Source organism: Streptomyces sp. HD (genome assembly GCF_028369295.1).
Classification (GTDB): domain Bacteria; phylum Actinomycetota; class Actinomycetes; order Streptomycetales; family Streptomycetaceae; genus Streptomyces.
Map to the genome: position 1 here is coordinate 1 of NZ_JAQMYP010000067.1, position 46,816 is coordinate 46,816.

The 46,816-nt window shown below is 70.6% G+C and carries 34 protein-coding genes, 2 tRNA genes, 2 pseudogenes and 1 riboswitch; of the genes and pseudogenes, 15 read left to right on the top strand and 23 right to left on the bottom strand.

Features of this window, described 5'->3' with window-relative positions; all coding sequences use genetic code 11:
- Positions 1–269 precede the first annotated feature (269 nt).
- Positions 270–818 carry a MarR family winged helix-turn-helix transcriptional regulator gene (locus POF73_RS40540; RefSeq protein WP_272124416.1) on the bottom strand — a complete coding sequence of 183 codons (549 nt, stop codon included), beginning with the start codon at positions 816–818 and terminating at the stop codon, positions 270–272.
- 134 nt (positions 819–952) lie between these two features.
- Here POF73_RS40540 and POF73_RS40545 point away from each other — a divergent pair, with 134 nt between their 5' ends.
- A complete protein-coding gene (locus POF73_RS40545) occupies positions 953–2,221 on the top strand; it encodes an MFS transporter (protein ID WP_272124448.1) in 1,269 nt (422 codons plus the stop codon).
- A gap of 305 nt (positions 2,222–2,526) precedes the next feature.
- Here POF73_RS40545 and POF73_RS40550 read toward each other — a convergent pair whose 3' ends face one another.
- Both POF73_RS40550 and POF73_RS40555 read right to left on the bottom strand, forming a co-directional pair.
- Complete coding sequence (locus POF73_RS40550) at positions 2,527–4,179, bottom strand: ATP-binding SpoIIE family protein phosphatase (protein ID WP_272124417.1); 1,653 nt, start codon at positions 4,177–4,179, stop codon at positions 2,527–2,529.
- A gap of 195 nt (positions 4,180–4,374) precedes the next feature.
- Positions 4,375–5,754 carry an NAD(P)/FAD-dependent oxidoreductase gene (locus POF73_RS40555; protein WP_272124418.1) on the bottom strand — a complete coding sequence of 460 codons (1,380 nt, stop codon included), beginning with the start codon at positions 5,752–5,754 and terminating at the stop codon, positions 4,375–4,377.
- Positions 5,755–6,139: 385 nt separating this feature from the next.
- Here POF73_RS40555 and POF73_RS40560 point away from each other — a divergent pair, with 385 nt between their 5' ends.
- Both POF73_RS40560 and POF73_RS40565 read left to right on the top strand, forming a co-directional pair.
- A complete protein-coding gene (locus POF73_RS40560) occupies positions 6,140–6,922 on the top strand; it encodes a TetR/AcrR family transcriptional regulator (RefSeq protein WP_272124419.1) in 783 nt (260 codons plus the stop codon).
- 370 nt (positions 6,923–7,292) lie between these two features.
- Entirely contained in the window at positions 7,293–9,302 is a 2,010-nt protein-coding gene (locus POF73_RS40565; protein ID WP_272124420.1) for a sigma-70 family RNA polymerase sigma factor, read from the top strand.
- Between the two features lie 110 nt (positions 9,303–9,412).
- On the opposite strand, the gene POF73_RS40570 is transcribed toward POF73_RS40565, so the two are convergent.
- Positions 9,413–12,871, bottom strand: a complete 3,459-nt coding sequence (locus POF73_RS40570; RefSeq protein WP_272124421.1) for an AfsR/SARP family transcriptional regulator — start codon at positions 12,869–12,871, stop codon at positions 9,413–9,415.
- A gap of 302 nt (positions 12,872–13,173) precedes the next feature.
- Complete coding sequence (locus POF73_RS40575; protein WP_272124422.1) at positions 13,174–15,273, bottom strand: asparagine synthase-related protein; 2,100 nt, start codon at positions 15,271–15,273, stop codon at positions 13,174–13,176.
- Positions 15,274–16,066: 793 nt separating this feature from the next.
- On the opposite strand from POF73_RS40575, the gene POF73_RS40580 reads away from it, so the two are divergent.
- The gene (locus POF73_RS40580) at positions 16,067–17,491 is read left to right on the top strand and encodes an MFS transporter (protein WP_272124423.1); all 1,425 of its coding nucleotides are present in this window, start codon (positions 16,067–16,069) and stop codon (positions 17,489–17,491) included.
- Between the two features lie 149 nt (positions 17,492–17,640).
- Here POF73_RS40580 and POF73_RS40585 read toward each other — a convergent pair.
- Positions 17,641–18,510: pseudogene (locus tag POF73_RS40585) on the bottom strand (histidine-type phosphatase).
- A gap of 253 nt (positions 18,511–18,763) precedes the next feature.
- Here POF73_RS40585 and lhgO point away from each other — a divergent pair.
- The 3 genes from lhgO (at position 18,764) to POF73_RS40600 (ending at position 22,532) form a co-directional block, all read left to right on the top strand.
- Positions 18,764–19,972, top strand: coding sequence for an L-2-hydroxyglutarate oxidase (gene lhgO / locus POF73_RS40590; protein WP_272124424.1), 1,209 nt, complete (start codon positions 18,764–18,766; stop codon positions 19,970–19,972).
- A gap of 242 nt (positions 19,973–20,214) precedes the next feature.
- Positions 20,215–21,084, top strand: coding sequence for a tRNA (guanosine(46)-N7)-methyltransferase TrmB (gene trmB / locus POF73_RS40595; RefSeq protein WP_272124425.1), 870 nt, complete (start codon positions 20,215–20,217; stop codon positions 21,082–21,084).
- A gap of 113 nt (positions 21,085–21,197) precedes the next feature.
- Positions 21,198–22,532, top strand: coding sequence for a PrsW family intramembrane metalloprotease (locus POF73_RS40600; RefSeq protein WP_272124426.1), 1,335 nt, complete (start codon positions 21,198–21,200; stop codon positions 22,530–22,532).
- Between the two features lie 377 nt (positions 22,533–22,909).
- Here POF73_RS40600 and POF73_RS40605 read toward each other — a convergent pair whose 3' ends face one another.
- The 5 genes from POF73_RS40605 to POF73_RS40625 all read right to left on the bottom strand — a co-directional run bounded on the left by POF73_RS40605 (position 22,910) and on the right by POF73_RS40625 (position 28,091).
- The gene (locus POF73_RS40605) at positions 22,910–23,854 is read right to left on the bottom strand and encodes an aldo/keto reductase (protein WP_272124427.1); all 945 of its coding nucleotides are present in this window, start codon (positions 23,852–23,854) and stop codon (positions 22,910–22,912) included.
- 218 nt (positions 23,855–24,072) lie between these two features.
- The gene (locus tag POF73_RS40610) at positions 24,073–25,095 is read right to left on the bottom strand and encodes a M23 family metallopeptidase (RefSeq protein WP_272124428.1); all 1,023 of its coding nucleotides are present in this window, start codon (positions 25,093–25,095) and stop codon (positions 24,073–24,075) included.
- 11 nt (positions 25,096–25,106) lie between these two features.
- A riboswitch (cyclic di-AMP (ydaO/yuaA leader) is annotated at positions 25,107–25,264 on the bottom strand.
- A gap of 253 nt (positions 25,265–25,517) precedes the next feature.
- Positions 25,518–26,696: a PP2C family protein-serine/threonine phosphatase gene (locus POF73_RS40615; RefSeq protein WP_443049728.1), complete on the bottom strand. Its 1,179-nt coding sequence runs from the start codon at positions 26,694–26,696 to the stop codon at positions 25,518–25,520.
- Positions 26,697–26,781: 85 nt separating this feature from the next.
- Positions 26,782–26,855, bottom strand: a tRNA-Met gene (locus POF73_RS40620).
- Positions 26,856–26,957: 102 nt separating this feature from the next.
- Positions 26,958–28,091 (bottom strand): dihydrofolate reductase family protein, encoded by a 1,134-nt coding sequence (locus POF73_RS40625; RefSeq protein WP_272124430.1) that lies wholly within the window; start codon positions 28,089–28,091, stop codon positions 26,958–26,960.
- Positions 28,092–28,193: 102 nt separating this feature from the next.
- Between POF73_RS40625 and POF73_RS40630 the strand changes: the two genes are divergently transcribed.
- The gene (locus POF73_RS40630) at positions 28,194–28,709 is read left to right on the top strand and encodes a MarR family winged helix-turn-helix transcriptional regulator (RefSeq protein ID WP_272124431.1); all 516 of its coding nucleotides are present in this window, start codon (positions 28,194–28,196) and stop codon (positions 28,707–28,709) included.
- Positions 28,710–28,840: 131 nt separating this feature from the next.
- Positions 28,841–29,485 (top strand): GTP cyclohydrolase II, encoded by a 645-nt coding sequence (locus tag POF73_RS40635; protein WP_272124432.1) that lies wholly within the window; start codon positions 28,841–28,843, stop codon positions 29,483–29,485.
- 75 nt (positions 29,486–29,560) lie between these two features.
- On the opposite strand, the gene POF73_RS40640 is transcribed toward POF73_RS40635, so the two are convergent.
- The gene (locus tag POF73_RS40640) at positions 29,561–32,842 is read right to left on the bottom strand and encodes a S8 family serine peptidase (protein ID WP_272124433.1); all 3,282 of its coding nucleotides are present in this window, start codon (positions 32,840–32,842) and stop codon (positions 29,561–29,563) included.
- 337 nt (positions 32,843–33,179) lie between these two features.
- On the bottom strand, positions 33,180–33,974 hold the full coding sequence (locus tag POF73_RS40645; RefSeq protein ID WP_272124434.1) for an MBL fold metallo-hydrolase: 795 nt from the start codon (positions 33,972–33,974) through the stop codon (positions 33,180–33,182).
- 387 nt (positions 33,975–34,361) lie between these two features.
- Here POF73_RS40645 and POF73_RS40650 point away from each other — a divergent pair, with 387 nt between their 5' ends.
- Positions 34,362–35,579, top strand: coding sequence for a serine/threonine-protein kinase (locus tag POF73_RS40650; protein ID WP_272124435.1), 1,218 nt, complete (start codon positions 34,362–34,364; stop codon positions 35,577–35,579).
- Positions 35,580–35,858: 279 nt separating this feature from the next.
- On the opposite strand, the gene POF73_RS40655 is transcribed toward POF73_RS40650, so the two are convergent.
- On the bottom strand, positions 35,859–36,341 hold the full coding sequence (locus tag POF73_RS40655; RefSeq protein ID WP_272124436.1) for a hypothetical protein: 483 nt from the start codon (positions 36,339–36,341) through the stop codon (positions 35,859–35,861).
- Between the two features lie 230 nt (positions 36,342–36,571).
- Entirely contained in the window at positions 36,572–37,633 is a 1,062-nt protein-coding gene (locus POF73_RS40660) for an oxygenase MpaB family protein (protein WP_272124437.1), read from the bottom strand.
- Positions 37,634–37,744: 111 nt separating this feature from the next.
- Here POF73_RS40660 and POF73_RS40665 point away from each other — a divergent pair, with 111 nt between their 5' ends.
- The 3 genes from POF73_RS40665 to POF73_RS40675 all read left to right on the top strand — a co-directional run bounded on the left by POF73_RS40665 (position 37,745) and on the right by POF73_RS40675 (position 39,867).
- The gene (locus POF73_RS40665; protein WP_272124438.1) at positions 37,745–38,395 is read left to right on the top strand and encodes a TetR/AcrR family transcriptional regulator; all 651 of its coding nucleotides are present in this window, start codon (positions 37,745–37,747) and stop codon (positions 38,393–38,395) included.
- A gap of 253 nt (positions 38,396–38,648) precedes the next feature.
- A complete protein-coding gene (locus POF73_RS40670) occupies positions 38,649–39,239 on the top strand; it encodes a hypothetical protein (protein ID WP_272124439.1) in 591 nt (196 codons plus the stop codon).
- Between the two features lie 31 nt (positions 39,240–39,270).
- The gene (locus tag POF73_RS40675) at positions 39,271–39,867 is read left to right on the top strand and encodes a hypothetical protein (protein ID WP_272124440.1); all 597 of its coding nucleotides are present in this window, start codon (positions 39,271–39,273) and stop codon (positions 39,865–39,867) included.
- A 377-nt stretch (positions 39,868–40,244) separates the two neighbouring features.
- Here the strand turns inward: POF73_RS40675 and POF73_RS40680 are convergent, their stop codons facing one another.
- A complete protein-coding gene (locus tag POF73_RS40680; protein WP_272124441.1) occupies positions 40,245–40,592 on the bottom strand; it encodes a hypothetical protein in 348 nt (115 codons plus the stop codon).
- Positions 40,593–40,876: 284 nt separating this feature from the next.
- Here POF73_RS40680 and POF73_RS40685 point away from each other — a divergent pair, with 284 nt between their 5' ends.
- Positions 40,877–41,308 carry a DUF5994 family protein gene (locus POF73_RS40685; RefSeq protein ID WP_272124442.1) on the top strand — a complete coding sequence of 144 codons (432 nt, stop codon included), beginning with the start codon at positions 40,877–40,879 and terminating at the stop codon, positions 41,306–41,308.
- Positions 41,309–41,531: 223 nt separating this feature from the next.
- On the opposite strand, the gene POF73_RS40690 is transcribed toward POF73_RS40685, so the two are convergent.
- Entirely contained in the window at positions 41,532–41,783 is a 252-nt protein-coding gene (locus tag POF73_RS40690; RefSeq protein WP_272124443.1) for a hypothetical protein, read from the bottom strand.
- A 59-nt stretch (positions 41,784–41,842) separates the two neighbouring features.
- Here POF73_RS40690 and POF73_RS40695 point away from each other — a divergent pair, with 59 nt between their 5' ends.
- Positions 41,843–41,971 (top strand): hypothetical protein, encoded by a 129-nt coding sequence (locus POF73_RS40695; RefSeq protein WP_272124449.1) that lies wholly within the window; start codon positions 41,843–41,845, stop codon positions 41,969–41,971.
- Between the two features lie 6 nt (positions 41,972–41,977).
- On the opposite strand, the gene POF73_RS40700 is transcribed toward POF73_RS40695, so the two are convergent.
- The 6 genes and pseudogenes from POF73_RS40700 to POF73_RS40725 form a co-directional block, all read right to left on the bottom strand.
- Positions 41,978–42,745: a GAF and ANTAR domain-containing protein gene (locus POF73_RS40700; protein WP_272124444.1), complete on the bottom strand. Its 768-nt coding sequence runs from the start codon at positions 42,743–42,745 to the stop codon at positions 41,978–41,980.
- The gene (locus POF73_RS40705; protein WP_272124445.1) at positions 42,742–43,383 is read right to left on the bottom strand and encodes an ANTAR domain-containing protein; all 642 of its coding nucleotides are present in this window, start codon (positions 43,381–43,383) and stop codon (positions 42,742–42,744) included. The genes POF73_RS40700 and POF73_RS40705 overlap by 4 nt, the downstream gene beginning before the upstream one ends.
- Before the next feature lie 161 nt (positions 43,384–43,544).
- Positions 43,545–43,913, bottom strand: coding sequence for an STAS domain-containing protein (locus tag POF73_RS40710; protein WP_272124446.1), 369 nt, complete (start codon positions 43,911–43,913; stop codon positions 43,545–43,547).
- 657 nt (positions 43,914–44,570) lie between these two features.
- A tRNA-Lys gene (locus POF73_RS40715) sits at positions 44,571–44,643 on the bottom strand.
- Between the two features lie 129 nt (positions 44,644–44,772).
- Positions 44,773–46,359 carry an amino acid permease gene (locus POF73_RS40720; protein WP_272124447.1) on the bottom strand — a complete coding sequence of 529 codons (1,587 nt, stop codon included), beginning with the start codon at positions 46,357–46,359 and terminating at the stop codon, positions 44,773–44,775.
- Positions 46,360–46,519: 160 nt separating this feature from the next.
- Positions 46,520–46,816 (bottom strand): annotated as a pseudogene (locus POF73_RS40725) (DEAD/DEAH box helicase); the annotation flags it as partial.

The window sequence follows — 46,816 nt, forward strand, 5'->3', positions numbered from 1 at the left end:
CGTTGGGCCGTTCCGACGTCTCAAACCTTAGCGGATCCGCTCGGCGATTCCTAATCGGGCCGCCGAGTCCCAATTCGAATTGAATTCGGGCATGCCGAAATCGACCCGGTCGGGAGATCGTGCTGGTGGTTTGGTTGCCGCTCTCGCGGCGGGAGGTGCTGTCGCAGAACCGTTACGGCTCCGCGGCAACCCGGAGAACTTTACGGATCGAGCAGGGGGGTGTCAAGCGTCCCCTGTCAACATCTTTTGGGGCGAGGGCCGGGCTCGTGTCAGTCCAGGTCGGTGAGTCGTCCACCGGCGTCCGGCTGGGCGTGCTCCACCCTGCGGAGCAGGCGGGTGAGCACCTCGCCGAGGGTCGTGCGCTCCGCTGCCGAGAGGTCCTGGAGCAGGTCCTCCTCGAAGACCGACGCGAGGCGCATCGCCTCCAGCCACTTCCCTCGGCCATCCGCGGTCAGCTCGACGATGACACGGACGCGGTTGGACTCATCGCGCTCTCGGGTGACCAGACCCTCGGCGACCATGCGGTCGATCCGGTGGGTCATCGCGGCCGGGGTGAGGCCGAGGCGCTTGGCGAGGTCGCTGGGGCCCATGCGGTACGGGGCGCCGGAGAGGACCAGGGCCTTGAGGACCTCCCACTCGGCGTTGCTGATGCCGAGGGCGGCGGTTTGGCGGCCGTAGGCGACGTTCATCCGGCGGTTCAGGCGGGAGAGCGCCGAGACGATCTTCTCGACCTGAGGGTCGAGGCCCTGGAACTCGCGCTGGTAAGCGGCGATCTGTTCTTCGAGTGTCGGCTCGCTGATGTCCGGGGTGTCGCCCATGGGCCGAGTATGGCACGGGCTCGCTTGGCGTTGAAGTCCTTGAGTGTGTACTGTTTAGCTTCGAAGTTTAGCTTTGAAGTCTTCAGGTCTGCATAAGAGGAGAGGTGAACGTGACCAGGGCGATGGGCGCAGCGATGCGCCGGATCCACGTGGGCAATGCACTCAGCGCGTTCGGGCTCGGTTTCACGGTCCCCTACCTGTACGTCTATGTGGCGCAGGTGCGAGGGCTGGGTTCGATGACGGCAGGGCTCGTCCTTGCCGTCTTCGCCGTGGCCGCGTTGGTCGTGCTGCCGTTCGCCGGGCGAGCGATCGTCCGGCGGGGCCCGCTGCCGGTGCTGCTCGCCGCTCTGGTCACTGCCGCGGTCGGGGCGCTGAGCCTGGGGCTCTCGGGGAGTGCGGCGGCCGTACTGCTGTCCTCGGCCGCGCTCGGGGCCGGGCAGGCCGTGATGCAGCCGGCGCTCGCGACGATGATCGTCGACTGTTCCGCCACGGAGACCCGGTCTCGGGCGTTCGCGATGCAGTTCTTCCTGCAGAACCTGGGGCTGGGTGTCGGTGGGCTGATCGGTGGGCATCTCGTCGACACGTCGAGCGTCTCGTCGTTCACTCTGCTGTTCGCGATCGAGGCGGCGATGTTCCTGCTGCTCGTCGTGGTGATGGCGACGGTGCGGATGCCGCGTGCGCCTCGGATCGAGGGGGCGCCGGGGGCCGGGGGTGCCAAGGGGAGCTGGAAGCAGTTGCTCGGGAACCGGGCGATGGTGCAGCTGTGTGTGCTGGGCTTTGTGCTGTTCTTCGCCTGTTACGGGCAGTTCGAATCCGGGCTGAGTGCGTACGGGGTCGAGGCGGCCGGGGTTTCCACGTCCGCGCTCGGGACGGCGTTGGCTGCGAACACCGCGATGATCGTGGTGGCGCAGTTCGTCGTGTTGAGGTTCGTCGAGCGGCGGAGGCGGTCGCGGGTGATCGCGGCTGTGGGGTTGATCTGGGCCGTGGCGTGGGTTGCGGCGGGGTATGCGGGGCTGGGGCACGGGAGTCAGGAGATGGCTACGGCTGCCTTCATCTCCACGTATGCGCTGTTCGGGCTGGGGGAGGCGATGTTGTCGCCGACTGTTGCTCCGTTGGTGGCGGATTTGGCGCCTGAGGGGATGGCGGGGCAGTACAACTCTGCGTTTGCCCTGGTGAAGCAGCTTGCGTTGGCGGTTGGGCCGGCTGTGGGCGGGCCTATGGGGGCGTCGCTGCATGGGCCGTATGTCGTGACGTTCTTGGTGTTCTCGTTGGGGATCACGTATCTGGCGTTGCGGTTGGGGCGTCGGCTCACTGCGGTGCAGGATCAGCCGTGGTTGGGGAGGAGTCGGGTGGTGGCCCAGGGGGTTGCTTCGGCTTCGGGGCAGTCTCGGGCTCACGCCTGAGTTTTCTCGCCCCCGCCGCCCCTACCCGTCCCATCCTCCAGGGGCGCCGCCCCTTCGACCCCGGCCCTCCTGGGGGCTGCCGCCCCCAGACCCCCGCTCCGGCCCCTGAAGGGCCTTGTCCTCAAACGCCGGACGGGCTGAAAGAGAGACCGGACGGGCTGAAAGACCCGACCGGACGGGCTGAGAGACAAGACCGGACGGGCTGAGAGGGGGCCTGCAGCGGGTTGGGGGGGCAGTTCGGTCCACGTACGCCGCTCTCCGAGTCCCGACCATCCCCGACCCGGTTCTTCTGGCTGAGCAGGGGGCTAGCGGGGGGTTGGTAGGGCGAATTCGCACCAGACTGCTTTGCCGCCGCCCGGCGTTCGGCGGGAGCCCCACGATGAGGCGATCGTGGCGACGATGGCGATGCCTCGGCCTGATTCGTCGGCCGGTTCGGCTCGGCGGCGGCGGGGGAGGTGGTCGTCGCCGTCGGTGACCTCGATGATCAGGCGGCGGTCGGTGCGGCGCAGGCGTAGGCGCATGGGTGGGGTGCCGTGTTGGAGGGAGTTGGCGACCAGTTCGCTGGTCGCCAGGACGCCCAGGTCGTGGAGGTCCGTCGGGAAGCGCCAGCTTGTCAGGACTCCGGAGGCGAAGGCTCGGGCCCGGGGTGCTGCTTCCACGCCGCCCAGGAGTTCCAGGGCGGCGTTGCGGAAGAGGTCGCTGTCGGGGCCCGTGCGGGCCGGGTGCTGGAGGACCAGGACCGCTACGTCGTCGTCGTGGTCGGCGGTGACGCCTGCCGTGCGGACCAGGCGGTCGCAGATGACCTGGGGGGTGCCGGTCGCGCCGGCGAGGGCGCGTTCCAGGGAGGCGATTCCCTCGTCGAGGTCCTCGTCGCGGCGTTCGACCAGGCCGTCGGTGTAGAGGACCGCGGTGGAGCCGGGGCTGAGGCCGATCGAGCCGGAGGCGTGCATCCAGCCGCCCGTGCCCAGGGGCGGGCCGGTGGGTTCGTCGGCGCGCTGGACCGTGCCGTTCTCGTCGCGGACGAGGATCGGGAGGTGGCCGGCGGAGGCGTAGACCAGGCGGCCCTCGTTCGGGTCGTGGATGGCGTAGACGCAGGTGGCGATCTGGTTGGCGTCGATTTCCATCGCCAGGCCGTCCAGCAGCTGCAGCACCTCGTGCGGGGGGAGGTCCAGGCGGGCGTAGGCCCTCACCGCCGTACGAAGTTGGCCCATTACCGCTGCCGCACGCACTCCTCGGCCCATCACGTCGCCGATCACCAGGGCCGTGCGGCCGCCGCCCAGGGTGATCACGTCGTACCAGTCGCCGCCGACCGCGGCCTCGGTGCCGCCGGGGTGGTAGGTGGCGGCGATGCGCAGGTCGTCGGGTTCTTCGAGCTCCTGGGGGAGGAGGGAGCGTTGGAGGGTGACGGCCGTTTCGCGTTGGCGGCGTTCGCTGGCTCGGAGGCGTTCGGCGGCCTCCGCGTGGTCGGTGACGTCCGTGGCGAAGACGAGGACGCCGCCGTCGCCCTCGGTCACGGGGGTGCAGGTGAAGGTGTAGGAGCGGCCGTCCGGGGCCTTGCGGGACTTGAGGGTGCGGGGCTTGCCGCTGCGCAGGACCTGGTCGAGGAGCGGGAGCAGACCCAGTTCGGCCAGTTCGGGGAGGGCCTCGCGCGCGGGTTCACCCGGGGGGCGTACGCCGAAGGCCGTCACATAGGCGTCGTTGACGTAGGCGAGGCGGTGGTCGGAGCCGTGGACCAGGGCGACCAGGGACGGGACGCGGTCCAGGACCTCGCGGGCCGGCAGTTCGTCCAGGGCCGGGATCGGCTTGGCCTCGTCGGTGAGTTGTTCGGCGCGGGCCGCGGGGACGGCGCCAGGGCTCTCTCCCCGGTGGTCCTGGGAGACCGCCGCCGCGGTTTCGGTCCGCGCTGCCGCGCGGCGCTGCGTTCCGGGGAGCCGGGCGCTCCAGCGCGTGAAGTTCACGAATCCTTGCCTCGTGTCGTCGTCTTCGGCCAGCTCCGGACCCGGCCGGGGGGCTGAGGGGTGGCACCCCGGGGTTGCAGCACTGTGGGGAGAGCCTCGTGGGGTCGGGATCGGTTCGGGATCAGTCTGGCAGTGCGGCCGACCTGGCCGACACCCGTCAGACGCCTGCCTCGTCGGTGGAGTTCCTGGGTCCGGTCAGGACGACCCCTTCGGGTCGCCTTCCGGGTTGAGGGGAGGCTTTCCACCGGCCGCGAGTTCGAACTCCGCTCGGGGATGTTCGAGTGAACCGAGCGAGACGATCTCCCTCTTGAAGAGTCCCGAAAGCGTCCATTCGGCCAGGACACGGGCCTTGCGGTTGAAGGTCGGCACCCTGCTGAGGTGGTAGACGCGGTGCATGAACCAGGCAGGGTAGCCCTTCAGCTTGCGTCCGTAGACGTGTGCGACGCCCTTGTGGAAGCCGAGGGAGGCGACCGAGCCCGCGTACTTGTGGGCGTACGGCTCCAGGGGTTCGCCGCGCAGGGCGTGGGCGATGTTGTCGCCGAGCACCTTCGCCTGGCGCAGGGCGTGCTGGGCGTTGGGGGCGCATTCCCTGCCGGGTTCGCCGGCGGTGACGTCGGGGACGGATGCGGCGTCTCCCGCTGCCCACGCGTGCGTGGCGCCGTCGACCGTCAGCTCCGGGGTGCACTTCAGCCTGCCGCGCGCATTAAGTGGCAGGTCGGTCGCGGCGAGGATCGGGTGGGGTTTGACGCCGGCCGTCCAGACGACCGTACGGGTCGGGAAGCGGGCGCCGTCGCTGAGCACGGCGACGCGGTCCACGCAGGACTCCAGGCGGGTGTGCAGGCGTACGTCGATGTTGCGGCGGCGTAGTTCGGTGACGGTGTAGCGGCCCATGTCCTCGCCGACCTCGGGGAGGATGCGGTCGGAAGCCTCGACCAGGATCCACTTCATGTCCTCGGGGCGGACGTTGTGGTAGTAGCGCGCGGCGTAGCGGGCCATGTCCTCCAGTTCGCCGAGCGCCTCCACGCCCGCGTAACCGCCCCCCACGAAGACGAAGGTGAGGGCCGCGTCGCGGATCGCGGGGTCGCGGGTGGAGGAGGCGATGTCCATCTGCTCGATGACGTGGTTGCGCAGGCCGATGGCCTCCTCGACGGTCTTGAAACCGATGGCGTGCTCGGCGAGACCGGGGACGGGGAGGGTGCGCGAGACGGAGCCCGGGGCGAGGACCAGTTCGTCGTACGACAGCTGTTCGGTGCCCGTGCCCTCCTCCTCGGTGGCGAGGGTGGTGAGGGTCGCGGTGCGTTTGGCGTGATCGATGGTGGTGGCCTCGCCGATGATGACCCGGCACTGGGGCAGGACGCGGCGCAGTGGGACGACCACATGGCGTGGCGAGATGGAGCCGGCGGCCGCTTCGGGGAGGAACGGCTGATACGTCATGTACGGGTCGGGGGTGACAACCGTGATCTCGGCTTCGCCCCGCCCCAGTTCTTGTTTCAGCCTCCGCTGAAGGCGCAGGGCCGTGTACATCCCGACGTAGCCGCCGCCGACAACGAGAATGCGCGCACGTTCCTTCACCATCCCATGACGCACCCGGCGCTTGCGTTTGTCCACAGGCTCGACAATTTGTGTGACCGGAAGTCGTCGGCGCCGCGATTTGGCCGAATTGCCGGAGTGCGCGGAAAATTCGCAGGTCAGTGGGTGTGCGCCGGGGGTGCGTAGGTGGCGCAATCGGGACGTAAACGACCCGTACTCCGATCGAGGGGCGCTCTGTGCGGAACGTGCCCCTTCTGAATTGACCCTCGCTCAACTATGTTCGTGTGTCGACGGGGTGTAGGGGGATGCGCTCTTCGAGTCCGTGAGTCACACACGGCGGACTCGTTGTCCGGGCCAGTTCCGCGGCGCTCCGGCTTTGCAATGACGGGGAGTGTCTCCGGGGGGAGACGTCATTACCGGGGGATCGCTTATGCATGTTCAGGATTCTCGATGGTCTTCCGCGTCCGCTCTCGCACCGAGTGGCGGCGTGGTGGGCGGCACGATGAGCGCGGCCGCGAGCAACGGACGCGGTGACGGACCGCGTACGACGCCGCTGCGCGTGGACGCACAGCGCAATCTGGAGCACGTACTGCGTGCGGCGCGTGAGGTCTTCGGCGAGCTGGGATACGGCGCGCCGATGGAGGACGTGGCGCGGCGCGCGCGGGTGGGTGTCGGGACGGTGTACCGGCGCTTCCCGAGCAAGGACGTCCTGGTACGGCGGATAGCCGAGGAGGAGACCTCCCGGCTGACCGACCAGGCGCGTGCGGCGCTCGGGCAGGAGGACGAGCCGTGGTCGGCGTTGTCGCGCTTCCTGCGCACGTCGGTGGCCTCGGGCGCGGGCCGGCTGCTGCCGCCGCAGGTGCTGCGGGTCGGTGTCGCCGAGGACGGCACCGCGCTCGACGAGGCCCGGGTGCCGCAGCAGCGGATCCAGCCGGGCACCGGCGAGCTGCGACTGGTCCCCGAGCAGGCTCCGGTGGCTTCGGTCGACCCCGTGGACGACGCGGGGGCGGCGGCGCTGCTCGACGTGGTGGGCCAGCTCGTGGACCGGGCGCGTGCGGCGGGTGAGCTGCGGCCCGACGTGTCGGTGTCGGACGTTCTGCTGGTGATCGCGACGGCGGCGCCCTCGCTGCCGGACGCGGCGCAGCAGGCGGCGGCCTCGGCGCGACTGCTCGACATCCTGCTGGAGGGGCTGCGGTCACGGCCTCAGGCGTGAGTCGGCGCCTCACTCGTGGTCGACGCCTCGGGTGTGAGCCGACGCCTCAGGTATGAGTCGGTCGATTCAGGTATGAGTCGGTCGATACGACGGCCGTGGCCTGTGTCGGGGTGACCGAGAGGCGGGGTGCTGCGCCGCCCTCGCCTCGAACGCCGCCATGGAACATGCCCGGCATTTCGGGCGGGACGCTCAATTCTCGCCCGGCGAGGCCTGGTTGAGCCTTCCCCGTACGGGCGAAGGCCAGTACTGCGTTGCGGGAAGTCCCCACGGACGAGTGGATGTCCGGACGCGAGGGTCATGACCAAAAGCCAATGTGGCACCCTGACCCGGTGTCCGGGACTGGTCGAGCTGGCGGCGGGGGCTTTCCGCGATGAGCGTTGACGGGTGGGACGAGTCGCGCGGTGACGGCGACTCGGCGACTCCTCAGGTACCGAGTCAGGGCGGACGGGCGGATCTGCCGCCGGGCGGCCCCATGGACGACCGCACGCAGGGGCGTGTGGACAGCCGCGGTGAGGGCAGTGTCCCGGCTCAGCGCGACCGGCGTGAGGACGGTGCACTGCCGCCGCCGCGCGAGCTGCCACCGTCGGACGCCGATCTCATCGGTCGAATGCGCTCGGGCGACGACAGCGCCTACGAGGAGCTGTACCGGCGCCACGCGGGCGCGGTACGCCGGTACGCGCGCAGTTGCTGCCGTGACGGCCACACCGCGGACGACCTGACCGCCGAGGTCTTCGCCCGCATGCTCCAGGCGGTACGCGGCGGCTCCGGTCCCGAGCACGCCGTACGCGCGTATCTGCTCACCTCGATCCGGCGGGCCGCGGCGGACTGGACGAAGTCGGCGCGACGCGAGCAACTCGTCGACGACTTCGCGGTGTTCGCCGCGCACTCCTCGCGGGTGGCCGAGGTGTCCGACGACACCGGATCCTTTGGCTCCTTCGGAGCGGGCACGGACCTGGGCGCGGACGTGCGGGCGATGCACGAGGCCGAGCAGTCCATGGCCATGCAGGCCTTCCGGTCACTGCCGGAGCGCTGGCAGGCGGTGCTGTGGCACACCGAGGTCGAGGACGAGTCGCCGAGCGAGGTCGCCACGCTCTTCGGGCTCGACGCCAACGGCACGCGCGTGCTCGCCAGCCGCGCCCGCGAGGGCCTCAAGCAGGCCTATCTCCAGGCCCATGTCAGCGCCAGCCTCGCCAGTGACGAGGCGTGCTCCCGCTACGCCGACCGGCTCGGCGCCTACGCGCGCGGCGGGCTGCGCACCCGGGCCGAGCGGGGGCTGCGCAAGCATCTGGAGGAATGCGCCAAGTGCCGGCTGGCCGCGGGCCAGATCAAGGAGGTCGCCAGCGGGATCCCCGCCGTCGTGCCGGTCGCGGTCATCGGCTGGTTCGGTGCCGCCGGGTACGCCAAGGCGGCCGGGCTCATCGCCGGCGGTGCCGGGGCGGGTGCGGCCGGGGCTGCGGGAGCGGCCGCCGCGGCGGGCGGTGGTTCGTCGAGCGGTGCCGGCGCGGGTGCCGCGGGTGGGGCCGGGGCTGCCGGTGGCGGTTCGTCCGGTGGCGGGGGTGCCGGGGGTGGTGCGGCGGCCTCCGAGGGGCTGGGTGCGCCCTTGAAGGCCGGTATCGCGGCCGGTGTGGTCGCCGTGGGCGTGGCGGCGGCGATCGTGCTCGCGCTGGCCGGCAACGACCAGCCGCCTCACAAGGACGACGCCAAGCAGCCGCCCGCCCCCTCCCCCATCGTCGAGGAGACGCCGACGCCCACCCCGCCGGAGAAGGAGCCCACGCCGCGGCCCCCGGCGATCGTCCCGGCCGAGAACCCTAAGCCGACCCCGACACCCACCCCGACGCCGTCCCCCACCCGGACGCCCAGCCCGGCGCCCACACCCACGCCGCCGCCGACCCCCACTCCGACACCGACCCCGACTCCCACCCCGACGCCGCCTCCCCCGCCCGCTCCGGCCGACTACCAGTGGAGCGAGCTGTCGTACAACGTCGTCGGCGACGGCACCGAGCCGGAGATGCGGCTCGGCGCGAGCAGCTGGGTGTGGCAGCGGCACGGCGTCTCGATCGCCGACCAGCGGTACGCACACGGCGTCACCGTGCACGGCCGGTCCTCCGTCACCATCGACCTCAACCGGGAGTGCTCCGCCTACAAGGCGATGGTCGGCGTCGACGACACCAACCTGGGGCTCGGCAAGTTCTCCTTCGCCGTCTACGCCGACGGCGTCCGGCTGTGGCGGTCCGGCTTGCTGGAGGGCGGGGACCCGGCGGTGCCCGTCCAGGTGAACATCGCCGGGCGCGAGACCGTACGGCTGGTGGTCGAGCCGCACGGCACCTTCGACAACGTGCTGCTGGCGGACTGGGCGGAGTCGAAGTTCAGCTGCGCGTAGGGCGTCCAGGCCGGTTCAGGGCGTTCACGGTTCAGGAAGTTCAGGCCGGTTCAGGGCGTTCACGGCTCAGGAAGTTCAGGCCGGCTCAGGGCGTCCAGAACCGGATTCGTTCAGGGCCGTTCCGCTGAGGTCGGGGCCGGTGGCGTCTGTTCCGCCGGGTGGTGGAGGGCGCGTACGGCCTCGGCCAGGTCGCGCAGGACGTCCTCCTGGGTGAGGGCGGCGCCCCGGCTGTGCTCGGCGGCGAACCAGTCGGTGCCCAGGGCGGTGCGGGCGGCGGCCTCGGTCCGCTCGGCGCGGGTGCGCTCCGGTAGCGGACGGGGATTGCCGCGGCGCCAGTGCTCCGAGGCGGCGAGCAGACGGACCGCGCGTGGATGGTCGCCGAGGCGGCCCAGCAGATCGGCCGCGGAGTCGGCGAGGGCCGCAGTGATCACATCGGCACACCCCTCCTCCACCGCCAGGTGCAGCGCGTCGGCCAGCCGGGGCAGACCCCGCGCCGGGCCCGACTCGGCCGTCACGACCATGGCGTCGAGGGCGTTCAGCATCGCGATGAACTGCGGCGGTGGCGTGCCGCGGGCGATCTCCGACCGGGCCGCCTCGCACATCTCACGCGCGCGTGCCGAGTCCTCGTCGTCCAGCGCGATGTGGGCCCGCAACAGCAGTACGAACGCCCGTGAGTCGGCCACGCCGTACCGGTCGGCCCCGGCGCTCGCCTCGTCCAGCGCGGCCAGTGCGGCCGTACGGTCGCCCGAGCGGTAGGCGATCTCGGCGAGCCGGGCGACGAGGAACGGGGTCTCGGCGTACGCGCCCACCTCGTGCGCGAGGCGCAGCGCCTCCTCGTACTCGCTCTTGGCCTCCTCGAAGCGGCTGCGCGACATGGCCGTCTCGCCGACGGCGCTGCACACCTGGGCCCGCATCCAGCGGTCGCCGACTCGGCGGCTGAGGACCCGCAGCTCGGCAAGGTCGTCGTCGATGCCCGCCAGGTCGCCGGGTGAGTCGACGGCCATGTGCGTACGGAACATCAGCAGGACGCCGACCTCCCAGTCACCGCCGTGGGCACGGCAGTTGGCGACGGCGACGTCCATGTCCGCCTTGATGACCCGCGAGCTGCTCAGGAAGAAGGCGATCAACGGCCAGAGGAGCCCCGGGAGCCGTGCCGCCAGCGGGCCTCCGCGCTGGAAGAAGTCCCGCACCCGGATCAGGTAACGCCTCATCCGCTCGTCGAGCAGTGCGTCGATCGGCTCGGTCTCCGACTTCAGGAAGACATGCAGGAGTCGGAGGTTCATGCGTTGGATGTGCAAGGGGTCCTGGGGGCTGTCTTCCGGGGTGGCGAGGAAGGCGTCGATCGGGTCGGAGGAGGCAGGGGGCGCTGTGGGGGTGGTGGCGCTGTCCGTGGTGTCCGAGGCCGTCCCCAGGCGCAGGATGCGGTCGATCCAGGTCGCGCCCTCGTGGCGGTAGTTGCGAAGCCACCAGAACCAGCCCATGGCGAGGCCGATGACGGTGGCTTCCTGCTCGTCGCCTGCCATAAGGGTGCGGTCGAGGGCCGCCCGGATGTTGTCGAGCTCGGTCTCCAGGCGGGAGATCCACGGGAGTTGGCCGGCGGAACGCAGCCGTGGGTCGGCCTCCTCGACCAGTCCGCGCACCCACGCGCGGTGCCGGTGCTCGGCCGCGAGGCGCAGCTCGGGGGCCTCGGCGGCGCGCTCGACGGCGTACTCGTGGATGGTCTCCAGCATGCGGTACCGCATGCCGTCGGAGCCGTCCCGCTCGTACGGGGTGGCCACGATGAGGGACTTGTCGACCAGGGCGCCGATGAGGTCCGCGGTCGTCGGTCCCGTGCACACCGCCTCCGCCGCCGCGAGGTCCCAGCCGCCCGCGAAGACGGACACCTCGCGCAGTACCGTCCGCTCCCGCTCGTCGAGCAGTTCCCAGGACCAGTCGACCACGGCGCGCAGGGTCTGCTGGCGGGGCAGGACCGTGCGGCTTCCGGAGGTGAGAAGGCGGAAGCGGTCGTCGAGGCGGTCGGCGATCTGACGGGGGGTGAGCAGCCGTAGCCGGGCCGCCGCCAGTTCGATGGCGAGCGGCAGTCCGTCGAGGCGGCGGCAGATCTCCGCGACGGCCTCCTCGTCGCGCTGGTCGCGCAGCACCGCGTCGGCGGCGGTGCGGACGGCCGCCGCGCGCTCCGCGAAGAGTCGGTGCGCCTGGTCGGGGAGCAGGGGCTCGACCGGGCGGACCAACTCGCCGGGGACACCAAGGGGCTCGCGGCTGGTGGCGAGAACGGTGAGCCCTGGGCAGCGGGTGAGGAGGGTCTCGGCGAGGGTGGCGGCCGCGTCGATGACATGTTCGCAGTTGTCAAGGATCAGGAGTTGGCTGCGTGGGGCGCAGTACTCGATCAGCAGGGCGATCGGGTCGTCCTGTGGGGCTGTCAGGTCGTTGGTCATGAGCACGGTCTCGCGCAGACCGAGCGCGTTGACCACCGCGCCTGGTACCGCCTCCGGCCGGTCGAGCGGGGCGAGCTCGACCAGCCATGCCTGGGGGAGGCCGGCGGCGGCTTCCTCGGCGAGGCGGGTCTTTCCAGAGCCGCCCGGTCCGGTGAGTGTGACCAGTCGTGCCCTGTGCAATTCGGAACGGATGGCGTCGAGTTCGAGTTCCCTGCCCACGAAAGAGGTAAGGCGGGGGCGGAGGTTGCCGGTGCGTTCGGGGTGGTGAGAGTGATGGGGGTGGTGAGGGGTGGGTTGCTGCGGGTGGGGCTGCTGCTGCGCGGCGGGGCTCGCCTCGCCGGTCACCGCGTGGGGCGTCCCGCCCGTCGTCTCGCCGGTCGCGTTCGTGGTCGCGGCGCGAGTCGCCTCAGCTCGTGCCGGTGTCAGCAGTTCGGTGTGCAGGGCGCGGAGTTCCGGGCCGGGATCCGTGCCGAGGCCGTCGGCCAGGGTGTGGCGGGCGGTTTCGTAGGCGGCGAGGGCGTCCGCGGGGCGGGCCGTGTCGCGGAGGGCGCGGATGAGGAGGGCGTGCAGCGGTTCGTCGTACGGGTGCGCCTTGGTCAGTTGCCTCAGTTCGGGTACGGCGTTGTGGGCACGGCCAAGTCGCAGGTCCGCCTCGATGCGGGCTCGGGTCGCCTCCAGGCGTAGGGCCTCCGGGTGGGTGGCCGCGGTGGTGCGCTCGGGGAGGTCTGCCAGGGCCGGGCCGCGCCACAGGGCGAGGGCGGTGGTCAGGGTCTCGGCGGCCGTCGACGGGTCGTCTCTGTCGAGAGCCGTGGTTCCCTCGTGGACGAGGTGTTCGAAGACGAACAGGTCTACGTCGTCTCTCGTCGCCGTGAGGCGGTAGCCGCCGGGGGCGGAGGTGACGGTGTCCTTGCCGAGGGCGCGGCGTAGGCGGGCGATCAGGGCCTGGAGGGCGGCAGGGGCGTCCTGGGGTGGTGCGCCGGACCAGATCTCGTCGATCAGGGTGTCGGGGGTGGTGATGTGGCCGGGACGTAGGGCCAGGGCAGTCAGGAGGGCGCGCAGGCGAGGACCGCCGATGGGGACGACGGTGCCATGGCTGTCCTCTGCTTGGGTGACGCCCAGGATTCTGTACCGCACCGGGTCATTGTCCCGGGGGGCGGTTTCGGAGGCACGGGTTTTGTTGGGCGGCGGGTTGCCCGGGGAGTTGGGGGGTGGGTCCGTGGTTGCTGTGACCGTCCGGGCGCATGCCTGAGTTTTTTTCTCGCCCACGCCGCCCCTACCCGTCCCATCCCCAGGGGCGCTGCCCCTTCAGCCCCGGCCCTGCGGCCCTCCTGGGGGCCGCGCCCCCAGACCCCCGCATCGGCCCCTGAAGGGCCTCGTCCTCAAACGCCGGACAGGCTGAGAGATGCCGACCGGCGCTGACATGCGACCGAGCCCCGTTACCCCCGCCGCACCCCGGCCCCCGCCCCCAACGCCCCCCGCTGTGGCTTGATCCCCTCCGGAACCGCTCGCTGTCTCGCCGGGGTTCCGGTCCAGCAGGTGCCTCGGCGGGAGAGCAGGCGGCGGAGCCAGAGTTCCAGGGAGACGAGGTCTGCCAGGCCGTCCAGGGGCAGGGGCTCGCCCTCGGCCGCCGCGCGGAGTGCCTTGCGGACCACTCGGGCCTCCACCAGGCCCGCCTGGGCCAGGAGCGGCGTGCCGAACAGGGCCATCAGAGAGTCCGCGGCCACTCTCAGGCCGGTTCGGGCCGCGACCGCCGTCGAGGCGTGGGACGGGGCGCCCCAGCCGAGCGGGAGGTCGGCCACTCCGGCGCCCTCCAGGACCGTACGGAGAATGGCGGCGCGTGCGCCGGGCTGGACGCGCAGGGCCTCGGGGAGGGCTCGGCAGGCGCGGACGACCTGGTTGTCGAGGAAGGGGGTGTGCAGGCGTTGGGAGCGGATCTCGGCGGCCTGTTCCAGGACGCGGATGTCGGCGGCATGGCGGGCCAGGGCCGCACGCGCGCGGTGGTCGCCGGGGCGCTGGCCGGGGCCCATGCCGTTGCGGTTCGTCGCCGCTTGCAGGCGAACCGATACTTCAGCCAGCGCCTCGCCGGTCAGCCAGCGTGCCGCCGGGCCCGGTCTGGCCCAGGTGAGCGCGGCGAGCGACGCCCCTACGGCACCTCCGGGTTCGTCGAAGCGGCGGTCCATCAGGCGGTCGGCCAGGGACTCCAGGCCCGTCCGGTACGGGGTGCGGGCCAGCTTGCGTGCCGCGCCGTACACGCGCGCGGGGACCAGGACCGAGCCGTCCGCCTTCGCCAGGGCCGCGACCGGGCGGACCAGGTGACGGCGTTTGCGGTCCATCAGGAGGTCCGCAAGGCGGGCCGGGTGTGCGTCCAGGACCTGGCGGGCGCCGTAGCCGGTGAAGTGGTCCGCGCTGCCCGACGCCAGGCGTGCGCGGTGCCTCGCCGCCGTCACCAGGCTCGGGCCCGGCTCGTCCGTCAGCGGGCCTTCCAGGTCGGCGTACGGCAGCGTCTCCTCGCCGCCGGTGACCACCACGTGGTGCAGACGGGGGTTGGCCGCCAAGGTGCCCGCGCGTTCCAGCTCCGCCTCGCGGCCGCCCACCGCCAGGTCGTTGAACGTGACCGCCAGCAGCCGCTCCCCCGCGCCCGTACCGTGTCCCAGCACCGTGCCCGGCATTCCCGGGAGGCCGGCGGCCAGGAGGGCGAGGGTGCCCGACGCGGGGCCCCCGGACAGGTCCGCGCCGATGCCCGGTACCGGCATCCCGCGCGCGGCACGTCGTTCGGCGGGGCCCATCCCGGGCACCGGGCCGGGATCTATGTCGGCGCCGGGGACATGGCGGGGCGCGGACAGACGCGCGCGCACCGCCTCCACCAGGGCGTCGCGTACGGCGTCCACCGCGCTGTCCGGGTCGGCCGTGGGTGCCGCCACCGCCAGCGAGGCGACCGGCTCGTACCCGGCGATCTCGCGTGCTCCGGCGCGCAGGATCAGCGCATGCCCCGGCGGAATGCGCCGCACGCCGTCGTACGGGGTGGAGTCGTGCAGGGCCGCCGGTACGTCGGGGGCGGCGAGCAGGGCGGCGAGGTGCCCGAAGTCGAGGTTGGCCTCGATGAGGTCGGCCAGGGGGAGTGCGGCGGTCGCGTAGGCCGTGCCGCCGGCCCAAGGGGTGTAGAACACCGGCCGGGCGCCCGCCAGGTCGCCGCACACCGTGAGCCTGCGGCCGACCTGGACGACGGCCGTGTAGCTGCCGGACCACGCCGTCAGATGCCGAAGTGCCCCTCCGCGCGCGGCGAACAGTCCGACCCGCAGCTGTTCGTCGCTCGCCCCGCACGTGCCGAGCACCGCGATCCGGGTCTGTGCGTCGGCCTTCACCACGCGCACCTCGTCGGGGCGCCAGTCGCCGACCGCCCACAGCGGATCGGGGTCACCCCACAGGAGTTGGGACCCCACCGGGTGCACGGTCTCGCCGTCGCCGCCGGTGGCCCCCGCGGAATCGATCCCGGCGGCCACCGCGGCGGTGCTGCTCCATCCCACCAACCACCGCATCGCCGCCTCCACAGGCTGTGGACAACCAGTGCACCGTACGAACCGGTTCACCATGCTGCCATGAAGGACGCGCGCCGGAGCGGCGACGTAGCCGCTTGTGATCCGGGAATGCGCCCTTGCCCGCGCCTCCGTGGCGAACGGAGCGCCACCCGAACCCCCGGGCGCGGCAGGCGGATCCACGCGGGCGGGACGGAGGAATCCAGCGGACGGGACGACAGGATCGGTGGAGGCGGGACAAGGTGATCGCTTGGCGACTGCGACGCGAATGCGCCCCCGATGCGCTCCCCTAAAACGCCCTTCGCGCCCTCAAGTGCCGTGGTGGGAGCGGAAATTACCCGAGAGAAGCAGGGTCGATTTTCAGCCAAATCGGCGCCGTGGCGACAGGCTCACACACGCTCCGTACAAGCCCTGCGCACTACTCGCCGTACTCGACGTCGTGCTCGACTCGCGCGCAGTCCGGGGAACGGAGTGCGCCCCCCGGACCGTTCCGCCGCCCGCGGGGATGGAGGCGGCGGAATCCCCCAGCCCACTGGATCCAGTACAGCGGGCCGACCCACGCAAGAACCATGGAACCGCTCCCCCGGTGGCCGGAGAAGAGCGCACGGACGGGCGCACAGCCACACAGCGGGAGCACGCCACAACTGTGTGTAGGGGGTGCGTACTTGAGTGCGGACCACAATCCCGCCATCCGGAACAATGCCCCTTAACGCTTGGGATGCGGCGAACTACGCTGGGTTTACGAATGCCGCGTGGTTATGCCAGCGCGGCAGCCGTCTGTGTCGAGGGGTGGCGCATGTCCAGGGAGCAACGCGGGCCGAACGAAAAGCTCGGCGCCGTTCTCGCCCTCGCGGGAATCAGCAACGCAGGACTCGCTCGACGCGTCAACGACCTTGGCGCTCAGCGGGGACTGACTCTTCGCTACGACAAGACGTCGGTGGCGCGCTGGGTGTCGAAAGGCATGGTGCCGCAGGGTGCCGCGCCGCACCTCATCGCCGCCGCGATCGGCCAGAAGCTGGGCCGCCCGGTGCCGCTCCACGAGATCGGCCTGGCGGACGCGGACCCCGCACCCGAAGTGGGCCTCGCCTTCCCCAGGGACGTCGGACAGGCGGTGAAGTCGGCGACGGAGCTCTACCGTCTCGACCTCGCCGGGCGCCGCGCCGGCTCCGGCGGCATTTGGCAGTCGCTGGCCGGATCATTCGCAGTAAGCGCATACGCAACGCCTGCCTCACGGTGGCTGATAACCCCGGCCGACAGTTCGGTCGCGCGCGACGCAAACCCGTCCGAGGGCTCCGGCGCACCGCTCAAAGTCGGCCACAGCGATGTGCAGAAGCTGCGGGAGGCCGCCGAGGACGCCAGGCGCTGGGACTCCAAGTACGGAGGCGGCGACTGGCGTTCGTCCATGGTGCCGGAGTGTTTACGGGTGGAGGCGGCGCCGCTGCTGCTCGGCTCGTACTCCGACGAGGTGGGGCGCGCCTTGTTCGGGGCGAGTGCCGAACTCACCCGTCTCGCCGGGTGGATGGCCTTCGACACCGGGCAACAGGAGGCCGCACAGCGGTACTACATCCAGGCGCTGCGGCTCGCCCGCGCGGCGGCCGACGTACCCCTCGGCGGGTACGTGCTGGCGTCGATGTCGCTCCAGGCGACCTACCGGGGCTTCGGCGACGAGGGCGTCGACCTCGCCCAGGCCGCGCTGGAACGCAACCGGGGCCTCGCCACGGCCCGCACCATGAGCTTCTTCCGTCTCGTCGAGGCACGCGCGCACGCACGCGCGAGTGACGCGCAGGCGGCCGGCGCCGCACTGAAGGCGGCGGAGGGCTGGCTGGAGCGGTCCAGGGAGGGCGACAACGACCCGTCCTGGCTCGGCTTCTACTCCTACGACCGCTTCGCCGCGGACGCCGCGGAGTGCTACCGGGACCTCAAGGCACCGCGTCAGGTACGGCGGTTCACCGAGCAGGCGCTGTCGAAGCCGACGGAGGAGTTCGTGCGCTCGCACGGGCTGCGGCTCGTCGTCTCGGCGGTCGCCGAGCTGGAGTCGGGCAATCTCGATGCGGCGTGCGAGCAGGGCGTGCGGGCGGTGGAGGTCGCGGGGCGCATATCGTCCGCGCGCACCACGGAGTACGTGAAGGATCTGCTGCACCGCCTGGAGCCGTACGGCGACGAACCACGGGTCGTGGAACTGCGGGAGCGGGCTCGGCCGCTGCTCGTGGCACCGGCCTGAGCGTGCCCCCACGCGCGCGTGGAGAGTGTGGAGAGCGCGGCGGCTCGGCCGGACCGATCCGCCGCCATCTCCGTCCCGGCCGTCCTGGCCGTCCTGGCCGGGACCGAGGCCGGGACACGAGCCGCGTCATGGGCCGTGGCACGGGTCCGTCAGGACGCACGGTCCGTGCGCCCGAAGCAGCGCTCCAGCTCGTCGAGGTCGTAGTAGGAGCTGTTCTCGGCGATCGGGCGGCAGCCGGCCCTGAAGGCGGTCTCCTTCTCGTTGTAGAGCATCCGCACCAGGTAGGTGTCGCCCTTGCGGAAGACGTCCCACTGGATGTTCGAGCCGAGCGGCGCGACCGACGCACCCCGCCACGGGTTGTCGGCGTAGGTGTACGGCCGCTCGGCCGTGGCGCCCTTCGTGCTGCCGGGCAGGCCCATCAGCGCGGCCGGCGGGATGATCTCCTCGGCGTGCGTGAAGCGCAGCTCGGCGCCCAGGTCGCCGGTGTCGGCGCGCTTGGCCTCGACCTGCTCGAAGAAGTCGTCGAGCAGCACGTCCGCCATCCTGTACGTGATGTCGCCGCCGGCGAAGCCCGCACCCTTCTCGTAGAAGTCCTCGGCGTCGCTGAGATACCCGAACCAGGCCGCGTCCCGCGCGGAGATGAACCGCTCCATGCCCCAGCCCTTGCCGCCGGGGCTCTCGTCGCTCATGGCGTCCCGGAGCGCCCGCACCCTGGGCCCGAACTCCCTGCCCCTCGCGGTGAGTCGACCGGCGCCCTCGGCCTACTTCCACAGGGCCAGGACCAGGTCCCCGTCCTCGCTGTCGGTGGCGGCGCGGGAGCCGTGGCGGGAGACGTTCTCGGTGAAGACGGGGGTGAAGCCGACGGGAGGCCGCTGGTAGGTGCGTGGGTGCTGGCCCGGGGTGTACGTCGCCTTGGTGCCGTAGCTGTTCCGGGTGCCGGTGTCGGTGCCCGCGGAGGCCGGCGTGCCGGCCCGGAGGGCGGCGAGACCGAGTGCCAGGGCCGGGGTGAGGCGTCTCATGGATGTGCCGTTTCGTTCGGTGCCGCTGCGCCGCACCTGTGCGGCGGCCAAGGGACCTGCCGCATCGTCGGAGCGGTACGTGAGCAGGTCGTGGCCGGATCACTGCTGGTGAATGGCCGGAAGTCCCGCCCTTGCCAAAGGTTCCCCCTGGGAATCACCTCGTCGGCCCGCCGTCGTGGCGCGGGAGCACTGCGCGGGGTTTGAGGGCGTTGTCAGTGGCGCAGTGCATTATCGAAACCGGGAGGTGGGGCAGGTGCGGACGCTCGCTCACGACTGTGACGTGCTCATCATCGGCGGTGGCATCGTCGGGCTGTCCACGGCGTTCGCGATCACGCGCGCGGCGCCGGGGACGCGGGTGACCGTGCTGGAGAAGGAGCCCGGGCCCGCCCGGCATCAGACGGGGCGCAACAGCGGGGTGATCCACAGCGGGGTCTACTACCGGCCGGGGTCTCTGAAGGCGCGGTACGCGGTGCGGGGCGCCGCCGAGATGGTCAAGTTCTGCGCGGAGTACGGCATCGCGCACGCCGTCACCGGCAAGCTGATCGTCGCGACCGAGCGGGAGGAGCTGCCGCGGCTGCACGCGCTGGTGCAGCGCGGGCGGGAGAACGGCATTCCGGTACGGGAGCTGGGCGCCTCGCAGATCGCGGAGTACGAACCGGAGGTGCGGGGCCTCGCCGCCATACACGTCGGGACGACGGGCGTGTGCGACTTCGTCGGGGTCGCACGGCAGCTCGCCGAGGCGTCCGGGGCGGAGATCCGGTACGGAGCGCAGGTCGAGCGGGTGGATCGGCGGGCGGACCTGGGGGTCGCCGTGCGGACCACGCGCGGGGACGTCGTGCGGGGGCGGGTGCTGGTGAACTGTGCCGGGCTGTACTGCGACGAGGTGGCCCGGATGACGGGTGACGAGCCGGGGGTGCGGATCGTGCCGTTCCGGGGCGAGTACTACTCGCTGGCGCGGCCCGGGCTGGTGCGGGGGCTGGTGTATCCGGTACCGGATCCGGCGTTTCCGTTCCTCGGGGTGCATCTCACGCGCGGGATCGACGGGGATGTGCACATCGGGCCCAACGCGGTGCCGGCGCTGGCCCGGGAGGGGTACGGGTGGGGGGTCGTACGGCCGCGGGAGGTCGGGGCGACGGTGGCGTGGCCCGGGGTGTGGCGGATGGCCCGGCAGCACTGGCGCTACGGCGTCGGGGAGCTGCGGCGGTCGGTGTCCAAGGGGGCGTTCACGGAGGCGGTGCGGCGGTTGTTGCCTGCGGTGACGGCCGATGACCTGGTGCCTGCCGCGGCGGGGGTGCGGGCACAGGCGGTGTTGCGGGACGGATCGCTGGTGGATGACTTTCTGATACAGGAGGGGGATCGGGCCGTGCATGTCCTGAACGCACCGAGCCCTGCGGCGACGGCCTCGCTGCCGATCGGGCGGGAGGTCGCCCGGAGGGCGTTGGGGGTGCTGGGGGCGGCTTGAGGGGCGTGCGGCGTGTGGGAGGCGCGGAGCGTGAGGTGCCGGCTTCGCCCGATTCGCCCCCGCCGCCCCTACCCGACCCGTCCTCCAGGGGCGCCGCCCCTTCGGCCCCGGCCCCTGGGGCCTGCGGCCCCTCAGACCCCCGCTTCGGCCCTCAAGGGGCCTCGTCCTCAAACGCCGGACGGGCTCGACGAGCGGGCCGGCCGGGTCCGAGGTGTCGTCGCCCCCGTAAAATCGGTCTCACTGTGTCTGACTCCCTCAACGCCCCCGAAGCCGGTTCGCCCGGCGCCTCCGAGCAGCCCGGCAGCTCCGGCAGCTCCGGCAGCTCCGGTGAGCATCCTCCTCATTTCCCCGGTGTCTCCGTTCGGCACACGCGGACCAAAGGCGAGCCCCGGTTCCCGGACGGGCCCAAGGCCGATCCGGCCGGATCTCACTTCGAGCGGCGGATCCGGAGTTTTCAGCCGCGGCGGAGTCGGGTGACCGCGGGGCAGGCGGACGCGTTGCAGCGGCTGTGGCCCAAGTGGGGACTGGACATCGACGGGCAGACTGTCGTCGATCTCGGTGAGCTGTTCGGCAACGGCAATCCGGTCGTCCTGGAGATCGGCTTCGGGATGGGGGAGGCGACCGCGCAGATGGCCGCCGGCGACCCCGGCACCAACATCCTCGCCGTCGACGTCCACACCCCGGGGCAGGGCAATCTGCTCAACCTCGCCGACCAGAACGGGCTCAGCAACGTCCGGGTGGCCAACGGCGACGCCATCATCCTGCTGCGCGAGATGCTCACCGCCGACTCCCTCGACGGGCTGCGCGTCTACTTCCCCGACCCCTGGCCCAAGAAGCGGCACCACAAGCGGCGCCTGATCCAGCCCGAGTTCCTCAGCCTCGCCGCGACCCGGCTGAAGCCCGGTGGGCTCGTGCACTGCGCCACCGACTGGGAGCCGTATGCCGAACAGATGCTCGAAGTTCTGACCGCGCACCCCGACTTCGAGAACACCCGGGCCGACGGCGGTTTCGCGCCCCGTCCGGAGTTCCGGCCGCTGACCCGTTTCGAGGGGCAGGGACTGGACAAGGGTCATGTGGTGAACGACCTGCTCTTCCGCCGCGTACAGCCATAGGAGCTGTGGGAAGAACAGCGGTAACAACAGCAAGGAACGCCAGCAGCCCCCACCGGCGCCAGAGCCCCTCGCGCTGCTGCGGGCGGCGCCCCTGTCTCGTTAGGGTCAATGCCGTGGCCACCTGTCCCCCGTACCCGACGTACCCCACCGGTCCCGCCGGCGGCGCACTGCGGCACGCGCACTGGTGGCAGAAGCGGTGGGTCCGTTACGGCGCGCTCAGCACCCTGCTCGCGCTCTCCGGGCTGGTCATCCTCGCCCTGGTGCGGGAGCAGACCGGCACCGAAGGGTTCCTGGTCGGGCTCGGGCTCGCCGTCCTGCCCGTGCCGCTGCTGGTCGCGTCCTTCCGCTGGCTGGACCGGGTCGAGCCGGGCCCCTGGCGCAATCTGCTGTTCTCCTTCGCCTGGGGCGCCTGCGCGGCGGCGCTGATAGCGATCATCGCCAACAGTTTCGCGACCAGGTGGATAGCGATAGCGACCGCCGATCCGTCGCACGCGGACGCCCTCGGCGCGACCGTCATAGCGCCCATAGTGGAGGAGACGGCCAAGGCGGTCGCCGTCCTGCTCGTCTTCCTCTTCCGCAGACAGGACTTCACCGGAATCGTCGACGGCGTGGTGATAGCCGGGGTCACCGCCACCGGCTTCGCCTTCACCGAGAACATCCTCTACCTGGGTACCGCCTTCGGTACCGACCAGCTCTCCGGCGACCGCGGCATCGCCTCCGTCACGGCGGCGACCTTCTTCGTCCGCGTCATCATGTCGCCCTTCGCGCACCCGCTCTTCACCGTCCTCACCGGCATCGGCTTCGGTATCGCGGCGCTCTCGGGGCCGCGACAGCATGTGCGCCGCGTTCTCCTCCCGCTCTCCGGGCTTCTGCTCGCCATGGGCATGCACGCCATGTGGAACGGCTCGTCGGCCTTCGGCGAGTACGGGTTCTTCGCCGTGTACGCCGCCTTCATGGTGCCCGCGTTCGGGCTGCTGACCTGGCTGGTGATCTGGACCCGGCAGCGCGAGCTGCGGACCGTGCGCGAGGAGCTGCCGGCCTACGTCGCAGCCGGTTGGCTGACCCCGGGCGAACCGTTCGCGCTGGGCTCGATGCGGGCACGGCGGGTGGCCCGGCAGTACGCCCGCGACCGCGGAGGGCGAGCCGCGGCCCGGGCGGTCGCGCAGTACGAGGCGTACGCCACGTCCCTGGCGTTCCTACGGCACCGAGGGCGCCGCGGGCGGGCCGGCGCCGACTTCGTCGTACGGGAAGGGGAGTTGCTGCACGAGCTGTGGGGGCGGCGGGAGTTCGCGCGACCGGCGTTGGAGCACGCGGGGGCTGCGCAGGCTTGGGCGGCGTACGGGTATGGGGCGCCGGTGCCGGTCTATTGGCAGCCGCAGCCGCAGCAGTACGGGCCGGTGAACGGGCCGACGGCGTCGTATCCGGTGTACAACCCGTATCGGACGTGACCGGGGCGGGTTGTGGGTGGGGCGGCGCGGCGCGGGTGGGTCGGCGTCGTTTTCTCGCCCCCGCCGCCCCTACCCGTCCCATCCTCCAGGGGCGCCGCCCCTTCGACCCCGGCCCCTCCTGGGGGCTGCCGCCCCCAGACCCCCGCTCCGGCCCCTAAAGGGCCTTGTCCTCAAACGCCGGACGGGCTGAAAAAAGAGACCGGACGGGCTGAAAGACCCGACCGGACGGGCTGAGAGACAAGACCGGACGGGCTGAGAGGAAGACCGGACGGGGCTGAAAGAGGAGACCGGACGAGCTGAGAGAAAGAACGGACGGGTGGCTGAGAGGAAGAACGGACGGGCTGGAGAAAAGAGCAGCCGTCGGCCGGAAGTGAGTTTCAGGCCGATGCCTCCGTCAGCCTCCCCAGCTCTTCCTCCGTCAGCGTCAGCTCCCCCACCCCCAGCAGCGCCGGCAGCTGGTCGAGCGTGCGGGCCGAGGCGATCGGGGCGGCGACCGTCGGCCGGGAGGCGAGCCAGGACAGGGCCACCGTGGCCACCGGCACCTCGTGGGCCTGCGCGATCTCGTCCAGGGCGGCCAGCACCCCGCGGCCCCGCTCGGTCTCCAGATGCTTGCCGGCGCCCTGGGCACGCGGGCTGCCCACCGTCGTACCGGCGCGGTACTTTCCGGTGAGGAAGCCGGACGCGAGGGCGTAGTACGGGACCGCCGAGAGGCCTTCGCGCTCGGCGAGGTCCTGGAGTTCGCCCTCGTAGGTGTCGCGGGAGACCAGGTTGTAGTGCGGCTGCAGGGCGACGTACCGGGCGAGGCCCTCGCGGTCGGAGAAGGCGAGGGAGGCCTCCAGGCGCTTCGCCGAGATGTTGGACGCGGCGATGTGCCGCACCTTGCCCGCCTTCACCAGCTCGTCCAGCGCGCCGATGATCTCCTCGACCGGCACGTCCGGCTTGTCGAAGTGGGTGTAGTAGAGGTCGATGCGGTCGGTGCCGAGGCGGGTCAGGGAGGCGTCCGCGGCGGCCTTGATGTTGGCCGCGGTCAGGCCCGGGAAGTCGGGGTGCTGGCTGACCTTCGTGGCGATCACGACGTCGTCCCGGTTGCCGCGTGCCTTCAGCCAGTTGCCGATGATGGTCTCGGACTCGCCGCCCGTATTGCCCTCGGCCCACGCCGAGTAGGAGTCGGCGGTGTCGATGAAGTTGCCGCCCGCCGCCGTGTAGGCGTCGAGCACGGCGAAGGACTGGGCCTCGTCCGCGGTCCAGCCGAAGACGTTGCCGCCGAGCGAGAGCGGGGAGACCTCAAGGGCGGAGGAGCCGAGCTTGCGAAGGGAAGTCATGTCCTTCCCCAACACCCGCGCCGGAAGCCTGTATTCCACATGCACCCGTGTTCCCCATGCAGCTGTATTCCGCATGCCCCTGTGTTCCGCAGGCACCTGTGTTCCGCAGGCACCTGTGTTCCGCAGGCCTCGGAATGCATCGGAATGCAACGGAAACCGGCAGCCCTGACGTCGGGGGGTTGTCGTCAGGACTGCCGGGGATCAGCCGTGGGGGGACCTCAGGGCGTGAGGCCCTTGCCGCGCAGCCACGCCATCGGGTCGATGCCGCTGGTGCTGCCGTCGGGGTGCACCTCAAGGTGCAGGTGGGCGCCGGTCACATTGCCGGTGGCGCCCACACGGCCGATGACGTCGCCCGTGTTGACCTTCTGGCCCACGCTGACGCTGATCGAGGACTGGTGCGCGAACCAGAGCTCGGTGCCGTCGTCGAGGGTGATCTCGGTCTTGTAGCCGTAGGAGCCGTCCCAGCCGGCGAAGGTGACCGTGCCGGAGTGGATCGCCTTGATCAGCGTCCCGGTGGGCGCGGCGAAGTCGAGGCCGGTGTGGTAGCCGGAGGACCAGTAGGCACCGGCCTGACCGAAGGTCGAGGTGATGGTGTACGAGGAGGTCGGCAGCGTGTACTGCTTGGCCAGCTCGGCGAGGCGCTCGGCCTCGGCCTTCTTGCGGGCTTCCTCCTCGGCCTTGGCCTTGGCGGCGGCGGCCTTCTCCTCGGCCTCCTTCTCCGCCTTGGCGGCCGCGGCGGCGGCCTCCTTCTCGGCGGCGGCGACGGCTTCGGCGGCGGCCTTGCTGTCGATCTGGTCCTGCTGCTGCTCGACCTGGGCGATGATCCGGGCCCGCAGGGCCTCGCCGGCGTCACCGGAGCCCTGGGAGGTCTCCTCGGTCGCCTCGCCCATGGTGCTCAGCGCGGTCGTGGTGGCCTCGGCGGCGGAGTCGTCGTCGGAGATCAGGGGCAGGTCGGGCATGGTGATGGCGACGGGCGGCTTGCCGCTCTGCGCGCTGGCCATGCCGCCCGCGCCGACGGCGGCTATGACACCGACGCCGAGAACCGTGGAGCTGCGGGCGAGTCCCCCGCCCCGCTGCTTGGAGACGCGGTGCCTGCCACGAACGGGACGAATGGACTCCGCGGTGGGGTTCCACTCCTCGAACGGGCCCTCGTCGGTGCGGTAGCGGTCGTAGCCGAAGGTGTCGTTACTGCGTTGACCCGGCACGAACGGGGCTTGCGTAGCAGGCCTGTTGGACGCCACGTGGGCGTGCTCCTTTCCTTCCTTCTCGCCTACCGGGTTAGCTGACGGGTTCGGAGCAGGAAGGTCTCCTACGCGCGTATACCAACCGTGATTTAACGGCGGTATTCACGCGATTCACCCCAGGGTGGTGGTTCCCCGGCTCCCTTGCGGGACTCGGCGCGTGCGCACGGAGCCGTCTCTTGTGACGGCTGGGACGACCGCGCTGCGTTATCGAACGTTAATAGACCCGGGGTGCGGATTCCAAGCTGTTCTGCTTGATCATTAACGATTTTCGCCTGGACTTACGGGTCAGGAGCGGGCCAAAACGGGCGAGTTGGCCAGGGCTCAGGGACCACACAGGTATTGACGGTATGTCAGTTGTTATGCGGAGGGGGGTCGCCCGAACACGTCCGGTGACAACGATCAAGGCACTGTCACGACGGTCAAGGGCGGCGTACGGCGATGAGGGCCATGTCGTCCGCCATCCCGCCCCCGGAGTGCCGGCGCACCTCGGCCGAGAGCACGTCGAGCAGTGCGGCCGGCTCGCGCTCGGCGTTGGCCCGGCCCGCGAGGCCGACCTCGGGATCGTAGAACCGCCCGTTCTCGTCCCGTGCCTCGGAGAGGCCGTCGGTGTGCAGGAGCAGCGTGGCCCCGCTCGGGAAGTCGGCCTCCTCGGCCCGGTCGGGCCAGGCGCCGAGCTCCGCCATGCCGAGCGGCAGTGCGGGCTCGGTGGCGTGCAGCGAGCGCACGGTGCCGTCGGCGTAGAGGAGGAGCGGTGGGGGGTGCCCCCGGTTGACGGTGCGGACGACGCTGTCGCCGTGCGGCAGTTCGGTGAGGACGACGGTGGTGAAGCCCTCGCGGGCGTCGACGCCGTCGTGCCGGGTGCGCTCGCGCGCCAGGGCCCGCTCCAGGCGCTGGGCGACCGCCTCCAGCGTGACCTCCTGCTCGGCGGCCTCCCGGAAGGCCCCGATGACGACGGCGACGGCGCCGACCGCCCCCATCCCCTTGCCCCGCACGTCTCCGACAATGACCCGCACACCGTGCGGACTGTCCTGCACGGCGTACAGATCACCGCCGATGGAGGCGCCCTCCTGCGCCGCCTCGTAGCGTGCCGCGATCTGGAAACCGCCGATCCGCTCGGCGGGTTCGGGCAGTACGGCGCGCTGGGCGGCCTCGGCGATCTCGCGCACGGAGGCGAGGCGCTCGTCGCTGCGGCGGACGAGGAGGTTGATGAGGACGGCGAGGACGGAGACGACCACCACGGTGACCAGCTCGGTGATCGTCTCGGCCCGGGGGAGGTCCCCCCGCCTGACGCGGAGGGCGAGCAGGACGGCGACGGCCACGACCCCCGTGGCCACCGTGCCGCGCCGGGAGTAGAGGGGGGCGGCGACCAGGGGTGCGGCGGTGTAGAAGGGGGCGCCGGTGAAGGCGGTGGGCGTGGCGAAGTCGTAGACGGCTCCGGCCGCGATCAGCAGGGCGGGGAGCAGCCGGACGAACCGGCGTGCGTATGAGATCCGCCGTTCCTCCACGTCACCAGGGTTGCGGAAGCGGGGGCGGGGAGCGAGTGCTGGGGGCCGACCGGACGACTGATCGTCAAGGCCGGAGCGGAACGTGCAGAGCAATGGAAACGCTCAGCACCTGGAAACACTCAGGGCCGTGGAAACACTCAGGGCCGGAACTGAATCAGTTCCGGCCCTGAGCCTTCAGTAGCGGGGACAGGATTTGAACCTGCGACCTCTGGGTTATGAGCCCAGCGAGCTACCGAGCTGCTCCACCCCGCGTCGATGAGTCCATAGTACGCCATCCGCGGAGTGCGAAGCACATCGGTTTCCCCGGCCCGCCTCTGGCCAGCGTATTTCGGGCAGCCTGCGGGCCCGGTCGCGTCAGGACAGCAGGTGTCCGTTGGGCGCCATGGCCCGCTCCTCGTACTCCGTCAGAACCAGCACCTGCACGCCCTCCCCCGCCAGTACCCCGCTCCCGTCGGCCCCCGCCACGAACGTGTCCGGCTCCCGCCAGGCCGTGACCACCCGGCGCACCCCCGCCTCCAGGATCAGCCGGGCACACGGCGCGGGCCGCGACGCGCGGCGCGTGCACGGCTCCAGGCTGCTGTACACCGTCGCGGAGGCCAGCCTCGGATCGCCCGGCGCGATCTTGGCGAGCGCGGCCTCCTCCGCGTGGACCACGGGGTCGCCGCCCTCCCGGGAGTGCCCGCGCGCCAGCTCGGTCCCGTCAGCGGCGACCACCACCGCCCCGACGCTGAATGCCGTCTGCGACGGCGGGCACTGTGCGGCCAGCTCGCACGCCAGCCCCAGCCAGTGCCGGTCCGCCGCGGAGGAGAGGCCACCGACACCGGGTGCCGTCGGCTCGTAGCGCATCAGCACCACGTCCTCGATCCGCCGCGTCTCGACCAGCCGCAGTCGCCCGCCCTGGTATCCGCCGGGCCCGAACAGCTTCGGCGCCTGCGCGTCCCCCACGAACAGCGGCGCCAGCACCAGCTGCAGCTCGTCCGCCAGCCCCTGCTGGAGCAGCTGCGTGTGGATGGTGCCGCCGCCCTCGACCATCAGCCGGTCCACCCCGCGCACCTCGCGCAGGTGCCGCAGCAGGGCCCGCCAGTCCAGCTCCGCGCCCAGCGCGACCACGTCGGCCGCGACCGGCGTCCGCCGCAGCCGCTCCGCGCCCTTCTCCGTCGTATAGACGATCTTCTCGCCGCCCGTGTGCCAGAAGTTGGCCGCCGGATCCAGTTCGCCGGACGCGCTGACCGTGACCTTCAGCGGGTACTCCGGCCTGCCGGCGGCCACCCGCGCCGCCCGCCGCTCGGCCGAGTTCACCAGCAGCCGCGGGTTGTCGGCCCGGATGGTGCCGGCGCCGATGAGGATCGCGTCCACGGAGGCCCGTACCTCGTCGACCCGGTCGAAGTCGGCCGGGCTGGACAGGAGCAGCCGCTCGGAGGTGGTGTCGTCGAGGTAGCCGTCCAGGGAGACGGCGGCGGACAGCAGGACGTAGGGGTACGACGGCATCGGCGCGCTCTCCGGCTCGGCATTCTCGGTGGTCAGGGCGGTCGGAACGGTCAGGGAACTCGCGGGCTTGGTTCAAGTTTGAAACAAACTTACACTGGTGGCATGACGACTCGCTGGCTCACCCCCGAGGAGCAGCGCGCCTGGCGCGCGTACATCGCCGCCGCCGCACTCGTGGAGGACGCGCTGGACCGGCAGCTCCAGCAGGAGGCCGGCATGCCCCACCTGTATTACTCCATCCTCGCCACCCTGTCCGAGTCTCCGGAGCGCCGACTGCGGATGACCGACCTCGCGGAAGGGCTGAAGATCACCCGTAGCCGGCTGACATACGCCGTGACGCGACTGGAGAAGGACGGGCTGGTGCGGCGCGAGGACTGCCGCTGGGACAAGCGGGGCAGCATCGCGACGATCACCGAGGAAGGGATGCGGGTCCTGGAGCGCGCGGCCCCGGGGCACGTGGAGACCGTACGGTCACTGCTCTTCGACCGGCTGTCCCCGGAGCAGGTCGGGCAACTGGAGGAGATCTTCACGGCGGTCGGCGAGGGGTTCCAGGGGGGCAGCGCGCATCCCACCGCGGATGACGTGCCCTGGCGGCGACGGTCCGGCAAGTCCTGTTCGTGACGCGGGAGTCCGGCCTGTGACGTGCACGACAAAATTGTTGCTTCAAATTTAAAGCATGGGGTAGGGTCCTGATCCGAGGAGCTGCTTCAAATCTGAAGCAGGTCGCCACGTACGGAACCCGGAGATGCCGCATGCCCGACTTCACCGCCGCCGCCACCCAGCGCGCCCGTGTCCGGGTCCCGCTGCGCTTCCAGGACGGTTACCGCGTCGACGCCGAACTGGTCACCTTCCACGGCCTCGCCGACGGCCTGGAGCATGTGGCCGTCGTCCTCGGCGACCCGGCCCCCGGCACCACCCCGCTGGTCCGTCTGCACTCCGAGTGCCTGACCGGCGACGTCTTCGGCTCGGCCCGCTGCGACTGCGGCCCCCAGCTGCGCGAGGCCGTCGAGCGCATCGCCGAGCGCGGCGGCGTCCTGCTGTACCTGCGCCAGGAAGGCCGCGGCATCGGCCTCTACAACAAGCTCGACGCGTACGCCCTCCAGGACCAGGGCCTCGACACCTACGCCGCGAACGCCGCCCTGGGCCTGCCCGAGGACGACCGCGACTACACGGCCGCCGCCCAGATGCTCACCGCCCTCGGCATCGGTGAACTGGACCTGCTGTCCAACAACCCCGACAAGGCCGACCAGTTGCGCGGCCTCGGCATCGAGGTCCGCGACCGGGTGCCGACCGGCGTCTTCGCCACCCCCGACAACGTCCGCTACCTGCGCGCCAAGGTCCTCCAGACCCAGCACACCCTGCCGCTGGGCGACCTCGCGGAGCTCGGCGTGGGATGAGCCGGCAACGGCACGGCAGAACGAAGGGGCGGGCGTCCGGATCGGACACCCGCCCCTCGGCCGTGCGTCATACGGCTACGGCGTGACCTTCTGGATCGTCACCCCGCCCACACCCGCGGTCGTCCCGCGCGTGTTGACCAGCCGTACCTCACCGAAGAGCTGCCGGCCCTCGGGCACGGACCGTGCCACGGTGACGTCCGCCGCGACCTTCGCCGAGTCGCCCGTGCCGAGCTTCACCGGCGCCGACTCGTCGACCTTGACCGAGCCGAGCGCGGAGGAGAAGAAGGCGTCCCGGTAGTCGTACGCGGTCTTGCCGGACGGCGCCTCGAAGCCGACGACCTCCACGGTGTACGTACCGGCGGCCGGGTCGGCGACGGAGACGGACTCCTCGGCGTCGCCGTCCGCGGACTGGCCGACGAGCTTGCCCGCGGCGTCGTACACGTTCAGGTCGAGGTCGGAGCCCAGGTCGGAGACGTTGCCGATGGCGACGTCCAGCGAGGTCGTGCCCTCGGGCACCTCGATCTTGCTGGTCTGCGTCTCACCGGCGGCGATGGTCGGCCGCGCGGTCTTGGAGGAGCCGAGCGCGCCGCCCTTGATGTTGCCCTCGACGGCCTCCAGCTTGTTGGTCACCGTCCAGGAGGCGGCGACCGGCGTGCCCACCTTGGCCTCCGGCACGGTCACGGCCTCCGGGTCGAAGGACGCGCCGTAGACGGTGGCGTTCAGCTTGTACGGGTTGTCCAGCAGGGGCGACGTACGGCGCGAGTCGACCTCGATCTCCCAGACGCCGGGCAGCGGGTCCGTGTAGGAGGCGATGTCCGTCGTCTTCGGGTCGTTGTCGGCGGCCGTGACGCCGTACGGGCTGATGGCGCTGAACTTCGTCTGGCTGCCCTCCTTCAGGCCGCCGAGCGTGACCTGGAGGGACTTGGCGCCCTCGGGGACGGTGACGAAGTACGACTTGAAGGCGTTGCGCTCCACCGAGCCGGACGCGGTGAAGGTGTGCTTGACCGGCGTGGAGACCACGACCGTCGTCAGGATCTGCTGGTCGACGCCCACCGTCCGCGGGTCGTCGGCCTGCAGGATCGCGCTCTTGATGCCCGCGTTCCTGGGAGCCGCCTGGACCTTGACCGTCACCGGCTTGTTCAGCGGCAGGTCGACCACCTTCGAGCCGGTGATCGAGAAGGTGCGGGCCTTGTTGTTCGCCAGGCGCAGGGTGTGCGGGAGCGAGCCGGCCGGACCGGACGTACGGGTGATCGTGACGTCGTACGACTTCTTCTGTCCGGCCTTCAGGCCGCCCTCGCGGTCGTAGAGACCCGTGCCGAAGCCCGGCGTCTTCAGCGCCTGGTCGAGCGCGGTGTCGACCGGTGCCTTGACGGCGTAGGTGTGGGCGGTGGCGCCCGCCTTGACGGCCTTCCAGGCGTCGACGACGTCGATGCGGCCCGGGCCCTCCTCGTACGCCTGAAGTCCCTCGATGTGCTTGGCCGTCGAGGTCAGCGCGGTGCGCAGCTTCTCGGGCGTCAGCTTGATGTTCTGCTGCTTCGCGGCGCTCAGCAGCAGCGCGGACGCGCCCGCGGCCTGCGGGGACGCCATCGAGGTGCCGTTGTACATGGCGTACCCGGCGGGCAGCTTCCAGCCCGCCTCGGCGATCGGCGCGCCGGGCATCCAGGCCGGGATGGTGCTGACCGCGGAGCCGGGGGCGACGATGGTCGGGGTGAAGCCGCCGTCCTCACGCGGGCCGCGCGAGGAGAAGTTGAACAGCTGGTACTCGCCCCGCACACCGGTGCCGTAGTTGGCGGCGAAGGTCTCCTTGGAGACGCCCGCGCCGACCGAGACGACCTTGTCGGCGAGGCCGGGGTCACCGATGGTGTTGGCGCCCGGGCCGGAGTTGCCGGCGGAGATGACGAGCTGGACGCCGTAGGTGTCGATGAGCCGGGTGTAGAGCTCGGCGCGGGCGTTGTTGCCGTCGTTCAGCGGGGGCAGACCGCCGATGGACATGTTGACGACGTCGACACCGCGGTTGGCGACCAGGTCGATCATGCCCTCGGTGAGCGCGACGTTGGAGCAGCCGGGACCGAAGATGCAGGCGCGGGACGACACGATCTTCGCGCCGGGGGCGGCGCCGTTCATGTGCTTGCTGCCGAGCATGCCGTTGGCGGCGGTGATGCCGGCCACGTGGCTGCCGTGCGAGCCCGCGGTGAGGCCGATGTTGACGAAGTCGGACTTCTTGCCGACCCAGTCGCCGCCCAGCGGGTCCATCGGGACGTCCTTGCGGATCTCCACGACGAAGTCCTGGCTCTCCGGGATGTCGGTTGCCGGGTCGTCCGTGCCGAAGTGCCCGACCTGGTAGCCGTTCTTGTACGGCTTCATCGGGGCGTCGTCGGTGAAGTCGCCGTTGTCGTTGACGTCGACGGTGACCGTGCCGGCGGCCGGGTCGTACAGGACGCCCCAGTCGTCGGTCTTGTCGCCGTCGCGGTTCACATCGCCGTCGGCGTCGCCGTCCTTGGCCTCGCCCTGGTTGGTGACGGCCTCACGGAAGGTGCTGATCCGGTACGAACCCTCCGCCGCCTTCCAGCTCTTGTCGCCGTAGGTGAAGGACGGCCCGGAGACGGAGGTGGTCATCGGCTGCCAGGTGCCGTCGCCGTCCGCGATCGGGTCGGTGGCGGTCACCCAGTCGACGATCTTGCGCTCACCGGTCGTCGTCTTCTGGAGGGCGGGGCTCGCGAGGTCGACGCCGGTGTCGAGAACACCGATGGTCACTCCACGCCCGTCCGCCTTCGGGTTCTTCTTCACGAAGTCGACGGCGCCCGTCTCGAAGGACGGGTTGTACGGGTTCTTCGCGGGGGTGTTCTTGTCCGGGCCGGGGTAAGTGGCCGCGGAGGCGCTCGACTTGCCGCCGCTGTCGAGGCGCGGCTCTTCGAGGGGTATCTCGTCCCGCAGGTCGATGGCCTGCACGGAGGACAGCTTCGCGGCGGCGGCGATGGCCGAGTCCGCCTTGCCGGTCGGCACGGTGGCCCGTACGTAGCCGAGCCTGTCGTAGGTACGGCCGACGGAGCCGCCCTTGACCGCGTCCAGCTCCGCGGCGACCTTCTCGGTCTGGCCGGGAGCCGTGGCGATCATCATCGTGACGGTCTTGTCGCGCTGCGCCTTGGCCTCCGCGAGGAGGTCGGCGTCATCGGAACCGAGCTTGTCGTGGGCGGACTTGACGCCCCGGTCGGCCGTGGCGCCGGTCGGGCCGTCCGCGGCGAGGGCGAGGGGTATGGGGCCGGCCGCGGAGAGCGCGGCGACGAGGCCTGCGGCCACGGCGATACGGGCGGCGCGTTTCGCGCCGGGTATCTGGGCCGGGTGGGGGGTGGGGGGCATGGTGATCCCTGGTGCTGAAGGAACGTAGGCGAACTTGGGCATCGGCGGCCGGGTCGAGCACCTTCGACCGCCGCGGTCCGGAATGTGATCCCGGATGATCGCCAAGCTTTCCTCAAGGGACCGATTTCAGTTGATAGTTCGGGGTGGGGAGATTGGGGAGTGGCGCATAGTCGCCATGCGTCAGCGGGGACTTAGTGGGGCAGGCTGTGACATTGCTGTGAGGGGAGGGTGACCCCGCGGCGACCCCGCAGCGACCCCAGGGCGACCCCGCAGCGACCTCAGGACGACCCCACGGGCGACCCCCGGGGTGATCCTGGGCGACCCTCCCCCAGGCCCGTCAGCCCAGCTGAACCCGGTCGATCAGCCCCGCCGTGGTGAACGCGGCCGTCAGCTCCTCCCGCCCCTCGGTGAAGTGGGCCCAGCTGTCGAAGTGGACGGGAACGATCTGCCGGGCCCCGAGTATCCGGGCGGCCTCCGCGGCACGCGCGCTGTCGAGGGTGAGCAGCTGCCGGTCGAGGACGGCGGTACGGGCGGCCCCGGCGAAGAGCACGGCCGTGTCGACCGGCCCGAACCGCCCGGCGATCTCCTGGACCGGGCCGAGCTGGGCGTTGTCGCCGCTGACGTACACCGTGGGCAGACCGTCGCCGGTCAGCACGAACCCGACGACCTGTCCCACCACCGCTTCGAGCCCCTCCCGCTCCCCCGGCCCGTGCAGCGCGGGCACCCCGGTCACGGTGATCACACCCCCGCCGGGCCGCTCCACCTCCACGGACTCCCAGTCCCGCAGCCCCCGGGCCGTACCGCCCAGACGCCCCGCACCACTCGGCGTCGTGAGGGTGAGCGGCACGTCGGCCAGCAGGGCCCGGCCGGAGACGTCGAGGTTGTCGGGGTGCTCGTCGTGCGAGAGCAACACCACGTCGATACGGCCGAGTTCGGCGGGCGAGGCGGAGGCGGCCGCGGTCTTGGTCAGACCTCGGCCGCCGCCCAGCGGGTACTCGCCGGGGGCGTCGAAGGTGGGGTCGGTGAGCAGCCGCAGCCCGCCGTACTCGATGAGAGCGGTGGGACCGCCGAAGACACGGACGGGGACGGGCACGGGGACCTGCTCGGTGGTGGTGCTGGTGGTGGCGACCATCGTCAGACCTCACGGTTGATAGGGCTTCTATCCGTGAGGTGAAGGCTAGCCGCTTCTCACGGATAGACGCAATCAATACCGTGAGAATGAGCCCGTGCCTCCCGCTCGGCATGTGCGCCGACTGTGAGCACGTCGTCGGCGTGGCAGGCGCGCGCCTCCACGAGCGTGCGGTTCTCGCAAACATCCCGTTCCAGCCGTGACACCCCCGAACCTCCCTGCGCTGTAGAGGGTGGACCAGGAACCAGGGCCCCCGTGGTGCCCGCTCGCCCCCTGTGCCTGCCGGACCTGCCGGCGAGTCAGGGATTTCAGGTGGTCAGGCATTCAGGTGGTCGGGCGGTCAGGGCATGTCTCGCTGACGGCCTGGGCCGAGGAAGTACGAACGTCGTCGTGATCGAGGTGGGCGTGCAAGGGCTGCTGGCGGACCGTTATCAGTTGCTTGAGTGCCTGGGCCGCGGTGCGATGGGCGAGGTGTGGCGGGCGGCCGACCAGTTCCTCGGGCGCCCCGTGGCGGTCAAGCTGCTGCACGCCGAGGGGCCCGCGGACGCGGACCGTTTCCGGCTGGAGGCAGAGACCGCGGGTCGGCTCAACCACCCCAACGTCGTGGGCATGTACGACTTCGGCTCCGACGGCGACCGGCTGTACCTGGTCATGGAACTCGTCGACGGCTGGACCCTCGCCCAGGAACGGTCCCGTTACGGCGCCCTGCTCCCGCGAGACGCCGCGGCCATCGCCGCCCAGGCGGCCGCCGGTCTGGCCGCGGCGCACCAGCAGGGAGTGGTCCATCGGGACGTGAAGCCGGCGAACGTGATCCTGACGGCCGACCGCACGGCGAAGATCGCCGACTTCGGGATCGCGCGCTTCGCCGACATCGCCAGCGGGCTGACGGTCACCGGCAAGATCGTCGGCACCGCCGACTACCTGGCCCCCGAACGCGCCCTCGGCCGTCCGGCGCAACCCGCCTCCGACGTCTACTCCCTCGGCTGCGTCCTGCACGAACTGCTCACCGGCCGGCCCCCGTTCAACGGTGCCACCTCACTGGCCGTGGTGCGGCAGCACGTCGACGACACCCCGCTCCCACCCGTCCGGCTCCGCCCCGGGATACCGCAGCCTCTCTCCGACTACGTGCTGCGCCTCCTGTCCAAGGACCCGTCCCACCGCCCCACCGCGGAAGAGACGGCCGCCTGGCTCACCGAGTACCACCGGACGCCGCACCCGCCCACGGCCCCGGCCCCGACCGCGCGCTCGACTCCGACCTCGCCCTCGCCCTCGCCCGGGCAGGACGGCACCAGCTCCGCACCCGCCCCGCTCACCCCTCGGCCCGCCGACCCGCGCCCCCGCAAGTCCCGCCGCGCGGCCCACTCCCGCCCGCGAGGCCACCGCAGCCTGGCCTCCAAGGCCATCTCCTCCGGCACCGGCCTGGCCCTGTTCGCCGCAGTGGCAGCCCTCGGCACGTCCCTGGCCTCCGGCTCCGACGAGGACACCCCGACGCCCTCTTCGTCCCCCGCCTCCACAACGGACACCCCGGCGCCCGAAGCCGGGACCCCGAGCCCGCTGTCCGTTCAGCGGGAACACGGCAAGGGCAACGGACACCAAGCCCACGAATGATCACCAACCCGGCGCGGCACGCCAGTTGGGGGTGCCTCCGGTATTCCCGGAAACACCCCCACTACGCGCATCCTCCGCCGAGAATTCAGCGCGAATCCTTGCGTGCGCGAATGTAGTGCCATCCGGAGTAGAGCATTCCCAGCACTCCCCCAACTACACCAACCCAGCACAGGACGATTGCCCACAGGTCCGTGTTTTGCGTGAGCCATAGCAGGCTCACTACGACCAGCGCTACGGCGACCGCGAATCGCTCCCCGTAGCTCCAGCCGCGGCGACCGGTCAGTCCCCGGTTGCTGTGCATGTGTAGGTTACGCCCTTCATTTTGATATCCGTCCAGCCGATCCTCGTGTTACGGGGGGCGACATCAGTGCCACCACCACCGCCACCACTGTCCTTCTTCCGGCAGTAATAACCGAGTGCGTCGAGCTTCTTGATATCGCTCATCGCCTGGTACTTCTTGTACGAAGCGATCATGGCGGCCCGCTTTTGCGCAGGCGTGGCTTCCTGCGCCTTCGAGTACAGGTAGCACCCGACGCTGGCGCCGATGCCCACCCAGGACGCTCCCTTGGCCAGCGCCTTGGTAAGGCCGGCCGCGCCACTGCCGATCCCCAGGACTGTGCAGATCTCATTGGCGCCGATGCGGGCCTGCCCCGCAGTTGCCGCCTGCTCGACCGCGACGGTCTTCTCGCCTTCCGGCGAAGCCGCATAGGCGGCGTTCACGCCAATTCCGCACATCGTGCCGGTTATGGCGGTGGCGGTCACGGCAGAAATTACCTTGCTTCGCATACTCACGAAGTCATTCCCCCTACATTCAGCAATCACTGGTCAGGCAATTGCTTGATCATTACAAGGGTGACGCTACCAGCGAGGACACACGTACGCAATAGCGAATTACACCGACGAAGGTAAGTCATTGACGATTTCTTACTTAGGTCAAGCCTATGAAATCGGGTGAATCTCACGTAATTCACAGACCGGGCATCTCGCCGAGGCTACGAGAGCGGCCCCAGGACCTCCTGGGACTCGATGAGCCCCTGCTCGCTGGGCGCCTCGCCGTCGTCGAAGACGCGGGCGGCCTGCCGGGCCCGGAATTCGAGGTGGGCCTCGGCGGGCTTGGCGTAGCCGTGGCGGGCGCGGGCTTCCGCGGGCGTCAGCACTTCCTCCGTGCGGGGAGGGATGCCGAGCTTCATCGGCGCGATCACCGGAACCGTGGAGGGCGAGAGCCGTCCTATCAGGCGCAGTTCGGCCTTGGGGCTGAGGTGGGCGAGCGCGAAGGCCGTCTTCATCACGGGCACGATGAGCAGGTCGAGGAGACGGGACTGCCGGATGCCGGCCAGCTCACGCATCCAGCGCGGCATGGTGGCGACTGTGGCGATCCGCTGCGCCTTCGCGACGGCCAGGCTCGCCGGCTTCGCCCAACGCGGCGTCGGCGGCAGTACGAGCTCGCTCCTGAGCAGGTGGTTCATGGCCTGCCGGGCGATGGGGCTGGCGGACAGCCGCGGGCGCATCTGTTCGAAGTAGGCCCGGACGCCTTCGCGGCTGCGGGGGACGTCGTCGGGGGAGCACGTCTGCAGTTCCGCGGCGAGAGCGCACGCCTCCCAGTACTCCTTCTCCTCCTGCGCGGTGAGCTTCCCGGGTCCGTACTTCTCGTACGCGTAGAGGATCGAGTGCCAGCCGGTCAGCTGGATCCACAGCTGCGAGGCGGGGTCGTTGGCGTCGTAGGTCCCGCCGCCGTAGGGCAGGTGGCCGATCGCCTTGGAATGGACCTTGACCAGGACGTCCGCGGCCTTGCACACCTCCCGCGAACCGGCGAAGGCCACCATCGCGAAGTACCGCAGGGTCCGGTCGTAGCGGGTGCGGGAGCGCCGGTAGATGCCCTGGGTCGCGTGGACGGCGGCCACCAGCGGCGGGTCGAGTTCCTCCACCACCACGGCCCGCTGGAAACCCACCGTCGGCGCGGTCGGATAGCTCCAGACCTTCCACACCACCGAACCCGGGCCGAAGAAGCCGTAGTCCTCGTGCGGTTCGACCTCGCTCCACTTCGACTTCGCCATGGAACCGCTCCTCATCCGTCCGCGGCGTAGACCGCCTCGGTCTTCGATCTTGGACTCTCGATTACGACACTGCTGTCTTAAATTAAGACACGGGTGTCGTAAACTGCCAAGGTGTCTGCGCCCACATCTTCGGAAGACAAGCCCCGCAAGCGCCGCCCCTACGCCCCGCGCGTCCCGATCGAGCAGCGCCGCGAACAGCTGCTCGACGCGGCCCTCGCCGTGATCGTGAGCGACGGCTACGACCGGGTCTCCATCGATGCCGTCGCGAAGAAGGCCGGTGTCGCCCGGTCGGTGGTCTACGGCGCCTACGAGAACCTCGACGCCCTGCTGACCGCACTGCTCGACCGGGAGCAGGCACGCGCCTTCGGACGGCTGCTGGAGACAATCCCCGGCGCGCAGGACCCGCGCGACCCCGCCGCGTTCGCCTCCGAGGCGGTGCGCCGGATGTCCGCGATGCTCCGCGAGGACCCCGACACATGGCGGCTGATCCTTCTACCCCCGGGCAACATGCCCACGGTCGTCCACGACCGCATCGAGGCGGACCGAGAACGGTTCCGGCGCCGGGTCGAGCAATGGCTCTCCCACACCCTGGCCGACCGAGCCGGCCCGGCACTCGACCCCCAGGTCCTCGCCCACGCCCTCGTCGCCTGCGCCGAACACTTCGGCCGCACCGCACTCACCGATCCCGCCCGATTCGACCCGCCCCACCTGATCGACCAGGTACAGCTGATCCTCAGCACCATCTGGCCACCGTCGCGCTGACGGCAAGCCAGCCCTGCCCGTTACCTGATGCGCCGTCAATTCTCGTCGCCCGACCAGGCATCCCAATGTTCCGAATACGAAGAATAAATGGGGGTATTCAACTCAAAGCATGTAAAGCACTACCGCCCACCGGCAGTTACCTCAAATAATGCTCAAGCCGTACAACCATTCATTGACTTCAAATGTCGACGCCGTCTAACTTTGCGCCAGCAACCACCCGACCGACCGCCGGGTGAAGACGAGACGGGGAAACATGAACCGCATATCAAAGATTGCCGTGCTCGCAAGTGCCGCGATCCTGCCCATGACCGGGGCCGGGACTGCTGCTGCCGCACAGGTTTCGACGCAGGAAACCACGAGCGTTTCGACTTCCGTTCCTGACGGGTTCGTCAAGCCGGGCCCGAACACCATCGTGAAGCGAACCACTTCCGCTGCGTCGGCCCCCGCCCCCTCCGACGCCTCCGCCTCGACACGTGCAGGCATCACACTCAAGAACATCAACGGCCCGAGCGAGGTCTGCGGCACCACCAAGCTCCAGAAGACAAGCGGTGCGGGCAAGACGACCCTTGTGATGACCGTTTCGAAGTCCGTCTCCGCCGAAATGAGCACCGAAGTCTCGGTAGACGCCCAAGTCGTCTCCGGAAAGCTCGGGTTCAAGGTGACTGGCACATTCGGTGTCGAGGACCAGACTCGCTATGAAGTACCCAAGGGGAAGTTCGGGTACATCGAGGCATACCCCCTCTACGACATGTACAACTTCAACGTTTACAGTGGTAGCAAGAACCTGGGTTCCAGCTGGGCGATGAAGCCGGTCGGCGTGTGCTTCAACCAGTGGGCCGAGTAGACAGAGACCCTGACTGTAGGGGAGAGCGCCGATGGCGCGGATGATTCGATGCCTCATCGCCGGCGTCACGTTGGGACTCGTCTGTTCTGCTTGCACCACACCGGACACCGCGGCCGAAAGCCCGTCCAGTCCGCCGGAAAAAGCCGAACTGCTAAAGCTCCCCACGGTTGACGTGACCGGTGACCCTTTCTCCGAACTGGATGTCACTCCTCACGAACCCAGGCGAAGAGTGATCGGTGAGGTCGACGCGGGCAGCGAGAGGGTCATCTTGTACACGGAGGGGAGAAAGTGCGGGCTTGTCGCCTTCCCTGCGGACGCGAGACAGAAGCCCTCATTGCAGCTCCTCACCGCTTGGCCGAAGAATGACGGCGAAGGAAGTTCGCGCCTACCATTCGGACCCTATATGACGGCATCCGGACACGGCTCAGGTGACACCCCTGCATGGGTAGAACTCTCGTGCAGCCGACAAGCTCTCGTCGTCAACTACTCGCCGTCCAAGGCCGACCAGGAGATAAAGCACAAAGGCTCACTCTCCGTATCCCGCGCCAACGACGACAAGTCACTCTCAATCGTCGTGAGCGAGGAAGCGAACAGAAAGAAGATCCTCTCTGCGGTCGCCTCCTCCTGACGGGACGAACGGGCTCCGTCTCCGACATGGTGACGGGGCCCGTTCCCATAGAGCCAGGGGAACGGAATACGCACTCGCGAAGTGAGCAGTCAGCACCTCGTCCGGCGTGGGTACCCAGCGCGACCAGCGCGACCAGCGCAACAACGCTGGTCAACTCCGGCCGCCCGTCCACGAGTAGCGCATCATCGCCCCAAAATGGACTCACCCCCAGCTCGAAGTGCCTCTGAGCCGGGGGCGATTCTGTAGGCCCTGTCGGACTGGGGCAGGTTGGGCAGGACCTTCGATCCGATCCGGTCCCTCACGGTCGCTGCCACATCGTCCGCTCACGCATCGCTCACGCAGGAAGGTCGACTGAACAGCCCTGTCGACGTCGTCGTTCAGAGGCGGAGCAGGCGTTGGGTGATCTCTCGGTACTGCCTCAGGGCCAGGTGGAGTTCGGCGGCCCGCGTTTCGGAGTCCTGGTCCTGCCAGCCCGCGTGGAGGGTACGCCGCCGTTCGGCGAGGACGTCCATGAGTTGGGCGGTGACGTCGTCGAAGGCGCCTTCGGCTTCCTCCAGCGACTCACGCGGAGCGTCGGGGAACGTGTTGACAGCCCGCCCGAGGCGCCTGGCGATCTTGTCTCGTGCCTCCGACGGAATCAGCGGTGCCGAGCCGGGGGCATGGCGTCCCGTGTCGTCGCGGGGCTGGTCCGCGGGCTGTTGAGCGCGTGTCTGGTCGTACATCATCGAGTGCCGCTTTCCTGTGCGTCGTGCCGGATGTCCGCGGCGGCACATCCCTGAGCCGTGCCACCGTCACCATCCGGCGCCGGCCTGTGTCAGCGCGATGCCGCCTGCGACGGGCCGCGGTTTGTTACAAAGGCGGGAGTGCGGTGGAGCAGACGAGAAACTTTTCGTATGCCGGAACTCAGGCCGGCTCAGGAGCGCCCTCTCGTGTTCCGGTCCTCGTGCTCCGGTGGGTCCACCAGACCACATTCCTTCAACCGCACGCCACCCGTCGTCAGGGGCAGCCCGTGACCCCGGCCGCGCCATCCGCATCCAGGCCGAGGAGCCACGTACCGCTCAGTCCGAACCCCTCTCATCCCCTCCTGCGCCTGCGCCTGGCGCCCCGCGGTGACCTGCCGAGACCCATCGACGGAGCGTGGTGGCCCCGTTCGTACGACCTGCTCGCCGAACTTCCCCGGCTGCTTGCCGGGTTGCCGCGCGCGTGGGGCCACATCACCAGCGTCACGGTCAACGGGGCGACTTGGTCCGCCGGCCCCGGCCGGATGCTCATCGCCAACCAGGTCGTACGACTGCGCAGGAACCTCACGGCATCCGCCCCGCAGACCGTCGTCCTGCTCACCCCCGGCCAGGGGCGCTGGGATCTCGTGGTCGTGCCCCCGGACACGACCGAGGAGGCCGCGGAACCGCTCATGGCGACCGCGGCCGACGGTCACGTGTGACGCGATCAGGATCAGCAGGGCGGTGGCCACAGCGATCACATCCCCACGGCGCGCCGCTGGTTCGGGCCGTGTGACGAGAGGGCACCCCCCGCTCGCGTCCTTTCCGCTCTTCGGGCCTGCGCACGCCGACGAGGCGTGCGGTCGGGCCCTGCGGAGGATGGCCCGCGGCGGAGCATGAGAGATGGTCGCGGACATCATGCAAGACCCGTCTCCGGACCCCGGCTCACTCCCGCCGCCGGGCGTTCTCCCCGGAGCGGCTGGTCTCCAGCCACGACCGGGCCGGTTCTGCCGGGCGGGCGGTGTCCACGGTGAGGTCGAGGCGCGTTCCCCCGTCGGCGCCCGCGGGGTAGCTGCGCTGCTCGCTGGCGGCGAAGCAGCGTCGGAGAGCCTCCGCGACCCGCCGGGCGGCCTCCGGCGAGGCGGCGACGATACGGACCTCGGCGTAGCCGTCCGAGGGTGCTTCCATGGGCTGCATGGCGACCTCGGAGTTCGATGTCCTGCTGGAAGACGGGCCGGTTCTCTCACTCTACGCCGGTGCGTCCCACAGCCCTCGCGGACGATCCGCGGCCCGACACCGCGCGCGCGGCCATGGCCGAAGCGGTCCGCGCCGACAACGTCACGCAGGCCGCGCAAATCCTCGTCGACACCCGTAGCGGGACGTGACAGGGGTCAGTCGCGGCGGTCGTCGGGCAGGCCCGGCGCCGGTGCGGAGATGTCCGTGGTGTCGAAGCCGCCCGAGATGATCCGGGTGGCGAGGTCCGCCAGGCGCAGGTGACGGGTGCGGGCGTACGCCCGGAACGCGGCGAAGGCGTCGTCGACGGAGGTGTTCCAGCGCTCCGCCAGCACGCCCTTGACCTGCTCGATCAGGACACGGCTGGTCAGCGCGGTCTCCAGCTGGCTGTTCTCGACATGCGACTGCTCCAAGGTGCGCTGCTGGAGGATCGTGATGGTCGCCACGTCGGCGAGCGCCTGGGCGAGCGCGATGTCGTCGTCGCCGAGACGCAGGGGTGTGGTCTGGAAGAGGTTGAGCGCGCCGACGACGCGACTGCGCAGGCGCAGCGGGATGGCGTGCGTGCTCACGTACCCCGTCTCACGCGCCCGTACGGCGAAGTGCGGCCAGCCCACGGTCGTCTCCGGGCGCGTCAGGTCGATGTTGGTCCGCGCGGCACCGGTGCGGTAGCACTCCACGCACGGGCCCTGGTCGTGCTGGAGCGCGAACAGCTCCAGCAGCCGGGTGTGTTCGTCCGAGGCGGCGATGATCTGCAGTTCCCCGTGCGCGTCCGCGAGCAGGATCCCGGCCGCCGACACGTCGAGCAGTTCGACGCAGCGCGCGGACAGCCGCTGCAGCAGATCGATGACGTCGAAGTCCTCGACGAGGGAGTCGGCGACCTCCACGAAGATCTCCGCCAGACGTCGTTCGCGGGCCATGCCGATCATCCCTTTCCACCATCGGGCGAATACGGCCCGCTCACATCGTCGTCGAATCGGATCCTGCGGGCCACCACGTCCTGCGCCACCTCGCCGAGACGGCGACCGCTGGCGTAGGCGTGGGCCCGCAGACGCAGGAGGGCGACCTCCATGGACACGCCCAGTTGGACACTGACCATCCCCGTGGCCTGATGCACGGCCGCGCGATGCAGCCCCGACGGCCACTCCGGGAACACGCCGAACCCGGGCACTTCCCCGTTGCGGCTCTCGCGGGGCGCCGCCCCGTTCAGGAAGGCGCCGGTCAATGCGGCCGTCAGGGCGGTGGCGTCCGCGTACTGCTGCTCGCTCAGCCGTCGGTTTCCGTCGCTCAGCACGGTCAGGACGCCGACCCGGATGGCGCCGATACCCGGCGGGAAGCAGCACACACCGTGGACACCCAGCTCGCGCGCGGCCGGCAGCAGCGCGGGCCACCGCTCGGGGCGCACCCGGTCCAGGGCCGGCTCCACGACAGGTGTTCCGGTGCGGACGGCGTCCGGTCCCGGCCCCTCACCGAGCGTGAGCTGGAGTTCCTCGAACCGAGCACTCAGCTCCGGATGGCACCACAGCGGTTCGGTCATCCGGCCGCCGTCCAGCAGCAGCAGCGACACCGTGGGCGCCCAGCACCCGCGTGCACGCCCGCGCCGGGTCGCCGATCTCGCCGCGACGCAGTGTCCGCAGGAGGTCGGCCATGCCGTCGCTGATCACCGTTACCCGTTCCTCGACAGCCGGGGCGCTCCGGGGCGCGGCGCAGCCTGGCCTGCGCCGGACATTACGTGCCCCGGTGCGTCACCACACGGTCCGCGGTTATGCCCTGCCAGGCGTCCTGGGCACTCGCGTACCGGGGGAACCGCTCCAGCAGACCGCCGGCCCGGAACACGAGCATCGCTCCCGGCCGGGTATGGATCACTCGGACCCATCCACCCCGCCCCCGGCAGTCGCGCCAGGCCGAGCACAGCGGCTCCAGGACGCTGCCGTCCATGAACGTCACGCCTCTCAGGTCGACGATCAGGAACCGCCGGCCGCTGCCGTGGCGAGCGTCCTCCAGATCACGCGCGAAGGCCGGCGCCGTGGTCACGTCCAGCTCACCGCCCGCCCGGACCACGCGGCACTCGTCGAACACGTCGGGATGCGGACTCATGCGTCCCATCTCCTCAGTCGGTTGGCTTCCGCCGTGCGCAGTGCCTCTGTTGCGCGGAACGGGACTTCACGGAGAGGGCCGGGGTCACGGGCGACCGTATGACCAGCCTACTGCTGTGGCGGCACGGCCGGACGTCCTTCCCTGACGCCCCTGGAGATGACCGGAAGCGACAGTTTCCAGGCACTTCCGGACGGGTTCCGAGGCGATGAGTTCAGCAACAAGGGGCATGAGCGGAGACGGTTCCGACGCAGTGCCATGGAGACGAAAGCACCCCCGTCCACCTCCCTGCTGCACATCGGTGAGGCGATGGGTGTCGTGCTGCCGTACGGCTGTCTGGTCTGGTGAAGTTGCCGATGGTGACGGCCGGATGGCTGCCCGGTCCTGCCCGGCCTGTGGTGAGCGGCTGCAGTTGGACGTCGGCCCGGCGGGCTCGGTTCTGTTCGGCGGGGAGGCGGTGGACGCCCGGCGTTGACCCCCTGGCGGGCACTTCCACCACTCAGCTGAGCCGCGGCATGTGTCCCTTCGTCAGCCGAAGGGCGGAGTCTTGGGCCAGCCGCGCACGCACAGGCCCCGAAAACGAAGCGGCGCCCGAGCCGACCGAAGCCGACCCGGACGCCGCGTAGCAGGTCAGAGGGCATATCCCCCGCCTACCACCCGTAGGCCCTGTGGGACTCGAACCCACAACCAATGGATTAAAAGTCCACTGCTCTGCCAATTGAGCTAAGGGCCCAGGCGATGTTGCCACCCCGAGCATAGCCGGACGTGGCCGCGTCTCCGATCGGGTATCCGGGTCACGGCCACGTCGGCGGTGGCGGAGAGGGGCGAACCGGGGCGGAATGAGCCCCCGCGCGCCGAACCGCTACGGATCCACCGCCTCGACCGCCCCCGCCTTCCCGGCGGCCCTGTCGGCCCTGCCCGCCTGCCGGGCGATCGTGCGCTCATGCTCCGCGTTGAGGAACCAGTGCCGAGCCGAAGCCACCCACCAGACCGCCGCGAACCCCAGGACGACCAGGACCGCGACCGGCGCGTAGTTGAACGTCTCCCAGGTCACCGGCGACACCTGAGGCAGCATGAACAGCACCGTGATCGCACCGACCCACACCACGGCCACCACCCCCACCAGCCCCGACCAGCGCCCCAGATGCCACGGGCCCCGATGGAACGCGTCGCCCTTGCGCAGCCGCAGCAGCGTCGGGATGACGTACGCGATGTAGAGGCCGATCACGGCGATCGAGGTCACCGCCGCGTACGCCGCGACGTTGATCAGGTACGGCAGGCCGAGCAACAGCGCCCCGCCGGCCGCCAGCCACACCGCCGCGACCGGTGTGCGGGTGCGCGGACTGACCGTGTGCCAGATGTGGGAGAAGGGCAGGGCGCCGTCGCGCGAAAAGGCGTAGATCATACGGCTGTTGGCCGTCACCGACGCCATCCCGCAGAACAGCTGCGCCCCGATGACGACCAGCAGCAGCAGCTTGCCCGCCGTCGCGCCCAGCGCGTCGAGCAGGATCTGGGCCGGCGGCGCGCCCGTCGGGGAGGTGCGGGCACCCTCGTACGACTGGATCGCGAAGGTGAAGCCGAGGAGGAGCACGAATCCGGCGATCCATGACGTCCAGATCGACCGCACGATGCCCTTCGGGCCCGCTGTCGACGCGTCGTGCGTCTCCTCCGTCATGTGCGCCGAGGCGTCGTAGCCGGTGAAGGTGTACTGGGCCATCAGCAGCCCCAGCAGGACGACGTAGACCCCGCTGCCCCAGCCCGTGTTGTTCACGAACTCGCCGAACACGAAGGACGCGGACTGGTGCCGGTCCGGCACGAAGGCCAGCGCGCCGACGATCAGCGCGACGCCCAGCACGTGCCACCACACGCTGATGCTGTTGAGCAGGGCCACGATCCGTACGCCGAAGGTGTTGAGGAGGCCGTGGAGCAGCAGGATGCCCGCGAAGAGCAGGATCGTCCGACCCGGCGTCACCTCGAAGCCGAACTGCAGGTTCAGATACGCGCCCAGGAACGACGCGGCCCCGAAGTCGATGCCCGCCGTCACCGCCACCTGGCCCAGCACGTTGAACCAGCCCGTGAACCACGCCCACGCGGCGGCCGTACGCGGTGGCGCGAGCCGGTGCGCCCAGAAGTACAGGCCGGCGGACGTCGGGTACGCCGAGCAGATCTCGGCCATCGACAGACCCACGAACAGGGTCATCAGACCTACGGCCACCCAGCCCCAGGTGATCACCGCCGGGCCGCCCGTGTTCATGCCGAACAGATAGAGGGTCAGGCAGCCCGACAGGACCGAGATGATCGTGAAGGAGACCGCGTAGTTGGAGAACGCCGACATACGGCGGGCGAGAACCTGCGTGTAGCCGAGCTGGGCCAGCCGCTCCTCGTCCGAGAGATTTCCGTCCGGGAGCGTTCCGTTCGACAGCCCACTCGCTATGGCGTCATCTGTCATGTCCCCAGCGATTCCCCTACCAGGGACGTGACATGCGTCACAGCTTGGCCAAAAAATGCCCTTGCAGCCCTGCCGCCCGCGCCCGATCTTCACCCGCGCCCCGGGTACGAAAAAGCGCCGTGACCCCGACAGGGCCACGGCGCTCTCCGCTCACTCAGTGTCAGCCGTTGCGCTTCCAGCGCGGCTTGTCCTCACGGCGCCCGAAGGAGCCGCCACCACGGTGGTCGTCCCGACGGCCGTAGGGCCGCTCGTGCCCACCGGTGCGGAAACCGGGACGGTCGTCACGACGGTCGCGGTTGAAGGGACGGTCGCTGCCACGGTGACCGCCGCGCTCGTCACGACGCTCGAAGGAACGGCCGGCCGGACGGTCGTCACGGCGGAAGCCGCCACGGTCGTTGTCCCGGCGCTCGAAGGTACGGCCGCCACGGTCACGGTCGAAGGAACGCCCACCGCGGTC

Excerpts from the sequence above, each read along its gene's own strand:
- POF73_RS40720 (WP_272124447.1), bottom strand. The coding sequence starts at position 46,359 with ATGACAGATGACGCCATAGCGAGTGGGCTGTCGAACGGAACGCTCCCG.
- POF73_RS40645 (WP_272124434.1), bottom strand. The coding sequence starts at position 33,974 with ATGGTCGCCACCACCAGCACCACCACCGAGCAGGTCCCCGTGCCCGTC.
- POF73_RS40540 (WP_272124416.1), bottom strand. The coding sequence starts at position 818 with ATGGGCGACACCCCGGACATCAGCGAGCCGACACTCGAAGAACAGATC.
- POF73_RS40565 (WP_272124420.1), top strand. The coding sequence starts at position 7,293 with ATGAGCGTTGACGGGTGGGACGAGTCGCGCGGTGACGGCGACTCGGCG.
- POF73_RS40700 (WP_272124444.1), bottom strand. The coding sequence starts at position 42,745 with ATGATCGGCATGGCCCGCGAACGACGTCTGGCGGAGATCTTCGTGGAG.
- POF73_RS40605 (WP_272124427.1), bottom strand. The coding sequence starts at position 23,854 with ATGACTTCCCTTCGCAAGCTCGGCTCCTCCGCCCTTGAGGTCTCCCCG.
- POF73_RS40635 (WP_272124432.1), top strand. The coding sequence starts at position 28,841 with ATGCCCGACTTCACCGCCGCCGCCACCCAGCGCGCCCGTGTCCGGGTC.
- POF73_RS40640 (WP_272124433.1), bottom strand. The coding sequence starts at position 32,842 with ATGCCCCCCACCCCCCACCCGGCCCAGATACCCGGCGCGAAACGCGCC.
- POF73_RS40555 (WP_272124418.1), bottom strand. The coding sequence starts at position 5,754 with ATGGTGAAGGAACGTGCGCGCATTCTCGTTGTCGGCGGCGGCTACGTC.
- POF73_RS40710 (WP_272124446.1), bottom strand. The coding sequence starts at position 43,913 with ATGAGTCCGCATCCCGACGTGTTCGACGAGTGCCGCGTGGTCCGGGCG.
- POF73_RS40675 (WP_272124440.1), top strand. The coding sequence starts at position 39,271 with ATGGCGCGGATGATTCGATGCCTCATCGCCGGCGTCACGTTGGGACTC.
- POF73_RS40660 (WP_272124437.1), bottom strand. The coding sequence starts at position 37,633 with ATGGCGAAGTCGAAGTGGAGCGAGGTCGAACCGCACGAGGACTACGGC.
- POF73_RS40630 (WP_272124431.1), top strand. The coding sequence starts at position 28,194 with ATGACGACTCGCTGGCTCACCCCCGAGGAGCAGCGCGCCTGGCGCGCG.
- POF73_RS40680 (WP_272124441.1), bottom strand. The coding sequence starts at position 40,592 with ATGATGTACGACCAGACACGCGCTCAACAGCCCGCGGACCAGCCCCGC.
- POF73_RS40560 (WP_272124419.1), top strand. The coding sequence starts at position 6,140 with ATGCATGTTCAGGATTCTCGATGGTCTTCCGCGTCCGCTCTCGCACCG.
- POF73_RS40625 (WP_272124430.1), bottom strand. The coding sequence starts at position 28,091 with ATGCCGTCGTACCCCTACGTCCTGCTGTCCGCCGCCGTCTCCCTGGAC.
- POF73_RS40580 (WP_272124423.1), top strand. The coding sequence starts at position 16,067 with ATGTCCAGGGAGCAACGCGGGCCGAACGAAAAGCTCGGCGCCGTTCTC.
- POF73_RS40690 (WP_272124443.1), bottom strand. The coding sequence starts at position 41,783 with ATGCAGCCCATGGAAGCACCCTCGGACGGCTACGCCGAGGTCCGTATC.
- POF73_RS40575 (WP_272124422.1), bottom strand. The coding sequence starts at position 15,273 with ATGCGGTGGTTGGTGGGATGGAGCAGCACCGCCGCGGTGGCCGCCGGG.
- POF73_RS40670 (WP_272124439.1), top strand. The coding sequence starts at position 38,649 with ATGAACCGCATATCAAAGATTGCCGTGCTCGCAAGTGCCGCGATCCTG.
- POF73_RS40545 (WP_272124448.1), top strand. The coding sequence starts at position 953 with ATGCGCCGGATCCACGTGGGCAATGCACTCAGCGCGTTCGGGCTCGGT.